The following is a 52,925-nucleotide window of genomic DNA, read 5'->3' on the forward strand; positions in this document are numbered from 1 at the left end:
GGCCTACCCGACCTCCGGCCCGGCCTACGGGATGCACCGGCTCACCGACCTCTCGGACTGCCTGCGTGAGCTGCTCCGCGCGCTCGACGAACAGGGTCTGGCCGTCCTCCAGCTCCATCCCGAGTACGCGCCGGGCCAGTTCGAGGTCTCGGTCGCCGCCGAGGGGCCGGTCGGCGCCGCCGACACCACCGTGCTGGTCCGGCAGACGATCCGCGCCGTGGCCGCCCGGAACGGCCTGCGGGTCTCGTTCGCCCCCGTGGTCGAGCCCGGCGGCGTCGGCAACGGCGGCCATCTGCACCTCTCGCTCTGGCGCGACGAGCAGAACCTCGGCCAGGGCGGCCCCGGGCCGTACGGGCTGACGGCCGAGGGGGAGTCCTTCCTGGCCGGTGTGCTGGCCGAGCTGCCCGCCCTGCTCGCGCTGGGCGCCCCGAGCGTGGCGAGCTATCTCCGGCTGGTCCCGCAGCGCTGGGCCGGCGCCTACCAGTGCTGGGGGCTGGAGAACCGCGAGGCCGCGCTGCGGCTGATCCCCGGCCCACCCGACGAGGGGCCCGGGGCGGCCAACGCCGAGGTCAAGTGCTTCGACGCGACGGCCAACCCCTACCTCGCGGTGGGCGGGGCGATCGCCGCCGGCCTGGCCGGCCTGGACGCCCGGCGGGCGCTGCCGCCCGAGGTGCCCGGCGAACCGTCCGCGCTGCCCGAGGGGGCCGTCCCGCGCCTCCCGGCCGGCCTCGCGGAGGCGCTGAGCGCGTACGAGACGTCCGGCGTGCTGCGCGAGGCGCTCGGCGAGCCGCTGTACGAGGCGGTCCGCGCGGTCCGCCAGGGCGAGTTGACGCTGTTCGCCGACCGCTCCGCGCAGGAGATCGCCGAGGCCACCCGCTGGCGCTACTGACGTCGTGACCGCCACACCGCCCCTCCTCCCACCCCCCTCTCCCGGCCTGCTGGACCACCACTGCCACAGCGTCACCGTCGCCGAGTTGGACGACGCCGCCTTCGCGTCCCTGCTCACCGAGTCCGACCGACCGCCGGCAGCCGGCACCGACCCCTTCGACAGCGCCCTCGGGCTGGCGGTGCGCCGCTGGTGCCCGCCGGCCCTCGGCCTGCCCGCGCACGCCTCGGCCACCGACTACCTGACCCGCCGCCGTGCCCTGGGCGCGCGGGAGGCGACCCGCCGGCTGCTCCGGGCCGCCGGGCTCTCCGCCCTGCTGGTCGACACCGGCCTGACCAGCGCCGCGGGCCGGCCGATGCTGTCGCTCAGCGAACTGGCCGAACTGGGCGGCGGCGCGGTCCGCGAGGTGGTCCGGCTGGAGTCCGTCGCCGAGCGGCTCGCCGCCCACGCCCCCGCCGCCGCCGACTGGCCCTGCGCGCTGCGCGACGCGCTGACCACCGCGCTCGGCCAGGCCGTCGGGGCCAAGTCCGTCCTCGCCTACCGCACCGGCCTCGACCTGGCCGCCCTGGCCGAGCGGCCCGACCGCGCCGAGACGGTCCGCGCCGCGGGCGTCTGGCTGGCCGGCTCCACCGGACGGCTGGCCGAGCCGGTGCTGCTCCGCCACCTGCTCTGGACCGCCGTGGACCTCTGCGCGCAGCGCACCCCGCCGCTCCCGCTGCAACTGCACACCGGCTTCGGTGATCCCGACCTGACCCTGCACCGGGCCGATCCCTCGCTGCTCACCGGCTTCATCCGCGCGGTCGAACCGACCGGCGTCCCGCTGGTCCTGCTGCACGGCTACCCGTACCACCGCCAGGCCGGCTGGCTCGCCCAGGTCTTCCCGCACGTCTACACCGACACCGGGCTGACCCTCTCCCACCTCGGCCCGCGCGCCGTCGACATCCTCGGCGAGCTGCTGGAACTCGCTCCCTTCGGCAAGGTCCTGTTCTCCACCGACGGCTACGGCCTGCCCGAACTCCACCTCACCGGCGCCGCCCAGTTCCGGCACGCCCTGGCCGGCCTCCTCACCGCCTGGCAGGCCGCCTCCAGCTGCACCCCGGCCGACGCCGCCCGCCTCACGGCCCTGCTCGGCACCACCAACGCCGAGCGCCTGTACGCCGTGTGACCCGCCCCGGCCGCGCCTTCCCGACCGCCCCCGGCCGGCACCCCGTCCCCGGAGGCGGCCCGCCCGACCTCCCCGACCGCGGCTCGCCCCCGCGCGCTCGCCGGCACCGCACCGGTACTCACCACACTCCTGGGGCCCCGCGGTGAAAGCCGTCGGACGGCCGGCGGGTCGCGGACCGGCCGGGTGGTGGCGGTCAGCCGGTGCCCCTCCCGTGCAGGTCCGGCACGTGTTGGAGCCAGGCGGGGCGGGCGGCCTGGGTGCGGGCGGTGCGGGCGGCCTCGGCGGCGCGGAGTTGCTCGTCGGTGGCGAAGGCCTGCGGCAGCCAGGCGGCCGAGGAGGCGGCCCGGGCGGCGAGGTGCGAGACGTACGCCTCGCGGTGGTCGGCCAGGTCGGGGAAGGCCGGCTCGTCGGCGAGCCACTCGTCCGGGACCAGCGCGACCACCTCGCGCAGCAGCCCGGCCGTCACCCGCGGTGCCAGCTCGGCGTCCGCGGCGCGCACGTCGGGGTGGTAGCCGCCGAGGGCGTGGGCGCTGAGGTCGTACGGCTTCGCCACCGCGCCGGCGGCGCCGCTCCAGCGGTGGTGGAAGACCAGGGCCGCGCCGTTGTCGATCAGCCAGAGCCGGCGGTGCCAGGTCATCAGGTTCGGGTTGGCCCGGGTGCGGTCGACGTTGGCGGTCAGCGCGTCCAGCCAGACCACCCGCCCCGCCTCCAGCGGGCCGACCGCCGCCGGGCCGGCACCCGGCCGGCCCGCGGTGGGCGGGGTGAAGTCGTGGGCACCGGGCAGGTAGTCCATCCCCAGGTTGAGTCCGGCGCTGGCCCGCAGCAGGTCCTGGATCTCCGGGTCCTCCTCGTGCGCGGCGACCGCCGGGTCGAAGTCGACCAGCACCAGCTCCGGCACCCGCAGCCCGAGCCGCCGGGCCAGCTCGCCGACGATCACCTCGGCCACCAGCGCCTTGCGGCCCTGTGCGGCCCCGGTGAACTTGACCACGTAGGTGCCCAGGTCATCCGTCTCGACGACGCCCGGCACCGAGCCGCCCCTGCGCAGCGGGTCGAGATAGCGCAGCGCCCTCACCTGATTCAGCACACCGGCCACCCTACGACGCGGTCCCGGGCGGCGGACCGGGCCCGGTCGTGGACGCTGTCGCGGGTGCCCGGCGGGGATGTGGTTGGCTTGCCCCGTCGTACCACCCCACACCCCGTTCAGCCGTCCCGCGCGCCGTGCGGCGGGAACAGAAGGAGCAGCCATGGCCCAGGTCCACGCCAGCACCGAGCGGACCTACGCCGCCTCGACCGAGCAGGTCTACGAGGCCCTCGCCGACTACCGCACGGTCCGTCCGAAGCTGCTGCCCGCCCAGTACAGCGAGTACGAGGTCCGGGCCGGTGGCATCGGCGCGGGCACCCAGGTGCACTGGAAGCTGCAGGCCACCGAGAAGCGGGTCCGCGACTGCCTGTTCACGGTCACCGCGCCGGCGCCCGGCAAGCTGGTGGAGACCGACGCCAACTCCTCGATGGTGATCACCTGGACGGTCAGCTCGGCCGGCGCCGGCCAGACCAAGGTCCAGATCGAGACCACCTGGCAGGGTGCGTCCGGCATCGGCGGCTTCTTCGAGCGCACCTTCGCGCCCAAGGGCCTCAACCGGATCCACGACGAGGTGCTGGCCCGGCTCGCCGACCAGGTGAAGTAGGACCGCCCACCACCTGCCGGTCGGTCCGAGGGACGGGAGCCGGCGACGACCCGCCGGACGTCCGTGCGAGCGGCCAGCCGTCCGAGTGGTCCCCGGCCCCGGGCGGGTGACAGCGGGCGAAGCGGCCCGCCGTGCCGCCCTAGGCTCACGGCCGTGAATCTGACGATCCTTCATGTCTCCCAGCCGGTCGACGGCGGTGTCGCCCGCGTGGTCACCGACCTGGTCCAGGGGCAGCGCGTCGCCGGCCACCGGGTGCTGGTCGCCTGTCCGCAGGGCGGCCGGCTCGGCCGCGAGGCGGTGGCGGCCGGCGCCGAGGTCCTGCACTGGCCGGCCCGCCGCTCGCCCGGGCCGTCCGTGCCCGGCGAGACCCGACGGCTGCGACGGCTGGTCCAGGCCGCCGCGCCGGACCTGGTCCACCTGCACAGCGCCAAGGCCGGGCTGGCCGGCCGGCTGGCGGTCCGTGGCCGGCTGCCCACCGTGTTCCAGCCGCACGCCTGGTCGTTCGCCGCGGTCACCGGCCCGCTGGCGAGGGCCGGTTGCCGCTGGGAGCGGTACGCGACCCGCTGGGCCGGCTCGGTGCTCTGTGTCAGCGAGCAGGAGCGGCTGGACGGCCTGGCGGCCGGGGTCCGGGCCGACTACACGGTCGTCCCCAACGGCGTCGACCTGCGCCGCTACGCGCCGGCCGAGCGCCGGGCCGCCCGGCTCTCGCTCGGCCTGGACCTCTCCGGGCCGCTGGCGGTCTGCGTGGGCCGGCTCTGCCGGCAGAAGGGCCAGGACCTGCTGCTCGCGGCCTGGCCCGCGGTGCTGCGCCGGGTGCCGACGGCCCGACTCGCCCTGGTCGGTGGCGGCCCGGACGCCCAGGCGCTGGCGGCCCAGGCCCGGGCGCTGCCCGAGCCGTACCGGGTCCGGCTGACCGGCGACGTGCCGGATCCGCGGCCCTGGCTGGCCGCGGCCGACCTGGTGGTGCTGCCGTCCCGCTGGGAGGGCATGGCGTTGGCGCCGCTGGAGGCGATGGCGATGGCCCGCCCGGTGCTGCTCACCGACGTCCCCGGCGCCCGCGAGCAGTTGCCCCCCGCGCACCGTGCCGCGGGTCTGATCGCCGCGCGGGACCCGGCCGCGCTCACCCACGCGCTGGCGGAGGCGCTGGCCGATCCGCTGGAGTGCGCCCGCCGGGGCGGGGAGGCGCGGGAGTGGGTGACCGCCCGGCACGATGTCCGTTCGGTGGTGGCCAGAGTGTCGGAGCTGTACCAGAAGTCGATCGGGGACGGTCAGCCGCCGTCCCGTGTCCCCGCGCGGATCTGATCGTTCTCAGGCTGTGAAAGTCCTACCGGGTAGCGTCGCCGAATTCGCGTCAAGGTCCGCACCGAAGTTCGATCTCGGGGCCGAACTGGCCGGGAAATGCGATGGATTGTCGATTATCCGGCGATCGACCGAGGTATTCGGTCGGAAATTCCTACTAATGGGCGGGTGGAATGAAATGGCCAGTCAACTCCCGGAAAGCTAGCGACTGTTCGGTAATGTCTGACTTTGCCTGCTTCTTTCTCCCAGTGCGAGATCCTCGACCGGATCCCTCGACTCGACTCGACGTGAATCGACTCGCCTCGACGGGCCGGGGCGAGAGCCGCTCGCCCGACCAGCAGGTGCTACCCGGACCGCGCCCACGGCGCCGGGCTCGCGGCGCCGGCCTCTCCCGGTTCCGGGATCTCGCCACCAGGGGCACACAGCAGGGGAGTTCGTGCGCGATGACCATTGACCACGAGAGCGTGCCGCGGGCCGAACCGGCCGGCCGGCGCCTGTCGACCGAGCTCCTCGACCGGCCGGCCCGGCCACCGGCCTCGCCGGACGCGCCGTCCTCCGGCCGGGGTCACCGCGGGCTGCGCTCCCGCACCGCCGTCCCGGCCGGTCTGCTCGTGGTCGACGCCACCGCCGGCTGCGCCGCCGCCGCGGCCTGCGCCGCCGACCCGGCGCACCCGCTGGCCGGCGCGGCCGCGATGCTCCCGCTGCTGCTGCCGCTCAACCTGGCCGGCGGCCTCTACCGGCTCCGGATGACCCCCTCCGCCCTCGACGAACTGCCCGCCCTGCTCGCCCGGGCCGCGGTCGCGCTGGCCTTCGCCGTCACGCTGGCCGGCTGCCTGGCCGGCCGCTGGCCCTCGGCCGGTCCGGTCACCCCGCTGCGGCTGCTCACCCACCTCGCCGTCTTCCTGTGCACCGCCGCCCTCGGCCGGGCCGTGCTGTACGGGGTGCTGCGCAGGGTCCGCCGGCGCCGCCCGGTCCCGGTCCTGGTGCTCGGCGCCGGACCGCTCGGCCAGCGGGTGGCGGCCGCGCTGCGCGAGCGACCGGAGTACGGCATGCGCCCGGTCGGCTACCTGGACCCCGACCCGCACCTGCTGCCCGGCGACTCCCCGCTGCCGGTGCTCGGCGGCCGCGAGGTCCTGGAGCGCGAGGTCCGCCGGCACGGCGTCCGCCGGCTGATCGCCACCGCCGCCCAGGAGCAGGAGACCGCCGTCACGCTGCGCGAGGCCACCCGACTCGGCTGCCAGGTCTGGCTGGTGCCCGCGCTGCGCGAGCACGGCTCGCTGGAGCCGGCGGTCCGCCGCGGCCCCGACCACCTCTGGGGCTTCCCCTGCCTGGAGCTGGGCCGTCCGGCGATGCGCCGCCCGGGCTGGGTCGTCAAGCGCGCGCTGGACATCACCGCCGCCGGTCTCGGCCTGCTGCTGCTCGCTCCGGTGCTGGCGCTCTGCGCGCTCGCGGTGCGCTGGGACACCGGCCCCGGCGTGCTCTTCCGCCAGCAGCGCACCGGGCTGGACGGCAGGACCTTCACCGTGCTCAAGTTCCGCACCCTGCGGCCCAGCAACGAGCACGAGTCGGCGACCCGCTGGAACATCTCGCAGGACCACCGGATGGGCGCGATCGGCCGGCTGCTGCGGCGCAGCTCGCTGGACGAGCTCCCGCAGCTGTGGAACGTGCTGCGCGGCGACATGACCCTGGTCGGCCCGCGCCCGGAGCGCCCGTACTTCGTGATGCGGTTCAGCCAGGCCTACCCGGAGTACGCCGACCGGCACCGGGTCCCGGTCGGTCTGACCGGCCTGGCCCAGGTCAACGGCCTGCGCGGGGACACCTCGATCGAGGACCGGGCCCGCTTCGACAACCACTACATCGAGAGCTGGAGCCTCTGGCAGGACGTCAAGATCCTGCTGCGCACCGCGGCCCTGCTGGCGCGCCCGGACGGGAGCTGACACACCGTGGCCCTGGCCCTCCCGCTGCCGCTCCCCACCGCCTTACGCCATCCCGGGCGGGCACTGCTCAGCCGGCCCAGCCTGCTCGCCGCCGCCACCGTCCTGCTGGTCTGTGTGCCGACCGGCGAGGAGGACGTGACGGCGGCCGTCCACGTCGCCCCGGCCGACCTGGCCTCGATGGGACTGGTCGCGCTCACCGGCCTCGACCTGCTGCGCGGCCGGACGGTGCGGATCAGCCGCCCGGCCGCCGTGCTGTTCGCGGCGGTGGTCTGCGCCGCCGCGGCGGCCACGGTGGCCTCCGTCGACCCGTCCGCCAGCCTGACCGGCTTCGTCCGGCTGGTGCAGGTCTTCGTGCTGGTCCCGGTGGCGGTGCTGGCGGCCCTGCGCGACCGCACCGACCTGCGGCTGGTGCTCGGCGCCTTCGTGCTCGCGGCGCTGGTCGAGGGCGGGGTCGGCACCGACCAGTACCTCACCGGCACCGGCGCCTCGTACGCCGGCGAGCCGATCCGGGCGGTCGGCACCTTCGGCGCGCTGGACATCATGGCGATGTCCGGGGTGGTCAGTTTCGGCCTGATCGCGGCGCTGGCGCTGGCCCTCACCGAGCGCGGGAACCGCCGGCTGCGCGGGGCGCTGCTGGCCGTCGCGGCCTTCCTGCTCGTCCCGCTCGCGGTCTCCTTCAGCCGGGGCAGCTGGATCGCCACCGCGGTGGCGGTGACCGTGCTGCTGCTGAAGTTCGACGTCCGGGTGCTGTTGCGCGGCGTGGTGCCGGCGCTGGCCGCCGTGGTGGTGCTGGTGGGCGGCCTGGGCGCGGGTGGCGGCGGGGTGGCCGAGCGGCTCGGCAGCATCGGCTCGGTCTCCGGTGGCAACGAGGACCACTCGGTGAGCGACCGCTACGACCTGTGGGCCACCGCCCGGTCGATCTGGGCCGACCACCCGGTCACCGGCGCCGGCCCGAAGAGCTTCCCGCAGCTGCGCGACTCGCACGCCCCGCTGCGGCTCTCCTCCGGCAGCGACGCCGCCGACGCCACCATCGGCTTCGAGCGCGAGCCGCTGCTCTCCCCGCACAACATGTACTTCCTGGTGCTCAGCGAACAGGGCCTGGTGGGCATCGTCGCGTACGGCGGGCTCTTCCTCGCCCTGCTGCTCGGCTGCCTGCGCCGCCCGGGCCCGGACGGCCTGGCCGCCGTCGGGCTGCTCTGCTGGATCCTGGTGGATTTCCTGTACGCGGACATCGGCGGCACCACCACGGTGCTGACCTCGGTGATCCTCGGCATCGCCGCCCGGCGGGCGTTGCCGGACCAGGTGGACGGGACGCGATGACCCCCAGCCAGAGCCTCACCGTCCCACCTCCACCCCCCTCGCCATCACCGGCCCCGGCCAGCACGCCCGCACCGCGCGCCGAGTCCTTCCTGGCCCGGGCCTTCGGCGTCACCGCCGTGCTCAGCGCGGCCGGCTCGGCGCTCGGACTCCTCCGTGACCTGCTGCTGGCCCGGTTCTTCGGCGCGGACGAGGGCACCGACGCCTTCCTGGTCGCCTGGACCGTGCCGGAGACCGCCGCGCCGCTGATGATCGAGGACGCCATGGCGTTCCTGATGATCCCGGCCTTCAGCCTGGCCCTGGTGCTCCGCGAGGAGCGGCCGGACGGTCCGGACCCGGTCGGGCAGCTGACCGCGGCCACGCTGCCCGGGCTGCTGGCGGTGCTCTGCGCGCTCTCCGGGGCCACCACGTTCTGGGCCCCGCAGGTGGTGCACGCGCTGGCCCCCGGGCTGGCCGACCCGACGCTGGCCGTCACCTGCACCCGGATCACCGCGATCACCATCCTGCCGTTCGGGGTGGCCGGCTACCTGGGGGCCGCGCTGCGGGCGCACCACCGCTTCACCGCGCCCGCCGGCATCTACGTGGCCTACAACCTGGGCATCCTGGCCGTGCTGACGGCCTGCCACACGCTGCTCGGGGTGCGCGCCGCCGCGCTCGGGGTGGCCTTCGGCAGCCTGCTGATGGCCGGGGTACTGGTCGGACCGTTCACCGCCCGGCTGCGGGCCGGCCGCCGTCCGGCCCGGTCCGTCGGCCCGGCGCGGGCCCGCGGACTGGTGCTCAGCCCGCTGGCCCTGCTGCCGGTGGCCGCCTTCACGCTCAGCCGGCAGTCCCAGGTCTTCATCGAGCGCTACCTGGGCTCGGATCTGCCGGCCGGCACCATCTCGCACCTGAACTACGCCGCCAAGGTCTCCCAGCTGGCGATGACCACCGCCATCCTGATCTGCACGGTGACCTTCCCGCTGGTCGCCCGGGCGCTCGCGGCCGGGGACCTGGAGACCGCCCGCGACCGGGTCGAGAAGGACCTCGGTCAGGCCGCCGCGGTGGTCCTGGCGGGCATGGCCTTCCTGTTCGCCTGCGCCCACCCGGTGGTCGCGCTGCTCTTCCAGCGCGGTGCCTTCGACGCGGCGGACACCCGGGCCACCGCCCAGGTGATCCAGGTCTACAGCTTCGGCCTGCTGGCCCAGGCGCTGATCGGAGTGATGGTCCGGCCGTTCTTCTCGATGCGGCCGGCCGTCCGCCGGGCCGACGACCCGGGACCGGAGCACGCCGGTGGCGGACTGCTGGACTGGTACCCGGTGGCGGTGATGGCGGTCGGGCTGGTGATCACCACCACCGTCGGCCGGCTGGCGATGCCCGACTACGGCGCGCTCGGCCTGGCGGCCGGCAACGCGGCCGGCATCAGCACCACCGCCGTGCTGCTGCTCCGCGGGCTGTCGCTGCGCGGCATCGCGCTGCGGATGCCGCAGGTGCTCGGCGGCCAGGCCCGGCTGCTGGCCGCGGCGGCCGGTGCGGCGGCGGTCGGCACGGTCGCGGCCGAGGTCAGTACGGTGCCGGTGCTCTCGATCGCCGCCGGTGGGCTGGCCGTGCTGTTCGGCTACGTCGCCCTGGGGACCCTGTTCGGCGCCCGCGAACTGCGCGGCCCGGTCCGGTCGGCGCTGCGGCTGGTCCGGCGGGCCGGCACGCGGGTGCCGGATCCCCGTGACATCCCGGAAGAAGGAGCGCTGTCCGATGGCCACTGATCCCGGTTCCCGGGCGGGTCTGCCACGGCAGGCCGCGGGGCAGGCCCGCCGCGGAGCACCGTGGATCCTGATGTACCACTCGGTGGCGGACGAGGAGGAGGATCCGTACCTGCTCACCGTCAGCCCCGAGCGGTTCGCCGCCCAGATGCGCTGGCTGGCGAGCCGCGGCTGGCGCGGGGTCAGCATCCGCGACCTGTTCGCCGCCCGGGCCGCCGGGCAGGGCGGCCGGCTGGTCGGCCTGACCTTCGACGACGGCTACGCGGACGTGGCCGGGCACGTCGTTCCGGTGCTGCGCGCCTACGGCTTCACGGCCACCGCGTACCTGGTCACCGACCGGCTCGGCGGGGAGAACGGCTGGGACGCCGAAGGACCGCGCAAGCAACTGCTCAGCGTCCAGCAGGTACGCGAACTGGCGGGCGCCGGTTGGGAGATCGGCTCGCACGGACTGAGCCACCGGTCGCTGCCGGGCGTCCCGGCCCAGCAGTTGCGGCGCGAAGTACGGGACAGCCGCCGGGTGTTGGAGGGGCTGGTGGGCAGTCGGGTGGGTGGCTTCTGCTACCCGTACGGCGCGGTGGACGAGCCGGCCGCGCGGGCCGTCGAGGAGGCCGGCTACGACTACGCGGTGGCGATCGGGCACGGCCCGCTGGCCGGCCGGTACGCGCTGCCGCGCTGCTACGTGGGCGACCGGGACGGTGCCTGGCGGCTGCGGGCCAAGCGACACCGGCAGGGGCTGCGTGACGTGGTGGCCGAACTGCGCCGCGGCGGCCGGGGGGTGGCGCGGTGAAGGTGCTGCACGTCATCACCGGCCTGGCGGCCGGCGGCGCGGAGCGCCAACTCCTGCTGACCCTTCGCCACCTTCCGCGGCACCACTGCGAAGTGGCCACCCTGACGAACCCCGGCACGGTCGCCACCGCGCTGCGCGCCGAGGGTTTCACCGTGTACGACCTGGCGATGCGCGGCAACCGTGACCTCGCCGTGCTGCCCCGGCTCACCGGGCTGATCCGGCGCGGCGGTTACGACGTGGTGCACACCCACCTCTACCGGGCCATGCTGTACGGCCGGTTGGCGGCCCGGCTGGCCGGGGTCGGTGCGGTGGTGGCCACCGAGCACTCGTTGCACGCCGGGACCATCGAGGGCCGCCCGGTCACCGCCGGGGTCAGGGCGCTCTACCTGGCGGCGGAACGGCTCGGGTCGACCACCATCGCGGTCTCCGGGCAGGTCGCCGCCACGCTCGCCGACTGGGGCGTGCCGGCGGGACGGGTGCGGGTGCTGCCGAACGGCATCGACGCCGCGCACTACGCGCTGCCCACCGCCTCCCGGGCCGCCGTCCGGCAGACCGTGCGGAGCGAGCTCGGACTTCCCCAACGGGCCTATGTGGTCGGCGCGGTGGGGCGGCTGGTGCCGGGCAAGCGGTTCTCGGTACTGGTCGAGGCGCTGGCCGGGCTCCCGCCCGAGCGCGATCCGCGGCTGCTGCTGGTGGGGGAGGGGCCCGAGCGGGCCGCCCTGGAGGCGCGGGCCCGGCGGCTCGGGGTCGCCGACCGGCTGCTCTGCACGGGTGAACGGGACGACGTGCGCGACCTGTTGACCGCGATGGACGTGCTGGCGGCGCCCTCGGTGGAGGAGACCTTCGGGCTGGCCGTGCTGGAGGGGTTGGCGGCCGGCCTACCGGTCCGCCACAGCGCCTGCCCGGCGCTGGACGAGCTGCCGACCGAGGCCGCGCCCGACGCCCGCAAGGTGCCCTCCGACCCCGCCTCGTACCTGGCCGCGCTGGCCGCCCCGGTACCCCGGCGCAGCCCGGAGCAGTCGCCGCCACCGGCTGTGGCCCACTACGACATTGCCCGCACGGCCGCCGAACTGGCCGACCTGTACCAGCGGTTGGGGCGCGGCGCACGGCCCGTTCCGGCCGGACCGAGGGAGTCCTGAGATGTCCGAACTGCGCAACCACGCACGCTCGTTGGCCCGTCGCTGGGGGCCGGTCGCGGTCGCCGTGCCGTTCGGCGTGGTGGCCGGGGCCGGATACGGCGTGCTCGCGCCGCCGGCCTACTCCGCCAACTCCTACGTGGTGGTGGTGCCGCAGAACTCCGGTGAGGCCGGGGTCGCGGTCAACTTCGCCCAGGCGTACGGCCGGTTGGCCGGGCAGCCGCAGGTCCTGGACCTCGCGGCGGCCGCGGCCGGGCGCAGCGGCACCGAGTTGGCGAACCTGGTGCACGGCACCACCTCGCCGGACGCGCCGGTGATCGAGATCGACGGCACCGGCCGGCAGCCGCAGGACGCGGTCCGGTCGGCCGACGCGGTGGCCGGGGCGCTGGTGACGTTCGCCAACGCGAGCAGCAAGCAGACCGGGGTCAGCCTGGTCCCGCTGGCCGCCGCCGCCGAGCCGGACCAGCCGAGCACGCCGAGCCCCACGCTGGACGTCGCGGTCGGCGGGGCGGCGGGCGTGCTGGTCGGGGCGCTGGCGATGATGGCCCGCTCGAAGCGACGGAGCGAGCCGGGGCAGGACGTGCCGCTGCCGGGTCCGGCGCCCGCCGCCGAGCAACCGTCCGCCGAGCAACCATCCGTCGAGCGGGCCGCCGTCGAGCGGGCCGCCGCCGAGACCGCGAAGCCCGTCGAGCAGCCCGCGGCGGCCGGGAGCCCCCGGTGACCACCACCCACCCGGCTCCGGCCCCGGTCGGCACCGTGCCGGCCGCCCCCCGCTGGACCAGCGAGATCCGCCGCGACGACCAGGCGTTGACCGAGCTGGCCGCCGAGTGGGACGCGCTGGCCGCCCGCTGCCGCACCGCCACCCCGTTCCAGGCCGCCGCCTGGCAGCGCTCCTGGTGGCGCCACTACGGGCGCCCCGGCACGCTGCGGCTGGTCCTGGTCCGCCGGGACGGCCGGCTGGTCGGCGGGCTCGCGTTGCGGCGCGGCCGGCTGGGCGGACTGACCGCGCTCGGCGGCGAGCTGGCCGACTTCACCGAGGCGCTGGTCGACGACTCCTGCGCCGCCGAGGCCGCGGCCCGGCTGGCCGAGGCGCTGCCGCTGCGCCGGCCCTGGCACGCGCTCGACCTGCGCGAGGTGCGCCCCGGCTCGGGCGCCCATCTCGTGTACGCGCACTGGCGGGGCCGCCGGCACCAGCTGCTCGACTCGCTCTGCCAGCATCTGCCCGCCGTGTCGATGGAAGAGCTGCTGGACCGGCTGCCGGGCCGCACCGCGCAGCGCAGCCGGGCCAAGCAGCGCAAGCTGGCGCAGCTCGGCGTGGTGGCGCGAAGGGCGACGCTCGAGGAGGTCCCGGCGGCGGTGGCCGACCTGCTGCGGCTGCACGCCCGGCAGTGGGAGTCCCGCCGGGTCACCCCGGAGCACGTCAGCGCCCGGTTCGCCGCGCACCTCACCGAGTCCACCGCGGGCCTGGCGGAGCACGGCGACGCCGTGCTCTACCGCTACCACCTGGACGGCGAGCTGGTCGCGGTCAACCTGCTGCTGCGCTGCCCGTCCTTCGCCGGCCTCTACCTCTACGGCACGGACCCGGAGCTGCGCGGGCGGCTGGACATCGCGGGGCTGCTCTTCGGCACCTCGCTGGCGGACACCGTGCGGGCCGGCATCCCGGAGATAAGCCTGCTGCGCGGTGAGGAGCCGTACAAGGAGCGCTGGCGCCCGCTGCGCGAGCACAACCACCGGCTGCTGCTCGGGCCGCGCCGGTTCGCGCCGGCACTCACCCTCCGACTGACCCTGGCGCGGCTGCGGGCCGCCGCCGCGCCGCGGCTGCGCGGCCCGGTGCGTCGGGTGCGCGGGCTACTGGACGGCCGCCGGTGGTTCAGCGGCCGTCGGGCCTGAGCGGTACGCCGTCCGGCCCGAGCGACAGTTCGGGCGGCGCGGGCGGTGCCGGCGGGTCGGGCGGCCCGACCGGCTGGTCGGGCCGGGACGGGCGGGGCGGCCGGACCGGCACCGCGTCCGCCGTGGGGCCGGTCTGATCCCCCGGCACCGGTGGGGCGCTCGGCGCGGCGGGCGGCCGGGGCACCGCGCAGCCGGCCCCGCCGTCCGGCCGCACCGGGCGCAGGCCCTGCGAGCTCCCCGGGCAGGGCGGTGGCGTGCTGGCCGTCGCGACGCCCCTGGAGCCCGCCATCAGCGCGCGGAACACCGCGCTGCTGCGCGGGTTGCTGCGGCACTCCCAGAAGCCGTGCGGGCAGTAGTCGGTGAGGGTCTGGTAGGCGGTGTCGTGGGTGCGCATCCAGTCGACCATCCGGCGCACGAACTCGGGGTTGTCGCCGTTCCGGAACAGCCCCCACTCGGGGTAGGAGACCTGCTTGCCGCGCCGGGCCGCGAACTCGACCTGGTCCTGCAGGCCGTAGGGCTCGCGCACGTAGTCGTCGAAGGTGGCACCGGCCGGCTGGTCGTAGCTGTCCGTCCCGATGATGTCGACCACGTCGTCGCCCGGGTAGCACCTGGTCCAGGCGATCGCGTCCAGGCCGCGGCTGGGGGTGAAGTCGAAGCGGAACCGCTGCCCGGGCACCGAGCGCAGCACGTCGACGACCCGCCGCCAGTAGGCCTTCCAGGCGGCCGGGTCGGGCTTGCAGCGCGAGGTGTAGGTGAGGCCGTTCATCTCCCAGCCGAGCACGATCACCGTGTCGCCGCCGCCGAGCGCGACCAGCTTCCGGCCCAGTTTGAGGAAGTGCTGGTCGAAGTCGCCGCGGGCGCCCTGCTGGAGCAGCCGGGCGACCTGGTCGTCCGGCAGGTTCGCCTCGTTGGGCACCAGCATCGGCACGTTGAGCACCAGGGTCCGGGCCGGGTCGGTGACTCGCCACTGCGACCAGAGGGCGAGCACCTTGGTGTCGCCCTCGACGTCGTCCCAGGTGTTCCCGGCCAGATAGGTGTGGCCGACCTGGAGGTTGGCGCCGTTCAGCCAGGTCGCGAGCCTGGCGATCTGCGGGATGTAGGTGTCCCAGGAGCCGACGAAGGCGCCGAACGGCGCCTCGTGCGGGGCCAGCCGGACCGGCGGGCGCGGGGCGGCCCCGCGTGGGTGGGCGATGCCGTCGGGGGAGGTGGCGCCCTCCGAGGAGTCCGACGGGCCCGATAAGGCCGAGGGGCCCGAGGAACTGGCCGGGACCCGGTCGGCGGTGGGCTGGGAGAGGCCGGCGGCGCCGGCGGTGGTGAGCAGCAGTAGCGCGGAGGCGGCCAGCGCCAGGCGGCCGATTCGCATGTCTCTCTCCTCGGGGCTTCCCTCGGGGCTTGACGAGGCGGACCCGGGCAAGGACGCCTGCAGGGCTGACAGTACGGCCTGCCGGACGCCAGAAAAGCCGAATGTCACTCCAACGGGGACATTTGCCGTAGGTCTGGTCGAATACGACAAGAGTTGTTCGCCTGCGGAATGATTTTCGGTCGCGGCGCCCCCGCCGATTGTCTGGTTATCCGCCCACGGGCTGGACGGGCGGCCCCGCTGTGCTGACGGCCGAGCGTGGGCCAGGTACCCTCCCGAGGTGTCCTGGAAGCCGTTTCGAACTCTGACCCCCCGGTCGGCCCTGCCCGCCCTGGCCGTGCTGCTGGTGCTCGGCGTGGGTGCCGCCGCCCACGCCAACCGCCCGGTTCCGTTCGGCGACCAGGTCTCCGTGCCGGGTAACGCGCAGGCCAGCCCGGTGGGCGCGGAGGCGGTCGGCACCGCCCAGCCCGACCTGCGGGTCGGCCCCGGCCTGGAGGCCTACGACCCCACCACGGGCGAGCTGCTCTGGTCCTACCGGCGGGACGGCGCCACCGCGCTGAACGTCTCGGTGCTGGGTGGCAGCGCCATCGTGGTCTGGGACGACGGCATGGTCACCTCGGTCCAGATGAGCGACCACTCGGTGCGCTGGCACCGGGCCGTCCCCGGGCTGGCCGACTGGCTGCAGCACGGCAGCGACGGGACCGGCACCGGCCAGCTCACCGACGCCCAGCGCACCCGGCTGGAGCAGCAGCGGGCCGCCGCCGCGGTGCGCACCGCCACGCTGCCCGAGCCCTGGGTCGAGGTGCTCACCCCCGACCTGACCATGGGCTTCCGCGACCGCGACGGCGACCTGCGGTTCAACGCCCGCCCGATGTCGGGCTGCCAGTTCGACCCGCTGCGCAGCGTCGCGACCGACAACGCGGTGCTCGTGCCGCGCACCTGCACCGGCACCACCTCGACCGGCCGCCCGCTGCCCGGCGGGGTCTCCGGCTCCGAGCTCGACGGCCACGGCTGGCTGCTGGCGGCCGGGCCGCAGGTGAAGCTGAGCCGGGTGAACGGGCACCAGGTGCTGCTCGACGACGGTCCGCTGGTGGGCAGCCGGATCTTCGACACCGAGCAGGGCATCGACGTGACGCCGTGCGGCAGCCCGAACGAGCCGTTCGCCGCGCTGCCGCCGGACGGCGGCTGCCCGGCCGGTGCCGCGGCGCCCGCGGCCGGGGGCGCCGGGCGCTGACCGTCCGCGGCGGCGGTGGGCGACGGGCGGCGGCGGGCGACCGGAGAAATCCTTCCGGGTCCGCTCGGGCGGCCCGGTAGACTGACCCGCATGGCTGTTCTCCCCGGGCATTAGCGGCGCCTCTGGCGAGCTCCCGGTCCGCGCCCCTCGGGCCCGGCCGGTGTGCGCCGTCACGCCGTCCAGTACGCCCCAGACCCCCGCCGCACCCCCGTGCCCGCATCGCCCCGCCCACCGGCGCGGCCCGGGCCGCCAGCCCCAGGAGCCCTTTCCAGCCATGATTTCGGCCAACGCCCTCGAACTGCGCGCCGGCGCCCGCATCCTCATCGAATCCGCCAGCTTCCGGGTCGCCCCGGGCGACCGGATCGGCCTGGTCGGCCGCAACGGCGCGGGCAAGACCACGCTGACCAAGGTGCTGGCCGGTGACGGCCTGCCGGCGGCCGGCACGGTCACCCGTTCCGGCGAGATCGGCTACCTGCCGCAGGACCCGCGCACCGGCGACCTGGACGTGCTGGCCCGCGACCGGATCCTCTCCGCCCGCGGCCTCGACCTCGTGCTGAAGAAGATGCGCGAGAACGAGGACCGGATGGCCAACGGCAAGGGCGCCACCCGCGACAACGCGATGAAGAAGTACGCCCGCCTGGAGACCGAGTTCCTCACCAAGGGCGGGTACGCCGCCGAGGCCGAGGCCGCCACCATCGCCGCCGCGCTCGGCCTGCCGGACCGGATCCTCGGCCAGGAGCTGCACACCCTCTCCGGCGGTCAGCGGCGCCGCGTCGAGCTGGCCCGGATCCTCTTCTCGGACTCCGACGTGCTGCTGCTCGACGAGCCCACCAACCACCTCGACGCCGACTCGATCGCCTGGCTGCGGGACTTCCTGAAGACCTACAAGGGCGGCTTCATCGTCATCTCGCACGACGTCGAACTGGTCGAGACGGTCGTCAACAAGGTCTTCTACCTGGACGCCAACCGCTCCTGCATCGACATCTACAACATGGGCTGGAAGCAGTACCAGCAGCAGCGCGAGGACGACGAGAAGCGCCGCAAGCGCGAGCGGGCCAACGCCGAGAAGAAGGCCGCCACCCTCAACGCGCAGGCCGACAAGATGCGCGCCAAGGCGACCAAGACGGTCGCCGCGCAGAACATGGCCCGCCGGGCCGAGAAGCTGCTCTCCGGCCTGGAGCAGGTCCGTGCCTCCGACAAGGTCGCCAAGCTGCGCTTCCCCGACCCGGCGCCGTGCGGCAAGACCCCGCTGACCGCCAGCGACCTGTCCAAGTCCTACGGCTCGCTGGAGATCTTCGCGGGCGTCGACCTGGCGATCGACCGCGGCTCGCGGGTGGTCGTGCTCGGTCTCAACGGCGCCGGCAAGACCACCCTGCTGCGGATGCTGGCCGGCGTCGAGCAGCCGGACACCGGCGAGGTCATCCCGGGCCACGGCCTGAAGATCGGCTACTACGCCCAGGAGCACGAGACGCTCGACCCCGAGCGGACCGTGCTGGAGAACATGCGGTCCTCGGCGCCGGACACCGACCTGGTGCAGATCCGCAAGATCCTCGGCTCGTTCCTGTTCTCCGGCGACGACGTGGACAAGCCGGCCGGCGTGCTCTCCGGCGGGGAGAAGACCCGGCTGGCGCTGGCCTCACTGGTGGTCTCCAGCGCCAACGTGCTGCTGCTCGACGAGCCCACCAACAACCTCGACCCGGCCAGCCGCGAGGAGATCCTCGGCGCGCTGCGCTCCTTCACCGGCGCGGTGGTGCTGGTCACCCACGACGAGGGCGCGGTGGACGCGCTCCAGCCGGAGCGGATCATCCTGCTGCCGGACGGTGTCGAGGACCTGTGGAGCCCGGCCTACCACGACCTGGTCTCGCTCGCCTGAGTCGACCGCCGGGTCGGGTCCTCCCTCCGCTTCTCTCCGCCCGTGACCGCTCGCCGGTCACGGGCGCTCGTTTGTCGTAGACACGCGCTCCTGCATCCGGCCGAGGAATTCTCATCTTCCCGGCGTGTCCGGGAATGCGGGGGTCAGGGATTCCGTTTTAGCTCCACCGTCCTCGTCCGGCGGTCCGCCCGACCCTGCTGATCAGCTCTTTCGTCCCGGCGGGTGGATTTTCCCGGGGGCGCGCACACCCAGGGTGAGCGCTCTGCTGCGCTCGGGATTCCTCCGGTTGCCGCCGGATTCCTGCGACGGACCTTGTCGAATGGGTGGCCAGGACGCTGGGGATGGGTGATCATGGGAATCTGACCGAGCACAGCTACGAGGAGGCACGGGTGGCCGAGACTCTGAAAAAGGGCAGCCGGGTGACTGGTGCCGCGCGTGAGAAGCTCGCGGCCGAGTTGAAGAGGAAGTACGACTCCGGGGCGAGCATTCGCGCGCTGGCGGAGGAGACCGGCCGCTCGTACGGCTTCGTGCACCGCATGCTGAGCGAGTCCGGGGTGAACCTCCGGGGTCGCGGTGGCGCTACGCGTGGCAAGGCCAAGGCTGCTGCGGCAGCCGGTTCCTGACGGTTCGTCAGATCCACTCGGGACCGAGCCGACGGGCAGACCCCCGGTCGGCGGGCTGAGCAGCACCATCAGGTCCCGAGGGTCCATCGGCAGCTTCAGGCGCATCGGCGACCGGTCCAGGTATCCGTCCGGCCGCCGATCGTCATGTCCGGGCGGGGGGCGATTCCCAGCCACCGGGCAATAAGTTACTCTCCGGTAGAAGCCGTGGGCAGCGCACTGGGGCCTGCCCGGACCATCGCCGGAGGTGCCCATGACCGCGCCCGTCTCCACCCCCCTCCCCCCCGACTCCTGGGAGGAGGTCGGCGTCCGGCTGGAGGTCGAGGGTGAACTCGCCACGGTGACGCTCTGTCACCCGAACCGTCGCAACGCCCAGACCCCCGCCATGTGGCGGGCGCTCGCCGCGGTCGGTCGCGAGCTGCCCGGCACCGTGCGGGTGGTGCTGCTCCGGGCCGAAGGGGTCTCCTTCTCGGCCGGCCTGGACCGGGCCATGTTCAACCCCGAGGGGATCCCCGGCGAGCTGGGCTTCGCCGCGCTGGCCGCCAGTGCGGACGACGAGCTGGACGCGGCGATCGCCACCTTCCAGGAGGCCTTCACCTGGTGGCGCCGGCCGGACGTGATCACCATCGCCGCGGTCCAGGGGCACGCGGTGGGCGCCGGCTTCCAGCTGGCCCTCGCCTGTGACCTCCGGGTCTGCGCCGAGGACGCCCAGTTCTCGATGCGCGAGACCTCGCTCGGCCTGGTCCCCGACCTGGCCGGCACCAAGCCGCTGACCGATCTGGTCGGTTACGGCCGGGCGCTGGAGATCTGTGCCACCGGCCGCTGGGTCGGCGCCGCCGAGGCGGTCGCCAGTGGGCTGGCCAACCTCGCGGTGCCGAACGGCGAGCTCGACGCCGCCGCCCGGGACCTCGCCGCCGCACTGCTCGCCGCGCCGCGCAACGCGGTGATCGAGACCAAGGCGCTGCTGCGGGGCGCCGGCGACCGCACCTACGACGAGCAGCGGAGGGCCGAGCGGGCTGCCCAGGCCCGCCGGCTGCGCGACCTGGCGGGCATCGGGGACTGACCGAGAGCGCGCTCGCGGGCCCGGCTCCGGTGGAGCCGGGCCCGCGCCGTTGGGGTCGTCGCGCTCCACGGGCGGGCTTCGTGGCGGAATGTCAGAGTTGGTGCAGATCGCGGTATGGCTGAACCTTGCTGACCGAGGAGGCACCCTCATGCCCGACGCTCCCAAGCCGTCCGACCTCGACAAGCACGCGGCCGCGCACACCGGCCCGGCCACCGGGGGACCCGGCCGCACGGTGCTGGCCGACGGTGTGGTGGAGAAGATCGCCGGCATGGCCGCCCGCGAGGTGAGCGGGATCCACGCGCTGGGCTCCGGGCTGGCCCGGACCTTCGGCGTGGTGCCGGACCGGGGCCCCGGCGGCCGCCCCGGCGTCTCCCAAGGGGTCAAGGCCGAGGTCGGGGAGAAGCAGGCGGCGATCGACATCGCGCTGGTCGTCGAGTACGGCGTGGTCATCCCCGAGGTGGCCGCCGTCGTCCGCCGCGACATCATCGGCGCGGTGGAGCGGATGACCGGTCTGGAGGTCGTCGAGGTGAACATCGCGGTCGACGACGTGCACCTGCCCTACGAGCAGGACGACGACGAGGACGAGCAGCCCCCCACCGAGCGCCGCGCCCGCGTCCAGTAGTCCCCGCCGTCCCGCTGGCCCGTCGGGGCCGGGAAGGCGCCGCGGGCCACGGTCGTGGTGGTGGACGGGGTGGCCCGGGTGCGGGTGGGGGTGGACCTGCCGTTCCCGGCCGACCTGGTGGCGTTGGACCTGCGGATCCGCGTCGCGCACCCGCCGGCCGTGCCGGAGGGGGAGCCGTGCGGGGAGGCGCGGCCACGGGTGGTGTGAGGCCACGGGTGGTGTGAGGGGTGGGGCGCTGCGGGGCGGGGTGTGTCGTGCGGCCCCGGCTCCTGGCTCCGCCGGGCCGGAAGGGCGGCGGGGCCGGGGCCGGGGCCGGCCGTCCGAGCGGTTCTGGTGGTCGGGCGCGGGTGGGCGCGCGGCTCGGGCGTCCCCGCCGGCGCGGGGAGGCGCTACAGGGCGTGCAGGGCACCGCCGTCGACCGGGAGCATCAGGCCGGTGAGGTAGGAGGCGGCCGGGGAGAGCGCGAAGGCGGCCACCTTGCCGAACTCCTCCGGGGTCCCGTAGCGGCCCAGCGGGATGCCCGTGGTGGCACGCTCGCGGGCGGCGGCCGGGTCGCTGCTCATGGCATCCAGCTCGCGCACCCGGTCGGTGTCGATCCGGGCGGGCAGCAGGCCGAGCACCCGGATGCCGCGCGGGCCGAGTTCGTTGGCGAGCGACTTGGCGGCCATCGCCAGGCCCGGGCGCAGGCCGTTGGAGATGCCGAGCCCGTTGATCGGCTCGTAGACCGAGGTGGAGAGCACGAAGCCGATCACCCCGCCCGTGCCGAGCGTCCCGGCCGCCGTCCGGGCGATCCGCAGCGCGCCCAGGAAGACGGACTCGAAGGCGGTCCGCCAGGCCTCGTCGGTGGCCGAGACCACCGGGCCGGCGGCGGGCCCGCCGACGCTGATCAGCACGCCGTCCAGCCGGCCGAAGCGCTCGACGGCGGTGGTGACCAGCCGCTCGGCGGTCTGCGGGTCGGCGTTGTCGGCGACCAGACCCGCTACCGCGCCGTTGCCCTCGCCGGTGGTGCTGAGGGCCTCGACGGCGGCGTCCACCGCCGCGGGCTCGCGGCCGGTCAGCAGTACCCGCGCGCCGTCGGCCACCAACTCGCGGGCCGCGGCGAAGCCCAGCCCCCGGGTTCCCCCGGTGACCACGTAAACCCTGTCCTGAAGTCCGAGATCCATGGGCGCAATCCTGCCGTAGCGAGGCGGGAGGGGGGAGCTCAGGGCCGGTTGGCACGACGCGCACGCCCGGTGGGAGGTGGGGTCGCTAGCCGCCCGGGTGGGGGGCGACGTCGGCGAGGAGTTGCAGGAAGGCGTCCTCGCCGATCATCGGGGTGCCGACCTCGCGGGCCTTGCGGGCCTTGCCGCTCCAACTGCCGGGCTCGTTGGTGACCAGCAGGCTGGTGAGCCGGCTCACCGAGGAGGCGATGTGCAGCCCGGCGGCGATCGCGCGGTCCTCCAGCAGTTCACGGTCGGTCGCGGTGTCGCCGGTGATCGCCACCCGCATGCCCTGGACCAGCGGACCGCCCGGCCGCCAGCGGCCGGGGTTGGGGTAGGGGCACGGCGGGCGCTTGCGGCTGGGCCGGTAGGAGGAGGACGCGGCGGAGCTCCAGGAGCCGCGCGCCGGGGACTGGTCACCGCTGCCGGGGGTGTCCTCGCCCAGGTCGGTCACCGCGACGCAGTTGGTCAGCGGGAGCGGGATGCCGCCGCTGAGCGCCAGTCGCAGGCTCGGACGGAACGCCTCGGCCAGCACCCGCGCGTCGTCCAGGGCGTTGTGCGCGTTGCGCTGGCGGACCCCGAAGTACTCGGCGAGGGTGGAGAGCTTGCCGTTGGGCAGCGGCAGCCCGAGGTCCCGGGAGAGCACCATGGTGCAGAGCCGCTGGTCGACCGGTGCCCGCAGCCCGGCGCGGGAGTACTCACGGGAGATCATGTTCCAGTCGAAGAGCGCGTTGTGGGCCACCATCACCCGGCCGGTCAGCCGGGCGCTCAGCTCGTCGGCGATCTCCGGGAAGGTGGGCGCGTCGGCCAGCATCGCGCCGGTGAGGCCGTGGATCCAGACCGGGCCGGGGTCGCGCAGCGGGTTGACCAGGGTGTACCAGTGATCGAGCACCTCGCCCTGGGCGTCCAGCCGGTAGACACCGGCCGAGATGACCCGGTCGGTGCGGCCCAGTCCGGTGGTCTCGACGTCGACCACCGCGTAACCCGTGGGGGTTTCGGGTGCACCGGTGCGCTGCGGGGGGATCGGGCCGAGCGAGGGCTGGAGCGGATGCATGGTGCACCAGCTTAAGGGTCGGCGCGGGGGTCGCCGTGCGGCCTGGGAGCGGGCGGGCGGGCGAGCCCGCTCAACCGTCGGGTGGGACTGGACGGGAATAGAGTGGCCAGCAGGGTGGTCATATGAGCGGAGTATTCAGTTCCGTTCAATCCCGAGCTCTCCGTGAGAGGCATCCGCCATGCGCGCCACCGTGATCCACGGCCCCAATGACATCCGGATCGAAGAGGTCCCCGACCCCGTGATCCAGCAGCCCACCGACGCCGTGGTCCGGGTGGTCAACGCCTGCATCTGTGGCAGCGACCTGTGGGCCTTCCGCGGCGTCGCCGAGCGCGAGCCCGGCCAGCGGATCGGCCACGAGTTCCTGGGCTTCGTCGAGGCGGTCGGCTCCGAGGTCTCCGACGTCAAGCCGGGCGACTTCGTGGTCGCGCCGTTCGTCTGGTCGGACGGCGTCTGTGACTTCTGTCGCGAGGGCCTGCAGACCTCCTGCCCGCACGGCGGGTTCTGGGGCAGCGTGGGCTCGGACGGCGGCCAGGGCGAGGCGGTCCGGGTGCCGTTCGCGGACGGCACGCTGGTCCGGCTGCCGAAGGACGCGGCGACCGACCAGGCCCTGCTGCCCCACCTGCTCGCGCTCTCCGACGTGATGGCCACCGGCCACCACGCGGCGGTGTCCGCCGGGGTCCGGCAGGGTGGCACGGTCGCGGTGGTCGGCGACGGCGCGGTCGGGTTGTGCGGCGTGCTGGCGGCCCGCCGGCTGGGCGCCGGCCGGATCATCGCCCTCGGTCGCCACCAGGCCCGCACCGACCTGGCCCGCAAGTTCGGCGCCACCGACGTGGTGGCCGAGCGCGGCGAGGCGGCGATCGAGGCGGTCCGCGAGCTGACCGGCGGGCAGGGCGCGCACGCCGTGCTGGAGGCGGTGGGCACCGAGGAGTCGATGCGGACCGCGATCTCGATCACCCGGGACGGCGGCGGGGTCGGCTACGTGGGGGTGCCGCACGGTGGCAGCGCGGGCGTGGACATCGGCCAGATGTTCGGCCGGAACATCTCGCTCGGCGGCGGCGTCGCCCCGGCCCGCGCCTACATCCCCGAGCTGCTCGCCGACGTGCTCAACGGGACCATCGACCCCGGCCTGGTCTTCGACCGCACGGTCGACCTGGACGGCGTTCCGGACGGCTACCGCGCGATGGACGACCGCACGGCGCTGAAGGTCCGGATCGCCTTCTGACCTCGAGTCAGAATTCGGGAGGGCGGCGCCCGTTGGTGACGTCACCCGGTCGGCCCCGAGGGGCGTGCCCGGTGACGGTGCTCGGCCGGTTCCGCCCGGGCGTTCGCGTGCCGGCCGGGCCGCAGGTGTTCGAGTGCGGTGGGTGGCCGGCCGATCGCGCTCCGGCGCCCTCGGCCGGGGCCGCCGATCCGGAGAAGTACGCTGAACTGGAAGTCCGATCCCGCACCGGGCCCGGAGTCCACCGGATCCCATCGGTCGGACGGCCCACGGGCGCCGTCCGACGCTCCGGATAAGCTGGCCCGGCCCGTCGCACCGGCGGACCGGGCCATGCCGACTCCGGAAGGGGGGTGCGCACCGTGCTTCTCGACACCTTCGGTCGTCGGGCGGTTGACCTGCGGGTCTCCCTCACCGACCGGTGCAACCTGCGCTGTACCTACTGCATGCCGGAGGAGGGCATGCAGTGGCTGGGCAAGACCGACCTGCTGACCGACGAGGAGATCGTCCGGCTGGTCGGTCTGGCGGTGCGTGACCTGGGCGTGCGCGAGGTGCGCTTCACCGGCGGTGAGCCGTTGCTGCGGCCCGGGGTGGTGGGCATCGTGCGGGCCTGTGCCGAGCTGGAGCCGCGCCCCGAGCTGTCGATCACCACCAACGGCATCGGGCTGGCCAGGACGGCCGACGCGCTGCGGGAGGCCGGGCTGGACCGGGTCAACGTCTCGCTGGACACCCTGGACCCGGAGACCTTCTTCAGGCTGAGCCGGCGCCGCCGGCTGCCCGACGTGCTGGCCGGCCTGGCCGCCGCCGAGGCCGCCGGGCTGACCCCGGTGAAGCTCAACGCCGTGCTGATGCGCGGGCTCAACGACCACGAGGCCGCCGACCTGCTCGCCTGGAGCCTGGAGCACGGGTACGAGCTGCGCTTCATCGAGCAGATGCCGCTGGACGCCCAGCACGGTTGGACCCGCTCGGGGATGATCACCGCCGAGGAGATCCTGGAGCGGCTCTCCGCCCGGTTCACGCTGACCCCCGAGCCCGCGGCGGCGCGCGGCGCGGCGCCGGCCGAGCGCTGGCTGGTCGACGGCGGTCCGCAGCGGGTCGGCGTGATCGCCTCGGTGACCCGGCCGTTCTGCCGGGACTGCGACCGCACCCGGCTGACCGCCGACGGTCAGGTCCGCAACTGCCTCTTCGCGCGGGAGGAGACGGACCTGCGCGGCGCGCTGCGGGCGGGCGCCTCGGACGCCGAGCTGGGTGCGCTCTGGCGGGCGGCGATGTGGGGCAAGAAGGCGGGGGCGGGGATAGACAACCCGGAGTTCCTCCAGCCCGAGCGCCCGATGTCGGCGATCGGCGGCTGACGCCGAGGAGGCCTCAGCCCTGCTCGGGGTCGGTCCAGTCGGCCAGCGCCACGACCTCCTTGAGGAAGCCCCGGACGCCGAGGAACTGCGAGAGCGACTCGCGGTGCTCCTCGCAGGCCAGCCAGGTCTTGCGGCGCTCGGGGGTGTGCAGCTTGGGGTTGTTCCAGGCCAGCACCCAGGCGGCGGCGTTCCGGCAGCCCTTGGCCGAGCACTTGGGGGGTCCGGCCGGGCCGTCCGCCGCGCCGCCGAAGAAGTCGATGCTCATGATCGTCAGTCTCTCACCCCGGTTCCCGCCGCGGACGAGCCGACCGTGACGATCCCGTCGCGGACATGACGACGCCGGGCAGCCACGGGGGGAGCCGCCCGGCGTCGGTCCGTCGCTCCGACGGGGGATGCGGAGCGCGTACGCAGTATGTCACGAAGGCATGGGGGCTTGGCTAGGCCTGCCAAGATTTATTTGAGGATCGCTTGAGGTTTTGGCCCAGTAAATGTCAATAGAAGTGGACAAACAGGGCGCTGATTCCGGTGAAACTCAAGTCGGGCTCACCATTCCCCCGAGTACGGAGAGTCAACTTGCGCTGGAGTGACCCTCGGGTCTCGCGGGACTGTCCACCCGCCCGCCGCCCCCGGTGCCACCCGGGCCGAGCATCAGCGGGGTGTCGGCCGGCACGTCGAAGGTGCTCGGCAGGCCCGGGGCCTTCTCCCGGCCCGCGTTGGCGATGATCACCGCGAAGTACGGCAGCAGCACGCCGGCGGCCAGCGCGCCGAAGGCCACGTACCGTTGCACGTTCCACAGCACCACCGCGAGCAGCACGCAGGCCGTGCGGATCAGCATCGAGATGACGTAGCGGCGCTGTCTCCCCCGCACGTCCTCGGTCAGGCTGGTCCGAGCCCCGGTGATCCGGAACACCCGGCCGCCGTCCGTGTTTCTGCTCACTCGTCACCCGCCGCCTTCGACAACCACCCGCGCGACACCGATTCCGCCCGGTTCCCCCACGGTACGCCGGACAACTCCGGCAAACGAGACCGGGTGCCGGCCGACCCGCCTCGGTCCCGGGTCAGAAAGGCCGGCGGGACCCGGTCGGTGAGCCAGACACCGTTCGCGCTGACCCGGAACCGGTGGCCGGCCGCGGCCAGCGCGGCGGCGTCCACCCGCAGCACCACCGGCCGGCCGTGCCGGGCGCCGACCCGGAGCGCGGTCCCCGGATCGGCGGACAGGTGGACGTCCTGACGGCCCATCGGTCGCAGGCCCTCGTGGAAGATCGCCGCGAGCGAGCCCTGCGCGGTGCCGTGGTACAGCACCGCCGGTGGCTCGGCGGCGGCCAACCCCAGGTCGACCTCGATCGAGTGGCCCTGGTTGGCGCGGATCCGCCGGCCGTCCGCGGAGTAGCCGAAGCGTTGCTTGTCGTTCGTCGCCACCACGTGGTCCAGCTGCTCGCGGGTCAGCCGGGTGCCGCGCCGGGCGAAGGCGGCGAGCAGGGTGTCCACCTCGACCCAGCCGGCCTCGTCCAGCGTGATGCCCACCGCCCCCGGGTCGTGCCGCAGCACCCGGGAGAGCAGCTTCGAGGTCTTGACCGTGCGCTTCTCGTCCACTCCGCGGACCTCTCCTCAGGACGCCTGGCTGACCGAGCTCATGTTGAAGTCCGGGACGCGGACCGGCGGCATCGCGGCTCGGGTGAACCAGTCGCTCCACTCGCGGGGCAGGCAGCGCTCGGTCCGGCCGACCTCGGTGATCCGGCTCAGCAGGTCGAGCGGGGACTCGTTGAAGCGGAAGTTGTTGACCTCGCCGACCACCTGGCCGTCCTCGACCAGGTAGACGCCGTCCCGGGTCAGGCCGGTGAGCAGCATGGTGGCCGGATCCACCTCGCGGATGTACCAGAGGCAGGTGAGCAGCAGCCCGCGCTCGGTGCGGGCGACCATCTCCTCCAGGGTGGGCGCGGCGGCCTGGTCGGCGGTCTCCAGCAGCAGGTTGTCGGCGATCGGACGGACCGGCAGGCCGGTCAGGCCGGCCGAGTGCCGGGTGCTCACCAGGTTGGTCAGCTCGCCGTCCCGGATCCAGTCGGTGGCCGTCACCGGCAGGCCGTTGTCGAAGACCGACAGGTCGGCGCCGGAGGAGTGGGCCAGCACGAAGGGCGCGGTGCCCAGCCCGGGGGCGCCGGGGTCCGAGCGGAGGGTCAGCGGCAGCCGGGAGAGCCGCTCGCCCAGCTTGGTCGCCCCGCCCGGCCGGCTGAACGCGGTCCGGCCCTCGGCGGCGTCCCGCGCGCCCATCGACCAGCTCAGGCTGACCATCAGGTCGGCCACCGCGGTGGGCGGCAGCAGCGTCTCGTAGCGGCCGGCGGGCAGTTCGATCCGGCGCCGGCCCCAGCGCAGTCGCTCGCTCAGCCGGGCGCCCAGCTCGCCCAGGTCGATGTCGCGGAAGTCGCGGGTGGCCGCGCCGGTCCAGGCGGAGCCGCCGTCGCCCTTGGCGTTGAGCTCGATCATGCCGGTCGGCTGGTCGTGCCGCAGCCGCAGGCCGGTGGAGCTGCCGAGGTAGGTGGAGACCAGCTCGTGCCGGGCGAAGCCGTACAGCGCCTCGCCGGCCGCCCGGGCCTTGGCGAAGGCGGCGCCCAACTCGGGGGCGAGGTCGCGGAACACCTCGATCGAGGTCTCGGCCGGTGGCGCGGTGAAGTCGGTGGACGGCCGGCCGCCCTGGACCAGCGGCTGGGCGTCCTCGGCCGGGCCGGCCGCGCGGGCGGCGGCCTCGGCGGCCCGGACCAGCTCCGCCAGGTCGGCCGCGGTGACCGCCTCGCGGGCCACCACGCCGGAGGCGGCGCCCTCGGCGCCGTCCACCACGGCGATCACGGTGAGCCGGCGGCCCCGGGTGGCGCCGTTCGTGGTCAGCGCGCCCCCCGGCCTCTGGTCGGGGGCCGCCCAGCGCAGGTTGGCGGTGGTCTCCTCGTCGACGAGCACCACGCAGCCGTCCGCCCGGGACAGCTCCAGTGCGCGCTCGACGAGTTCGTGTGGGGCGTTCCCGCCGGTTCCGGTGTCGGACATCAACGACCCGCCTCCTGCTGCGTGTTGAGCACCTTGATCCCCTGGAACAGCGCGGCCGGGCAGCCGTGGCTGACCGCCGCGACCTGACCCGGCTGCGCCTTGCCGCAGTTGAACGCGCCGCCGAGCAGATAGGTCTGCGGGCCGCCGACCGCGGTCATCGAGCCCCAGAAGTCGGTGGTGGTCGCCTGGTAGGCGAAGTCCTTGACCTGGCCGGCCAGTCGGCCGTCGCGGATGGCGTAGGCGCGTTGGCCGGTGAACTGGAAGTTGTACGACCAGAACGCCCGGACAGTACCACTCCTGACAAAGTGCCAGGTCAGCGCCGGTATGCGCGGTAGACCACTTCGCAGGTACATACCGGTACATACCGGAAATCGCGTGTACCGGTGCTGACTTGGTGCTGACCCTGAGGCCCCATGGGGCGAAGGGACAAACCGTGACAGATCCCCCGTGGGGCACGCCCGGTGTCCCCCTGCCAATAGGCTGCGACGTGTGCGCCATTCGGCGCAGCCCGTGCCGCCAACACGATCAATTCGAGAGGTTGCCGCCTGTGCCCGCAAGCGAGATTCTCCAGGCCTACCAGCGCGACATCATCGCCGACTGCATCGTCCCGCGATCGGGCGTCGAGCTCGACCGTCCGGTGTCTGGGGAGCTCACCTTCGAGGCGGCGGCGCAGATCCTCCGGGCGGTCGTGGAGTACCTGGACTCGTACTCCGAGGAGAACGCCCGGGCGCTCCCCATCCGGCGGTCCGCGTACAAGGACATCGAATTCGCAGCTTTTCGAGCTGACAGGCTGGCAACGAGGAAGGAGTGGAGCAATAGCCTCCACGACAAGTTCGACGCCGCCCTCGTGGGGGCCTACGAGACCCTTGAGGACGGTAAGTGACGCCAAGCCGGTCTCCGGCCGGTGAGCGTGTCTAAGATGTCCTGCTTTGTCCTCCACGCTCGGTGACGCCGGAACCTTGGAGCCCCGCTGTGGGGGCTGGGAGGGCTCCCGCCCAATTTTTCGCGCCTCTATCAGCTTCGAGCCCGCGCTCAGCAAGTAGTAGCAACCCCAGACCTCCGACGCCCCGCGCCGCTACGGTGTGGGGCGTCGGCCGATTTCAGACCAGGAGAACCATGAGCCACCGCGAGACTCTCAACATCCTCCTCGGCGCCGTGGAGACGGCGGAGGAAGGCGCGACCCTGCTCGAACTTGCGATCCGGGCCGAGCTCATGGAGGAGTGCTCGAACTGCCGTAAGGAGAAGTATCCGCACTCCGAGTGCCCGCACTGCGGTGCGGGTAAGCCGGCAGAGATCTGATCCAGTATGGAGCTGGAAGCCGATGACGCGGGGCTGTACAAGGACGTGGCCGACCCGGAGGCCGGCATCGTGCGCCTCTGCTCGAAGTTGTGCAGTACGTGCATCCTCCGCCCCGGGAATCTGATGGACCTTGAGCCGGGGCGAGTTGCGAGCATGATCCGCGAGGCCCGCGAGAAAGAGGGGCACGTGGTGTGCCATAAGACGCTGGGAACGCCGGCTCCGGCGATATGCCGGGGCTACGCCGACCACGCGGACCACGGTCGGAGCCTCGCGCTACGGTTCGGACGGGCCCTGAACGCCATCGTGGAGATCGAGCCGGACGAGGTAGAGAAATCGAGCAAGAGAGGGGCACCGTGATGGACGACTACACACCCGTCAAGAAGGACGACGTCACCGACGAACTCGTGGAGATGGCCTTCGAGATCTGCGACGGCTGGTACCAGAACACCCGTATCGACTGGGAGAACGTCCTGGAGCGCATGGAGAAGTACGGGATGGGCGACGGCCGGGGGCTCGACTGGGGCACCGAGATGTCGACGCCGGCCATCGAGCAGCTGAAGCGGCGGGTCCGCAAGATGCGATCTGAGGGCTGACGACGCCCATGGAGATCACCCCCGACCAGATCACCCCCGGCGCCGTGTTCGACACCCCTTTCGAGAGCGGCTGTGTGGTCGTCACCGAGCTGGACGCCGACGGCCACTTCGACGGCTACGACAGCGACGGGGTCCTATGCTCAGGCTTCTTGCTGGCCATGGTGACCCGCGTCCGCTGACAACTACCCACGGAGAACGAGCAGCATGACGTGCATGCACCCCGTGTGCGGTAAGGAAGCCAACTACACCATCGAGGCCGTGATCGCCGACACGGTCCGGCACTTCGAGGTGTGCAACGGCGGCGCGCACCTGAAGTGGGCGCAGGACTTGATCATCTCCAACTCGCCGGACCACACGGCCCAGATGACGATCAAGCGCTACCGGCCACACCGGCCGAGCGCCAAGGACACCACCCTCCGCTACGCCGTCTCGATCGAGATGGACCAGGCGGCCTGGGCCCACGAGTACAACGTGCCCGTGGAGAAGGTCCACAAGGACGTCGGGGACTATCTGAAGCACAACCTCCTGGGCTCCCAGGCGTCCGAGAACGAACTCTGGCGCAACGTGGACGTCAAGTAGCCACGTCCTTCCCCAGCCCCCGCTTCCTCATGAGGCGGGGGCCTCGCCATGTCCAGCACCATTCGAGAAGGAGACATCTATGAAGCACGTGATCCAGTTCAGCGGTGGCATAGGTTCGTTCGCTGCGGCCGTCCGCGTCGCGGAGCGGCACGGCACCAAGGACATGGTGCTGCTGATCGCCGACACGAAGTTCGAGGACGAGGACCTCTGGCGGTTCGCCGATGACACGAGCCAGCTGCTCGGTGTGCCGCTGACGAAGGTGACGGACGGGCGGAACCCGCTGGAGGTGTTCGCTGACAAGCAGTTCTTGGGCAATAACCGAATCGCGCCATGCAGCAAGGCATTGAAGATCATGCCGTGCCGGAAGTGGCTGAAGGCCAACACTCACCCCGCCGACACCGTGCTGTACATCGGGATCGACTCCAGCGAACGCGACCGGCGGCGGATCCCGGCCATCGCACGGGGCTGGCGGCCGTGGCGGACCTCCTACCCGTTGTGCTCCAAGTGGGAGCCGAAGCGGTCGAAGGCCGAGCTGCTCGATGAGGCGCGCTCGCTTGGGGTGGAGCCGCCTCGGCTCTACTCGCTGGACTATGAGCACAACAACTGCGGCGGGTGTTGTGTGAGGGCAGGCAAGGCCCAGTGGCTGCGCACGCTGCGCGTCTTCCCCGACCGCTACGCCGAGATGGAGGCGTTCGAGGAGTCGTTCCGCGCCCAGCGCGGCGACTACGCCTTTCTCAAGGAGCAGCGGAACTGGGTCAGGTACCCGTTGACGCTGCGCGAGCTGCGGTTGCGGGAGGAAGCCGCTGTAGCCGCGTAGGCCGCTAGGTCCGGGCGATCTGCGCCCGGACTGTCGGACTCAACCCCTAGGCTCGGACCGATTGCCCCCGAGAGGATTCCGCAATGATCACCATCGAGCTGAGCGAACACGACTTCGAGCGCCTGAGCGATGCAGCGTACCCGTGGGCGGAGGGCTCGTGGGCCACCCAGCCTGATCTCTTTGAGAACTACACCGACCGCTGGGCGGATGCGGAGAACCGGCCGCCGCGCTGGGACTGGGCGTGGGCATATGACGTGGGCCCCAAGTGGCCGGCGGTCGTTATGGCTCGGGCTTACCTCCAGTCGATCGGCGAAGATTTCGAGATCGTCTGGTGCATGTGGGACAACCCGGAGCCGTCGTACTTCGTGCTGTGCAACTTCGTTCCGCGCGGCTTCGAGCCCCCTGCGAACACGAACTAAGGAGACGATCTTGCCGAAGGAACAGTACGTTGCCGGCTACATGGGGCAGATGTTCGCCGAGGACGTGGAGGGCGAGAAGGCGAAGCTGGAGAAGTGGTCCGGCCTCAAGGTCGACCGCTGGTTCATCGACATGGCCGATGAGGAGGATGCTGCCTTCGAGCACCTTGCCTCGGAGGTCGCGGAGTTCAACGTTCGCGCCGTCGTGCACCGTGGCGTGTCCTTCATGCCGGAAGAGCGGCATCTGCTCAGTGCGTTCTACGACGCGGCGACGAACACCGACACCCGCGTAGTCGCAGCCGAGACGATCGTGATGGCACCCAGGCCCGAGCAGAAGCTCTTGGCACAGCTCATGCCGCTCCTGCACGAGTGGAAGAACGGTGAGACGGACCTGATGGGTTGCATGGGCCATCACACGCTCTACTTCAGTACCGCCGAGGTCGAGCACCTGCGAGAGCTGTACACACGAGACGGGAGCCCGATGTCGTTGAGGCTGCGCGATCGGCTTCCCGAATTCGAGACCGACGAGGACTGAGAGGACGCAGTCATGGCCGAGCACAAGATCACGTCGTTCCATCAGCTCCCGATCACCGGGATCGAGCCGAGCCCCTGGGTGGCTCAGCGCACTGTTGAGGAGCTCTCCGAGAAGCTCACCCCACTCCTGGAGCACGAGGAGATCGCGGAGTTCGGTTGGACCCAGGTGGCGCTGCCCCTTGAGAGCGACCACGGGATCTGGGACGTTCGTGATGTCTGGCTGCGGACCGTCCACGATGCCGGCCGCGCCCGCCGCGAGCTGCGCCTCTTTGCCGCCGATCACCCGACACTCGGCCGCGTGTTCCAGAGCCGGCCGACCCCGCTCCACGCCTTGGCCGCCCAACTCGAACAAGTTGTCAGGGACAGCGCCTATATGTCGGCGCTTCTTGAGCTGTTCGGGACAGGCGCCTCGGTGGTCGTCAGCCGGGCCGGAATCGTGCTGGAGGAGGTAGGTATCGACGAACCGGACAGCGCCGCTGCTGCTGAACAGCTGAAGGCCCTGTTCATGGGCCGCCGGGGTGAGAGCACGGAGCGCGACCAGCGATGACATCCGCGTCGGACTACTACACCGCCAGCGCGGCGCACTGACTTTCCCCGTACACCGGCCCCCGCTTTGGCGGGGGCTTTCGTCGTTTCCGGGCCCTCGCTCCCACGCGGAGCGGGGGCCTTCGTCATGCCCGCACGCAGGAGGCTTCATGTTCGAACGGATTCAGAAAGCCCTCTGGGTCCTCGGTACCGTCGCCGCCCTTGTCGTACTCGGGGTCATCGCCTACCGGAGTGGACAGCTTCCCCGAAGTTTTCGTCCGTGGTAGCACGCCGGGTTCTACGCTCGTACCGTTTGCACGACCAGAGGAGTGACATGGACGAAGAGCCGCGCACCGACGAGGAGCTTGACGAGCTGCTGGCCGCCGTCAGGGCGGAGCTGCTGGGCAAGGTTTCGTCGGAATTGGACGTCGAGGCTGGCCCTGCGGAGGTACTCAAGGCGTCCCAGGACCCCGACTCGCCCCAGGTGCCGGGTCAAGACCCCGTCGGTGATGGGCTACGGCGGATCGCGGCCAACATGGAGGCGATCCGGAACGGCACGAAGGAGAGGCCGGCTTGGTGGGCCGAGTGGGACGCCAAGCTGCGAGAGGGTGCGGAGTGAGTCTCAGGAACTACCGCGTGGACACAGATGACTTTGAGAAGGGCGACCGCGTGGCCTGGGAGGAGGAGGGGCGCCCGACTCGCTTCGGGGAGGTGGTCGGCTTTGACGGGGAGAACCCGGTGGTGCTTTTCGACCTAACGAACGAGGAAGTCGCGTGTGCGACGGAGGATCTCTTCCTGACCGCCGGCAACTTCCCGAAGAGCTGGAGCGAGTAGCCTTACCTTACCTTCTCGGTAACTTGGAGCTGGTCTTCGAAGCTGTGCGAGCTGCGCGGCGGCTCGCTCGGTAGGCGAGTTCTGCGGCGTGGCAGCCCAGAGGGCACTCACGGGGGTCCTCGCCGGCTCGGACGTGGCGCGCGTAGCCGGCGTGGTCGCCGTGGCGCTCGGGTCGGTGGCCGAGGAGGCCGGCCTGGTGGGCGATGTGGACGGCGTGCGGTGCGTTGCGGGCGCCGAGCTTGACCAGGACGCGCCGGACTCCGGCTTGGAGGCCTTTCTCAGTCATGGTCAGCTCGCGGGCGATCTCGGCGTAGGTGTGGCCGTCGGCAACGCGCTGGAGGATGGTGTGCTGGTGGGCGGTGAGCCGACGGAGTTGCTCCGTCACTCCACGACCTCGGCATCGACAACGCCCATCTGACCGAGGGCTTCCTCTGCTGACACTGTCCCCGCTGTGGTCAGGGCGGGGACCCCCCAGCCTCTTTTCCGAAGAGCCTGCTGATAATTCCGATCTGGGCCTCGCCCTTCTGCTGGACCTTCATGGAAAAGGAGAATCCGGCCTCTTCGATATCGGCCTTCAGTTTCACGAAGCGGGCCATGCGGTCCATTTCCTGGCTGAGGTTCGGATCGGCGTACCCGCCCTCCACCTCCTCTGACATGCGCATACTGAAGACTCGGGCCGCCTGCATGGCGATGAGCGAATCCAAGAGTGCGATGTATTGCTCTTTGGTCCTGACCTTGATCGGGATCTCATAGGCGCAGGATTCCCCGGGCTGATACTCGGGGCATTTGTTGGCGAGAAAGCAGCCATCGCAGACCCGGATGTTGAGGTCGACCGCTGTCGCGCGGTACTCCGTCCGGGTCTTTCGCTCCCCGTCCTCGGGGTCCGTGTATCGGTGAGTGAAGGCTTCCATCTCCAGTCCCGGAAGCACTTTCTTCACCCGTTTGGTGGAGGGTGTAGTTGCCCCCTCGTTCGCCGTCTCCGGGGCTGTCGCCTCAACTACCCCCCAGGAACTTTCCGCACTTTCCGATGTACCCGCTTCATCGCTTGCAGTTACTCCCTGGCCGTGGCGCTGCGAAATGTAGGCGATCTGCTGCTGCCACGACCAGAGACTGAGCTTCAAGTTCTCAGTCGGGTCGTCCTTCTCGATCAGCGCGGGGTCCAGGCCGATGCTCTCGAAAAGCGTCCGGTGGCGCTTGCGTGCCTGCCCCTTGTATCTGTTCGGGTACCTCTTGAGCTCGTGCCCGGCCCACACGAAGGTTTCGCCGTGCTGGGCGGCGGACAGCCAGGTGGTGGACGAGACGGAGTACCAGCTCGCCGCGATCATCAGCGGCGGGCTGCTGAAGCCCATGCCGTGCAGCCGGCCTTGCCGCGAGAGCGTGCGCAGGATCGGGACGATGTCCCGATCTCCGCAGGTGCCCTGCCCTACGGCGATGTAGGGGTAGGTGTCGGCCATCCTGCGGAGCTCATCGACCCCCCACTCCTCGTGCCACACCACGATGGCCCTGTCGGGGTCCAGCGCGGATCGACGCTCTTCGATCCATCCCCGCCCCATAGCAAGTGCGTCGAATTCGGTGTACGCCTCGATGCTGTCCAAGTTCTGGCCGATGAACGAGTCGTAGATCTCGGCGAGCTCGGCGATCTCGGACTCCGCGACCTCCACGCCCTCACGATTGAGCGTGTGACATCCGGAGTCGATGAGTACCTCCTGGCCGGCCGTGAAATTCTCGGAAACTAGCCAGGGCTTGGTGAGCTTGTTTCGCCGGCGCAGCCCCATGTACGAGAGTGCGACCTGCGGTATCTCCAGCTGCCCGAGGAGCTGCCGGTGGCTGGGGATTTCGGCGCCGCCGTAGAAGAATTTCACGCGGACTCCCTGAAGATATCGTCCATGAAACTCTGCCGGTCGAACTTGGCGTTGTGGCGCGCGAAGAGAGTAGCCAGGACGTCGGCGATGTGGGCGACGGAGTCGATTTCGTCAATGGTGAGCGTCAGGCGAAGCGACTGCTTGAGGATCCGGGCGGCCTGCCGGTGGTGCTTTCGGCGCATAGCGATGACGCTTCCCTTCGATGGGTCAGGGGTTCGATTGGCGCGGTCCCGTGGTGTGCCGGCGCCTAGATGTCCTCGAAGACGGCGTCCATGAAGCGCTGCCGGTCAAAGCGGGGATTGTCGCCTTTGAACATTCTGGCCACGCCTTCGGCGATCTCGCGGAGGACGTCGAGCTGGTCGATTGTGGTGGTGCTCTGCGCCGCGTGCCTGAGGATCGCGGCGGTTTCCCGGTAGTGTTTGCGGCTCATGGCCATAGCGCCCTCTATTCGTCGTGCAGGCGGTGGTCGGAAAGGCGCATGGTCTGCTGGCGCTCTATCTCCTCGGTGAGCGCGTCCCAGGGGCGGGGTGAACCGGTGTGGTCGGGGCGCCACTCAGGCCTCGTGTACAGGGCGTGCGTGTGGAGGAGGGTGTTCCATCCGTCGGCGATCTCGGCGGCGGCGCAGCTGGGGTCGGGCTCGATCACGAGGCTGACGCGCCAGCTGCGGATGCGTCGGAGGGTGTCCAGGCGCCCTTGGGGGCCTGGGTCCGGGGAGTGGAGGTAGGCGAGGTGCCCGGTCAAGTTGCGCTGGCGCATCCAGGTGGACATCTCGTCCTCGGGCCACTCGTGGCTGAGGACGTAGAGGCGGGAGTTGCGTGCGAGGGCCTGGTAGAGGGCCCAGCCGGTCTCAATCTGGGCGTCACTGCCGCCCATCCGCAGGACGCCTTCGAGGACCATGACGACGGTCAGCACGGCACGACACTCAGGGCATCACGAGCTTGCTGCGGATGGCCTGTTCCTCGGCCCGGTTGCGGATGGAGGCGGCCATTTGCATCTGCTGCTGGATCGTGAGCTGGGCGGCCATGGCGGCGATCTTGCTTGCCTCAATGTCGGACACGACTTCGGCGGCGCCGTGCTTCATGTCGGACACGCTGGCCGGGCGGCTCGGCTGGAGCGGCATGTCGAGGTCGGGGGTGGCCTCCCACTCGCCTTGTTCGGTCTGGAGGATCAGGAAGGCCGTGGTGACCTTACGCGGAGCCTCGGTGTGCTGGCGATCAGACATGGCGGTCCTCCTGGTGGTCCTGGGCGCGGCCGAGAACGCTGAGCGCCGAGGTGATCTGGTCAATGGCGTCCGTGAGCGTGGGGGTCAGCCAGGGCGCGGACTTGGTGCGTTCGAGGTCCGCCCGGACGCTGCCGAGAGTGTCGAGGGCTGAGTGCAGGTAGATGCCGGCGGCTCGGCGTACGTAGACGTCCACGGGCAGTTGGAGGTCAGTCACCTCGCGCGCTGTCGAACTCCCGCTCTGCGCGCTGCGCTTGGCGCCGCTGCCGGTCCCGCTGGCGGATGCAGGTGATGCACTCCCTGCTGTTGTGGTGCCACCGTGTGTTCTCCGCCGTGAATTCGTGACCTCGGGGGCAGTGTGTTTTTGCGGCGTTCTTGGCGGCAAAGGAGGTTCCTCTCCGAACGTTCTCCGAATGTTCCACTGCTTCCAGGTGGTCCGGGTTGCAGCAGGCCCGTATTCGGCACAGGTGGTCGACGTGCCAGCCCTTGGGAACCGTGCGGTTGTTGGCGAGCTCCCAGGAGATGATGTGCGTGCCCTTGACGCTCTTGTCCGGCATGCGGAATTTTCCGTAGCCGTCCTCGTCTATTGCACCCTTCCAGATCCAGCAGGCGTCGAATTCCGAGCCCTTGTCGACTTTCTCGAAGAAGCGCACCTGCCACGCCCAGGACTTCGCGGTGGGCCTGGGCTCGGTCTGGGGGAGCCTCCGGTGTACGCGGGGCCCGCTCATTCGTAGAGCCCCCTCTTGCGCCGTACCAGCTGCTCGTTCACGCTGCGGATCGGGCAGTAGTCGCACAGGTACCGCTGAGCGCCTGGGTTCCGCTTGTCCCACTTCGCCATGCCCTCCGCCTTGCGGTCGCCGGCAGTGGGGGGCACGAGCAGCTTCCGGTCCGAGTGGAAGTCCGAGCAGGTCTCTGGGCGATGCCTGCTGCGCCAGCACTGCATGGCGTCGGCCTTCAAGGTGTCTACTGCCTGATAGACCCACGGCTCCATGCCGGTGTGGCCTTCTCGCTGCCAGAGCTGCTTGAGGATCTCCTCGCGGGCCTCGCGGTTCTCCCAGACCCCGGCCTCGACGGGGCCGTAGAGCCGCCCGAAGTGCCTTTCCCCGTTGGGATACTGGTGCCGGGAGACGGCGTATTCGAGGGTGGTGTCGTCACGCGGGTTGCCCTCGTAGGGAGGCAGCGTCTCGGTGCTTTGGCAGTCCCGGCATATCAGGATCCGAATGGTGGCCAACCGACTCTCCCTCTCAGTACCAGTAGTGGGACTGCCAGAAGCTCCAGGCGGCGCAGGGAGTCCCGTACTGAGAATGAACGAAGAGATTTTGTTGCCGAATTTACGATGCGCCAGCCGCCCCGTCCTTGGGTGGATCCACAGCGCGTCGACCGGGTGATCTCCAGCGAGCTGAGATGTTACCTATTCGTTATAGAGAAGGGTGACGAACTGCGGGGTGCGTTTTCCTCGCTGCGCTCGTTCGCGAGTGCAGCGAGGGAAGGCGTGAGGGGGCACCCGTGGGGGATCAGGCCCCGATCGAAGGAAGAAAGCCCGACTCGGAGGCAGTGCGGCCGAAATGCGGCCTGGTGGAGTTGCGCGGCGCGAGACCGTAGTGTTCCTCGTGTCGGATTCGCCGGCATCTCAAATACCCATCCCTCAAAAGGAGTTGCTTCAACATGCCCAAGCAGCAAGAACTCAAGCTCACCCTCACGGCCACGCTCACCCTCACCGACGGCGGCAGGGTGAAGGCCGGCGACATGGAGGAGTTCCTCCAGCAGCTCAACAGCTTCTTCCTGGAGGAGTGGGACCAGTCCGAGCACTGCGTCGAGCACCCCGACGGCGAGTCCGACGAACTGAATCTCCAGCTGGACGTGATCAACGTGGCCGTGGACGCTTGACGCTGGAACGACTGCGGGGGCTCCCACCTCAATTGGGAGCCCCCACCGTTCGAGTCTACGGTCAGGTGGCCGGCGTGGTGCCGGCCAGGGCCGCGCTCGCGGGCGAGACGCCCAGCGAGTTGCCGCAGACGACGGTGAACGAGTACGCCTGGCTGACCGCGTACTGAAGGGTGACCTGCGGGGCGGTTCCCAGCGGGGCGTTGAGGAGCGCGACACGCTTGGTGCCGTCGTACACGGCGTACCACTCCGGCGGCCCGGCGGTGGGGGAGACGGCGGGCTCGGTGAGGTCCAGGTGGACCAGGCCGGCGGTGATGGTGCCGCCGAGGGTCGGGGCCGCTGGCGCTGCGGGGGCGGCGAGGGCGGCGGGGATCGTGCCGTACATGGTGGGCGAGAACGCGGAGTACGCGGTGCCGTTCGAGTCCGTCTTGATGCTGCGGACCCTGATGCGGAACGGGGTCCTGGGCACCGTGTAGTTGGGGGTGTAGACGGTCACGGCGGTGGCCGGCAGGGCGGGTTGGGCAATGCTCCCGACGATGAGGGTGTCACCGATGAAGAACCCCGGCCTGCTGGGGTCGGGCTGGAGGTCGTCGCCGGGCGTGTTGTTGTCCCAGACCTCGTATCCGGTGGCGGTGCTGATGCGGTTCCAGGTGATCTCGATCGGGCCGCCGGCGCTGGAGGTGATGACGGGCAGCGGGGCGACCAGGGTGACGCCGCCGGGAGGCCCCGGGGGCGTGGTGACCTGCTGGCTCGTGGTCGTCGCGGCCGGGGTGGTGACACTGAGGGTCGCGCTGAGGTTTCCGGTGGCGACCAGGGTCGTGTCCACCGGCTCGACTCGCACGAAGTAGGTGGTGGAGGGGGCCACAGGAGTCCACACAGGCGGGGTGGCGGTGCTCCAGTACCCGGTGACCACGGTGTTCAGCTTGGATCCTCGGATGAACAGGCTCGGGTTGGCGGCACCGTTGATGTAGATGTTGTGGCCGCCGATGCCGATGCTGTCGATGCCCTTGGAGCCGAGGTTGTTGGGGTCGGCGCTGGCGGTCGGTGGGAGCGGGGGCATTTTCGAGCCGGCCGGGATCTGGCCGATGTTGCTGTGCCAGAACAGCTGAAACGAAGTCGGAGTGATGAAGCCCCCGTTCGTGGGGTTGCCCGACCCATCGACGCCCCAGATCGGGGTGGGGGGCACGAAGGGCTTTCCGTAGTTGGATGGGCGCGCCGCGATGCGCTGGGCGGCGGTCTCCGGCGGGAACGTGGTGTTGCCGGCGGCGGATCCCGGCTCGGCCGTCAGATCCGAGTTGGTTTCCAGATTCCAGATCGGCGTGGTCATCGGTCCTCCGTCGCGATGGGGCCAGCGGGCGGAGCCGCCGGGAGTGGGGGTCTTTGCAGTAGCCAGCAGCGACCTGGGAGGCACGCGGGCTCGACCTTCCCGGGAAGGTAGGTGTCGAGCAGCCGGGTGACCACCACACTCACGGCGCCGACCAGGATGGAGACCACGTCTGGTCCCAGATCGAGGAGACTCACGGGTAGGCCCGCTCGCGCGAGATGAGCCAGGTGCCGTACCCGATGACGGCGAAACCCAGGTACAGCACACTCGTGCCGACACTGGTCGGGGTCGGGTTGGGGCTGCTGAGCGTGAGGCCGGCGGCGATCATGAAATACAGCCCGCTGATGCGGTAGCCCGTGTTGTTGCGGTGGGCGAGGACCGAGAGCAGCGCAAGAAGCGCCGTGAGGTAGCCGACCAAGGTCCATGCGGAGAGAATCACGTCGACACCTGGCCCGGAGAAGCCGAACGTGGGCTGCGCCTGCCCGTAGATCGAGCTCCCGAGCGCGGTGAGCGCCAGGCCGAGTCCGACGACGTTCTGCCTCGCCTCGTCGCACCGGAACGGGTGGGTGAGCGCCATGTCAGGCTCCGGGGTAGGTGACCGGACCGCCGGTGTAGGTGTCCGGGGTGGTGATCTCACGGCCGAAGGGGTCCGTTTTGACCGGCTTCTCGTGGATGCCGTACCAGGTGTCTGCGAGCGTGGCGCGCTCGCGCGGCGTTGTGGGTTCCACGACGCCACCGCGCTCGCGGACAGTCTTCTTCCACGTTCCGTCGGTCAGGCCGGCATTGAGGTCGTCGCTCCAGTTCCGCTGCTTCGGGTAACTCATGCCATTCCCAGCTTTCGCGGCGCGCTCATGGTCCGGGACTTCGCCTGCCCCAGGGTGGCTCCGCTGCCTTGGGGGCGACCCGCTGCGACGCCGGCCGCGAACTCGGTGGAGGCGGAGCCGGCCGAGGGAGCCGAGGGCGCGTATGCCCCGGCCTTCCGCCGGTCCTGAAGGTTGGATTTGGCGCTGATGGTGGTTCCCACGTTGTCGCCGACGCCGTGTCCCCGGCGGTCGGTGGCCCTGGTCTTCTTCGGCATCAGTAACCCCCGATTGACGGTGTCTGCGTGGCGGAATAGCCGGACTGGCGCTGGCTGTAGTCGACCCGTGCGCCGGGGTAGACGTCATCGAGCCGGGCGATGTCGTTGATCCCGAGCACATGCGAGCGGTACCCGAAGCGAGCCGGGCGCCTTCCGATGTTGGGGATCGGCGGCGCGATACGCCGGATGTCCGCCGTCGGCATCCCGATCCACTCCGACAGGTAGGTCGTGACCTGCTGCTCCTGGAGCGTGGACCAGGGGCGCGGCTGGTAGACGGAGTTCTGCTGGTCCATCTCAGGTCCAATCCGGCTTGAACCGCATGAGCTGCGCCCTGCGCTGCGCGTCGTACGAGGTGAACGGCGGCGTCGTCTCCTGGGAGTAAACGCGCTCCGCTGTCGCGAACCGGGCCTGGCTGGAGACGAGCGTCGCCGACTTGCCGTCATTCACCAGGGGTGCGCCGATTGTTGAGCCCTGCTGGGTCCACTTGCGGCCCTCGGCCTGCGCGATGAGCGCGGCGGCGGGATTGACCTGCTCGGTCCAGTAGTAGTCGGCCGGGTCGATCCTCTCGCCCTTGTGGACGCCGCGCTGGTAGGAGCGCTGGGTAGCGCGGTTCGCGACGGCGCCCAGGAGCCGGTCCTCGCGCCGGTCCCCACCCCCGAGCGTGCCGAGGTAGCCATCAGGGTAGGCGGCTGTCGGGACGTGACCGGTCTCCATCATGCGGCGGGCGTCCAGGATGTCGCGCGCCCCGCTGAGGAGCAGGCCGCCACCGCCGCCGGAGTAGGTGACACCGCCACCGCCCGCTGGGGCCTGGTAGGGCGGGTTGTAGACCAGGTTGCTGTTGGCGCCGGCCATCAGCGCGTCCCGTCCATCTCGCCGCCTCGGAACGAGTCCTGAGGACCGAACGCGGAGGGCATGCGCCGCATGCTCTTCCCGGAGGCGGTGGGGTCAGCGAACGCCCGCCGGACCTGAACCTGCCCGGCCGGGCCGTAGCGGTCGGAGCCGAGCAGCACGTTGCGCCGGTGCGACTGGTCCTCGATCGTCGGGTCCGCACCGCCGGAGCGCCTGCGGCTCGTGCTCTCGCCCGCCTCGGGGCGCACCACCTGGGCGTGGCAGGTCTGCTGGCCGGCGCCGTAGGCCCCGGTGCTCGGGATGGCCCGCAGCGGGTCGGCAAGGCCCCGGTTGGGCGGGCTCCAGTGGCCGTGCTCGGTCATGCTCGCTCACTCCTCTACTGTCCAGTCGGACTCCGGATCGTCGAAGGAGGGCAGCCGATACGTGTCCGAATAGAGGAGTGAGCGAGTCCACCGGCAGTGTAGGGGTGAATTTTCGGGGCTAGATATTCGCCGATACGCGAATGGCGATCCCCATAAGCTCGCCGCTGTCATCACCTTCGCGGGTCGTGTACCCGTGGAAGAACGAGATCCTCTGGACGAGGTCGGTTCCGTAGGAAGCGACGAAGGATTGTGCGATGGGGATCGACTTGACGGCCTGGTTGACAGCACCAGCGCCCACGGCCTTCAGCACGACCTGATGGCCGGCGTTGATGGCGTGGGCGATGGCGCTTCCCAGCTCCGGGGGCGACGTGGTCGACTTCACCCGGAATATCTTTTCTTGGACCTGATTCTCCACGAGTTCGCTCCTTATGCTCTCTGAGCGGAGCGTACGTGTGGCATTTACGGGCCGGTATTTGGGGTTTTCCGCATGGCGTCGAGCACGTCGCGTTCGTACTTGAGCTGCGTCCCGTTCTCCAGGGCATAGCCGATTCGCATGAGGCCGTAGGCGTCCGCGAGATCATTACTGGAGAACTCGGCTCCCCACTTTTTGTAGACTGCCAGCAGCATCAGGTCTTTGCCCGCAGCACCATTCCCGGTGACGAATTTCTTCAGGGATGTCGGCGGGGCGATGCTCACGCGGCCGTCGAAGCCGAAGACCTCTGCGAGGGCGAGCTTCGTGACCGCCCCGAGTTCCCCGAGCGCCTCCCGGTTGTAACGGCTGGCCGGTGCGTAGCCCTCCATGACGACGCGGCGCACGTCGTAGCCGATGTCCGTCGCCTCGAACAGCGCGAGCAGGGTCCGGTGGATGTGGGCCAGGCGCGCCACGCCCCGACCGGCGCGCTCGGGGGAGAAGTCCAGCAGATGCTCCACATGGCCGGGGCCTGCGGGATCCTCCACGTGGAGGATGATCGCGAACGCGCTGTAGGACTGGTCAATGCCGATGTACGCGGGCAGTAGGCCCATCACACACCCCACTTCGCGGTGCGCTGCTCGTGGTTCTCCTGAGCGATGCGCCGTGATAGCTCACGCGAGACCAACTGCGCCTTGGCTCGCGTGTTCTCATGCACCACGGCCAGAGCCTCGACGACATCGGTGGTGTCGGCGACCTCGGCCTCCAGCTCCCGAACCTCCGGGGAGGCTTGGGCAGCTGCCTTGCGGCCCGCCACGGTCCGTTCGCCCACCGCCCGGACCGAGGCGACGGCGGTGGCGTACCGCAGCTGCTGCTGGGCATCGCGCAGCGCGCTCTCGGCGGTCGCCTTGCGGTGCGCGGCGTACGCCGTCCAGGCCGTGTAGGAGCTGAAGAGCGCCATGAGCTGCTGGTCGGTCAGCTCGGTGATGTCTTCGGGGATCTCGGGCACACCCGACTTGGGTCGCTGCTCGGGCTCGAAGCCCCACCCGCTCAAGGTCTTCCACGTACTCACGCTGCACCCGCCGTGTCCAAGGCCCGGCAGTTCTTGCAGCTACCACCGGGGTTGATGTTGCAGCGCGGCGGTCGGCCGGCGGCCAGGGCGTCGGTGATCAGCTGCGCGCCCTCGATGGCCGGCTCGGAGATGGACTCGTCGTACAGGACCGTGAAGGACTTGGCTTCCTGAGTCGGCTTGAACTCGTAGAAGTAGGTGATCCGGTCGACCCACAGGTCCTCAAAATGCCGCGCGAGGTAGAGGTAGAGCTGGCCCTGGCGGAGCGCCTGCGGCAGTGGCCGTCGGAAGTCACGCCACATCCGGACGAGGTCCACGACCTGGCCGCGTCCCTCCATCTCCAGCTCGTACTTCGCGAGAAATTTCGGGTCTTCGAAGCGGATGGAGCCAAGGCCCAGAGTCTTGATCTCGATCAAGCAGTTGTCCTCGGGGCAGTAGCCGTCGCTCTTGCCTCCGATCGTCAGGGCCGGCGCATTCAGCGGGACTTCGGCGTAGGTGAGTAGCGGGCTGGAGCACAGCTGGCAGAGCTCGGGGGTCTCGTCGTCCCAGAAGGTCTGACGGCAGCTCTCGCAGTACCAGTCGCCGCCCAGTCGCTTCATCTCTTGGAGCCACTTCTGCCATTTCGCGTGCGTGTTGTGGCCCTCCTGGAAGACGTTTTCGCGCACGAAGGTGGTGGGACCCTTGGGGGGTGGGTTGAGCAGCTTGTAGAAGGCCGCCCGGTGACACCAGTCGGGCTTGATCATCTCGGACGGGTGGAGCACGTCCTGGCGCCGGCCGTCGGGCCTCGTCGCCTTGACGAGGATGTGCTTCTGGACGGCACCGAACAGGATGTCGGCCGACTTGGTGGCCTCCAGGTAGGCCGCCAGTCCAGGTCCGGGCTTTATGCCACCTCGTGCCACGATTCCTCCTCGCTGCGGTCCAAGCGCTTCAGCAGGTCCGTCGTCTTCTCCGCCGCATCCACAGCAGGCGTCCCAGTAGGGGGGATCGGCTCGGGTGATGCAGTCGGCGCATCCGTTGCAGCAGCGCATGCCGGTTCCTCCTGTAGGTGCTGCTCGGGGTGCCAGGTCCAGCGCTCGGGCGCGTTGGGGTACCGCATGCGCATGCGCAGGCGATCGGCCGGCCGCATGCCGCCCCAGATCCCGTACGCTTCGCGGTTGAGCATGCTGTTGCGCAGGCATTCGAGTCGTCGTGGGCAGACGATGCCGTCGCGGGTTCCGTTGCAGATCTCCAGTGCCAGTTCTTCGTTCGTGAAGAAGGTCTCGGGGTCGGCGAGTTCCTCGGGGAGGTTGCGGCACTTGGCGGCGCCCCGGTGATGGTGCTCGGACCAGTCGGGCGACGGGACGCGGGGGCGGATGGCCATCAGTCCTCCCCGATGAGGGAGACGAACGTCTCGTAGGGAAGAACCACCCAGGTCCGGCCGCGCATCTCGATGGCGAAGGCCATCCTCCGGAAGTCGAGGAGGGCGTTCTTCTCGGCGGCCGTCAGTGCGGCGTGGGTGAGGGTGTAGGACTGCTTGGTGGTCGTCTTGCACTCGATGGACCACTCGGGGTTGCGGACATCGTTTTTGACAGCCCATCCGTTGCCGGAGCCGGCCGTGGTGTGGCCGCCGATGTCGTGGGCGAGCTTCTTCTCCTGCCGGCGCGAGGCGCGGATCCGGGGGTCCATCAGCGGGCCTTGGCGATGGCTTCGTGGACCTCGGTGTCGATCTGCGCGCGGAGCTCGGGGTCCTTGGTGATGGCCGCTGAGAGGGCCCCTTCGCCGTTCCAGCGCTTCTCCCCGAAGCTGTACCAGCCGCTGCTGCCGGCGCGGGAGATGACGCCGTACAGGACGCCCATCGCGGCGGTCTCGGCGGCGGTGTCGTAGTCCCCCTTGCGGAAGCCGGAGGGGGAGTCGGCGAAGAAGAACCTGATGGACGCGACCTGTTGGGGCGGTGCGCTCTTGTTCTTCAGGGTCTTGAGCTTGATGACCTGGCCACAGCGGGCGATGCCCTTGCCGGGCCGCTTCTCGTCAATCCACTCGGTCCTGGAGACGTCCAGCCTGACGTAGTGCGCGTAGTTCTTGGCGTTCCCGCCGGGGCTTGTTCGGGGAGTCGCGCCGTGCGGGGCGAACCCACCGATCTTGTCACGCCACTGGTTGATGATGATGCACAGCAGCGGGCGCTCTTCCTGGACCATGGAGCGCTTGGTGACCTGGCCGGCCTTGCGGAAGAACTTCCCGGTGACGCGGGCGCCGGGGGAGATGGAGAACTCGTCCATCCCCTTGCCGTCCTCGTCGGCGGCGATGAGCGCCGGGTAGCTGTCGAGAACGATCGCGTCGACCGCCCGGGATTCCGCCGCCTCCAGCATCGCGGAGTACGCCTCTTCCATGGAGTTGGTGGTGTGCACCATGACCCGGCTGGTGTCGACACCCAGATCCTCGGCCCACTCCTGGTCGTAGCCCTCGGCGGCTATCCACAGGGTGGTGAACTCGGGATCCTTCTGCTGGTTGGCGGCGATCGTCTTGTGCACGATCGTGGTCTTCCCCGAGGATTCGGCGCCGACGATCTCGATCCACTGATTTCCGGGCCAGCCGCCGCCCAGCATGACGTCCAGGCTCAATGAGCCGGAGGTGAATCGGGGAAGCGGGGGTATCTGGGAGGCGATGACGAGCGTCCCGTCACCGCACCGCTTGTTGATTTTGGCCATCAGTGCGCGGGCGTCATCGCTCAGCACAATGGGCTCCTCTCGCATTCGAGGAGCTCAACTCTATGAATGTCAAAAAATCCCGAGTATAGACCAATCGGGTGGCGATTAAATATGCGCGATGAGTTTCATTGTGTTTTCGGAACCGGGCGCCTGTCGAAGCGACGCTCTGACGGGCGTGTTGTTCCGGCTGGGGACGACGGCGCCGGACGTCGAATGCAGGATCGGATAGTTGCAGTCCATGCACCAGGGCGCTGTATTCGGGGTCGCCCTGCCGTAGTTCCCCTCCCCGCAGTTCGGGCACTGCTCCGCCTGCCGCGCACTGGGGGCAGGCATTGGGCGCGGCACTGGCGCCTGCTCGTGCACGGGCTGCGGCGCGGCGGGAGCAGGCGCTGGCGCGTAGGTCGGCAGCCACGGAGCCCGGGGTGGCGCCGCCTGTGCCGGGGCGGGGTGCGCGGATGTGCCAGCGAGCTTGTCGGCCCAGAAACTGCTCACGTTTCCTCCCTGAGGTGCTGCCCGAGGTCCGGGCAGGTCTTACAGAACCTGGAGCTTCCCCTGGTCGATGAGGCGGATGATGGCCCCGGTGACACAGATTCGGGAAATGGCCACGTAGACGTCCATCTCGTCGTCGTCCTCACAGGAGCCGGTGAAGAGGGCGTGCACGGTGTCGGCCGCGAGGACCGCTGTGGCAGTGATCTCGTCCAGGATGGGCTGCACCCGGTCGATGCGCTTGTGCGAGTCCCGGTGCTCCCGGTCGTCCACCTCCTCGCTGGAAGGGACAAGGCCAAGGGAGTTACAGAATCTCGGGAAGTCCGAGCATGCGACGACGTCGCGCACCATATCGCGGAACGCCCGATGGTAAGCGCTGTCGCTGAATTCCAGGTCCATGGCTCCAATATATGGGGCGGTGGCAAACGCCTATTTTGCCTCGGACCAGCGGTCGCATATTTTCACGTCGGTGATCACGGGGACTCCCAGGAGCTGCATCTCGGGGCCGGCCATCGCGTCGTGCAGGACCACCGCGCCCTCCTCCACGATGTCCTGCGGGCACAGGACCGCGAGTTCGTCGTGGACGGTCAGCATCAGCTGCATCCCGGGCAGGCGCGCCTTGTTGAAGCGCACCATCGCGAGCTTCGTCAAGTCGGCGTTGGTGCCCTGGATATGGCTGTTGACGACCTGCCGCTCGGCCCGCGAGCGCTGCGCCGGAACGGGGGACAGGAGGTCGGGCAGGCGGCGACGGCGGCCAAGGAGCGTGTGCAGGTACGGCTCCGGCCGACGGGAGCGCACGGTCCGCAGGATCAAGTCCTTGTACTTGTACACCTCGGGAAACCGCCGCTCGTGCGTCTTCATGAACGCGCGCGCCTTGGCGACGGAGATCCCCGCCATGTCCGCGAGTTTCCCGGGGCCGGCACCGTAGATGATGGCGAACGCGAGGCCCTTGGCCACCTGGCGCATGTCCTTGGTGACGTCCCCTGGCTGCACCCCGAACACCGCCGCTGCGGTGGCGACATGGGCGTCCATCCCATCCCAGAAGCCCTGCCACAACATGCCGACTCCGGCGAAGTGGGCCAGGATCCGCAGCTCGATCTGGGCGTAGTCCGCGACCAGCAACTTGAACCCGGGCGGCGGCTCGAACAGGTCGCGGATGCGCTTGCCGTAGAGGCTGTCCGGGCGCGGCCAGTTCTGCACGTTCGGATTCCTGCAACTGAATCTCCCAGTGACCGTGCCGTACTGCGCGAAGGACGGGTAGATCCTGCCGTGGAAGATCTGGCTGGGCCGGTCCTCGTCCCCCAAGTAGCCCTGCACGTAGGTATGGAGGATCGTCGCGAGCTCCTGGTAGCCGAGGATCTCGCGCACCAGCGGGTTGCCCTTGTGGTAGCCGAGCGCGTCGGCATCCGTGGACGGGGCGCCCGTCTTGGTGAACTTCTTGGGCGCAAGGCCCTGGCCCTCCGGGGGGTCGCCGTACAGCAGCTTCTGCTTCTGCGGCACCGACGCCAGGTTGAAGTGCTGGCCGGCCGCACGGTAGACGGCCGCCTCACGGCCCACGAGTTCGGCGCGCAGGTCGTCGCGCAGCTGCTCCAGGGCGGCGATGTCGATCGGCGCGCCGGGTGCCTGCATGTGCAGGAGGCAGTCCAGCACCTCCATCTCCAGGCCCCAGATCTTCTCCAGGTTCTGCGTGGTGATCTGGGGGCGCATGCGGCGCCACAGCAGCCAGGTGACTTTGGCGTCCAGCCAGGCGTAGGTGGCCACCTTGCCGAACTCGTGAGCTTCCACGCATTTTCCGACGTTCTCGGTGTCGTAGTCGAGGCCGTACTGGGCCCGCACCAGGGGCTTGAGGCCCAGGAGGCGGTTCTCATTCAGCAGCCACGCGGCGACGATGGTGTCCCCGTACGGCGGCGGCGGGTACGCACCGAAGTACTTCGCGACGGTGAGCAGGTCGAACGTGGCGTTGTGCGCGACCTTCGTCCGGTCGGAGAACATCAGCGGGCGCAGGGCGTCGAAGACCTGGCTGGGACGCAACTGGGGTGGCGCCTCGCTGAATTGGGCCTCGATGGTCTCGCGTTCTCCGGTGGTCTTGTTCTTGCGCCAGCCCGCTTTCCGGATGCGCTCGTACCCGTTGGGGTGGCCGAGCGGGATGACGGTCGCGGCGCCGTGGGTGGCCAGGGAGAGCCAGGTCACGTTGTTGACGGCGGCGACGCCTCGGTTGTTGCCGGAGGTCTCGACGTCGAACGCGAAGGCGTCGTGGGCGCTGTAGTACTCGACAGTCTGGTGGAGCGCTTCGAGGGTGGTGACAAGCTGCGGGGGCTGCACGAGTCCTCCTGGGACGGCCTTGGACCCCCGCCGGCCCGGTGGATGGTCACAGGCCGGCGGAGGCGCTTGAAGGAGGAGGTCAGTCGTCCAACAGCGTCTTCACGAGGTCGCCCATCTCGGCGGAGTCGAGCAACTCTTTGACCGGCTCGGTGCGGCGCTCGGCGACGAACTGGGTGATCTCGTCCTCGTCCAGGGGCTCGATGCCGGTCTCCTCGGCGAGGTCGCGCGCCCGGATTCGTTCCAAGTGGTATTCGGTCGCCTTCGCCTTCTGCGTTCGGGCGATGGTGAAGTAGAGGTCGGCCCGGTCGAGCGGCCCGCGCCGCTCATCGAGCGCGATGTCTCTGAGCTGCCGGGCGATCTTCACCCCGGCCTCCCACACCCGCAGCTCGGGAACCTCGGGGTCCTCGAAACTTATGACGTTGAAGCACGCGGCGAACTTCTTCGGCTTGTCCCCGATTCCGCAGAGCGGGCATTCCGAGGTGCCCCAGCAGCGGACGGACTTGCTGCCCTCCCGGATTTCCTCCACCCAGTGCGCCACATAGTTATCGAACGGGTCGGCGTCGATGATCTTGATGACGGTCGGGTCCTCGGAGACCTTGAGGTAGAGGTCGCCTCCGGCCTGGCCGGCGAGCTTGTCCATGGCTCCCCAGCCGCTGCTTTCGCTGGCCGGACCCGGCTCGGCCTTCGGGGATTCCTTGGGGGCGCTGGTGGTCTTGGCGGGGAGGCTGCGGCGACGGCCGAAGGTACGCTGCTCAGGCATGCTGATTCCAATCCTGGATCGGCTCGGGAAGAACGGAGTGAGTGGCGCGGAACAGCTCCGCGCACTTCGTCGGGAAAAGCGTGCTGCCGATGTACCGCCGGTTTCCCCCGAGGATTCCCTCCTCCTGGGCGAACCGGATCACGCCTTCGATCTGAATCCGCGTGTAGAGACGCCTCTGGCCGTGCTTGCTGGCCCCATTGAAAATGAAGGTGGCGGCAGGAAAGAGTCCGGCCCGCTCCCACTTGTAGATGGTTTTGGGGGAGCGTTGCAGCGCGGCGGCGAGGTGGCCGATCCCGAAGAACTCGCGCAGCTGGCCGCCTTGGCGCTTGTAGATCGGGTCCTCGTCCCAGTACGAGATCGCGTGCATCGTCACGTGGCCAAGGGGGGCTGCGACGGGGCGCGAGGTGCCGGGATAGGTGTCGTACGACGGCCGGGAGGGGGTGCCCATCAGTCCCTGCCCCACTCGGGAACCACGCGGCGCACGACCTCGGGAAAGGTGGCGGCGATGACACGGAAGACCTCGTCGGCCAGCTCGGGGTCACAGCGCTCGCAGTGGGTGAAGAGCGTGAAGCCGGCGGAGGCCGCGCTGAGTGGAGGCTCCGGCAGGAAGGTGTAGAGGGCGGAGGCGCTGAGCCCGAGGCTCGCCGCGAGCCGGATCACGATGTGGTGCGGGAGGCTGCCGCCGCGCCGGGCGTTGCGGGCGAGCTTGCTGGCGGTGACCCACGGCCTGAGCGAGCCGGGCTCCCGGCCGACGCCGGCCGCCAGCTGGTTCCACGTCTGGCCACTGGCCCGCTTGATCGCGTGAAGGCGCTCCCAGTAGAAGCGCGACTGTTCCAGGTTGGGTCTGGTCATGCGAGCCCCTTGAATGCGTACGATTCCCGCTTGACGAATATGGAGTCCAGTTCCGTCTCGCTCAGGACGCCTTCCTGGAGCAGGACGTACAGTTCCTCCGTGTCGAGGGTCGGAACGGAGGGGAAGGCGCGTGCATAGACGGCCTCACCCTTGCTGCGGGTGATTTCCTCGGCGATCTCCGCATCGGCTGTGACAGCCACCCTGCGTTCACGCTTGATGCGCGTCAGGCCCTCGATCTCCATGGGCAGGTCGAGATACTGGCTGCCTTTATGGTCGTGATAGCCGCGCTCGATGACAGCCCGGGTGATCGTGTCACGGAGACGGTCACGTTCCGCGCTGATTTTCTCGGCCTCGCGCTTGAGGACAGCCCACCGTCGAACCGACGGAAGAATGGGGTCGAAAGGAACTTCTGCTATCGGTCCAGGTTCGTCTTCCGGCATGGGTGTAGCCCTTTCGGAATACGGAGTTGCTGCGGGAGCTACTCGGCTCTACCGGAATCAGCCTATGGGTCGGAAAAAATGACGCATAGGTCCATTGGGGTGACTAGGAAATTCGCCCCAGGTGCTGCGAGAGGGACTCCACGTCGTTGGGCACCGTGTCGGAGCCGCGACCGTCCACGATGGAGCTGGAGAGCCGACCGCGCAGGTCCAGCGTGGCCTTCTGCCGCTCCTCCACCGAGTCCTCCACGACCAGGTTCACCACGTACACGCGCGCGTGTTGTGAGCTCGCGCGGACGTGCCTCGTGTTGCGCTGGTCCAGTACTCCCTTGCCGTCGGGCAGGTCGTAGTTGATCAAGTACTCGACTTCCGGCAGGTCCAGCCCGTAGCTGCCGGCGTTGGTGCCGAGGAACAGGCGGCACGCGGGGTCGTCCTGGAGCCTCGCCTTGGCGCCGGCCTTCTGGTCGGAGCTCATCTCGCCGTGGAAGAGCACGTGGTCGCCGTGACGGTCCAGCCGCTGCGCGAGGTAGGGCAGCATGCGCCGGTAGGACGTGAAGATCGCCACCTTCGTGCCGGGCTCGGCCGTCATCTCCGACACCAGGCGGTCGAGCTCGTCCAGCTTCGGTGTGGCCACGAGGTTGGGGTACTCCCAGCTGGCCGCGATGAAGTCGGCGATGTACCGGGACCCCTGCCCCCTGCCCTCGTGATAGGCCTCGGCGGAGTCCATCAGCAACGCGGGGTGGCACAGCAGCATCCGCGCGGCCAGCAGCCGCGCCATGACCTTCCCCTGCGCCCGCTTGTCCTCCTCGCTCAAAGTGCCCGCGTAGTACGCCGCCAGGTCGACCGGCGAGCCGGACTCGGCGGCTTCCTCCAGCGCCTCGTTGAGGTCGGCCAGGATCAGGCGGTAGAACCGCCGCGTGGCGGCGTCCAGCGTCACGCTGCGCGTGGTCTCCGCGACCTCGGGCAGGTACCGGGCCACCTCCGGATCGAGCCGTGATTTGCGGATCATGGCCCGCCGGAGCCGGGAGTTCAGCAGCCGCAGATTCTTGTAGCCGGTGACCGCCCCCCATCCGTTTCTCTCGATGTAGGACTTGTCGAACAGGTCCCAGCGGCCCAGGACCGACCGGTCCACCCACTCCATGATGGAGTAGACGTCTTCCGGCTTGTTTTCAACTGGCAAGCCGGCCAGGGCTATTCGCACATCGGGCTGGAGGCGTTTCGCCTTCTTCGTGACCTGCGCGGAGAACGACTTGATCGCTGTGGCCTC

Annotated in this window: 68 protein-coding genes and 2 pseudogenes (2 of these 70 cut by a window edge); 32 read left to right on the plus strand and 38 right to left on the minus strand. The window is 70.9% G+C overall.

The genetic code is table 11. The features are described from left to right. Both ACIGXM_RS13830 and ACIGXM_RS13835 read left to right on the plus strand, forming a co-directional pair. Window positions 1–889, plus strand: the 3' portion of a protein-coding gene (locus ACIGXM_RS13830; protein WP_396560313.1) for a glutamine synthetase. The gene continues 521 nt to the left of window position 1, outside the view; the window shows 889 of its 1,410 coding nt (coding positions 522–1,410); its start codon lies beyond the left edge, outside the window; the stop codon is at window positions 887–889. A 4-nt stretch (window positions 890–893) separates the two neighbouring features. Further along, window positions 894–2,051 carry an amidohydrolase family protein gene (locus ACIGXM_RS13835; protein ID WP_396560315.1) on the plus strand — a complete coding sequence of 386 codons (1,158 nt, stop codon included), beginning with the start codon at window positions 894–896 and terminating at the stop codon, window positions 2,049–2,051. Between the two features lie 193 nt (window positions 2,052–2,244). Here ACIGXM_RS13835 and ACIGXM_RS13840 read toward each other — a convergent pair whose 3' ends face one another. Further along, window positions 2,245–3,135, minus strand: coding sequence for a HipA family kinase (locus ACIGXM_RS13840; RefSeq protein WP_396560317.1), 891 nt, complete (start codon window positions 3,133–3,135; stop codon window positions 2,245–2,247). 160 nt (window positions 3,136–3,295) lie between these two features. Between ACIGXM_RS13840 and ACIGXM_RS13845 the strand changes: the two genes are divergently transcribed. From ACIGXM_RS13845 to ACIGXM_RS13885, 9 genes are all read left to right on the plus strand, one after another. Further along, the gene (locus ACIGXM_RS13845) at window positions 3,296–3,736 is read left to right on the plus strand and encodes an SRPBCC family protein (protein WP_396560319.1); all 441 of its coding nucleotides are present in this window, start codon (window positions 3,296–3,298) and stop codon (window positions 3,734–3,736) included. A 153-nt stretch (window positions 3,737–3,889) separates the two neighbouring features. Further along, window positions 3,890–5,038: a glycosyltransferase gene (locus ACIGXM_RS13850; RefSeq protein ID WP_396560321.1), complete on the plus strand. Its 1,149-nt coding sequence runs from the start codon at window positions 3,890–3,892 to the stop codon at window positions 5,036–5,038. A 440-nt stretch (window positions 5,039–5,478) separates the two neighbouring features. Continuing rightward, window positions 5,479–6,972 (plus strand): exopolysaccharide biosynthesis polyprenyl glycosylphosphotransferase, encoded by a 1,494-nt coding sequence (locus ACIGXM_RS13855; RefSeq protein ID WP_396560323.1) that lies wholly within the window; start codon window positions 5,479–5,481, stop codon window positions 6,970–6,972. Window positions 6,973–6,978: 6 nt separating this feature from the next. Then, entirely contained in the window at window positions 6,979–8,292 is a 1,314-nt protein-coding gene (locus ACIGXM_RS13860) for an O-antigen ligase family protein (protein ID WP_396560325.1), read from the plus strand. Beyond that, complete coding sequence (locus ACIGXM_RS13865; RefSeq protein ID WP_396560327.1) at window positions 8,289–10,028, plus strand: lipid II flippase MurJ; 1,740 nt, start codon at window positions 8,289–8,291, stop codon at window positions 10,026–10,028. The genes ACIGXM_RS13860 and ACIGXM_RS13865 overlap by 4 nt, the downstream gene beginning before the upstream one ends. Continuing rightward, entirely contained in the window at window positions 10,018–10,812 is a 795-nt protein-coding gene (locus ACIGXM_RS13870; RefSeq protein ID WP_396560329.1) for a polysaccharide deacetylase family protein, read from the plus strand. Before ACIGXM_RS13865 ends, ACIGXM_RS13870 begins: the two co-directional genes overlap by 11 nt. Further along, window positions 10,809–11,951 carry a glycosyltransferase gene (locus ACIGXM_RS13875; protein WP_396560331.1) on the plus strand — a complete coding sequence of 381 codons (1,143 nt, stop codon included), beginning with the start codon at window positions 10,809–10,811 and terminating at the stop codon, window positions 11,949–11,951. The genes ACIGXM_RS13870 and ACIGXM_RS13875 overlap by 4 nt, the downstream gene beginning before the upstream one ends. Before the next feature lies 1 nt (window position 11,952). After that, entirely contained in the window at window positions 11,953–12,669 is a 717-nt protein-coding gene (locus tag ACIGXM_RS13880; protein ID WP_396560333.1) for a YveK family protein, read from the plus strand. Next, a complete protein-coding gene (locus ACIGXM_RS13885) occupies window positions 12,666–13,838 on the plus strand; it encodes a GNAT family N-acetyltransferase (RefSeq protein ID WP_396560335.1) in 1,173 nt (390 codons plus the stop codon). Before ACIGXM_RS13880 ends, ACIGXM_RS13885 begins: the two co-directional genes overlap by 4 nt. Here ACIGXM_RS13885 and ACIGXM_RS13890 read toward each other — a convergent pair. Then, on the minus strand, window positions 13,819–15,201 hold the full coding sequence (locus tag ACIGXM_RS13890) for a glycoside hydrolase family 26 protein (RefSeq protein ID WP_396560337.1): 1,383 nt from the start codon (window positions 15,199–15,201) through the stop codon (window positions 13,819–13,821). The two genes, ACIGXM_RS13885 and ACIGXM_RS13890, sit on opposite strands and share 20 nt — an antisense overlap. A gap of 277 nt (window positions 15,202–15,478) precedes the next feature. On the opposite strand from ACIGXM_RS13890, the gene ACIGXM_RS13895 reads away from it, so the two are divergent. The 6 genes from ACIGXM_RS13895 (at window position 15,479) to ACIGXM_RS13920 (ending at window position 20,817) form a co-directional block, all read left to right on the plus strand. Then, window positions 15,479–16,432, plus strand: a complete 954-nt coding sequence (locus tag ACIGXM_RS13895; protein ID WP_396560339.1) for a hypothetical protein — start codon at window positions 15,479–15,481, stop codon at window positions 16,430–16,432. Between the two features lie 274 nt (window positions 16,433–16,706). Then, window positions 16,707–18,305 (plus strand): ABC-F family ATP-binding cassette domain-containing protein, encoded by a 1,599-nt coding sequence (locus ACIGXM_RS13900; RefSeq protein ID WP_396560341.1) that lies wholly within the window; start codon window positions 16,707–16,709, stop codon window positions 18,303–18,305. A 389-nt stretch (window positions 18,306–18,694) separates the two neighbouring features. Continuing rightward, entirely contained in the window at window positions 18,695–18,928 is a 234-nt protein-coding gene (locus ACIGXM_RS13905) for a helix-turn-helix domain-containing protein (RefSeq protein WP_396560343.1), read from the plus strand. A gap of 250 nt (window positions 18,929–19,178) precedes the next feature. Further along, window positions 19,179–19,988, plus strand: coding sequence for an enoyl-CoA hydratase/isomerase family protein (locus ACIGXM_RS13910; protein WP_396560345.1), 810 nt, complete (start codon window positions 19,179–19,181; stop codon window positions 19,986–19,988). Between the two features lie 148 nt (window positions 19,989–20,136). Continuing rightward, window positions 20,137–20,610: an Asp23/Gls24 family envelope stress response protein gene (locus ACIGXM_RS13915; RefSeq protein WP_396560347.1), complete on the plus strand. Its 474-nt coding sequence runs from the start codon at window positions 20,137–20,139 to the stop codon at window positions 20,608–20,610. Window positions 20,611–20,670: 60 nt separating this feature from the next. Then, window positions 20,671–20,817: a hypothetical protein gene (locus tag ACIGXM_RS13920; protein ID WP_396560349.1), complete on the plus strand. Its 147-nt coding sequence runs from the start codon at window positions 20,671–20,673 to the stop codon at window positions 20,815–20,817. 182 nt (window positions 20,818–20,999) lie between these two features. Here the strand turns inward: ACIGXM_RS13920 and ACIGXM_RS13925 are convergent, their stop codons facing one another. After that, complete coding sequence (locus tag ACIGXM_RS13925; protein ID WP_396560351.1) at window positions 21,000–21,773, minus strand: SDR family oxidoreductase; 774 nt, start codon at window positions 21,771–21,773, stop codon at window positions 21,000–21,002. Between the two features lie 85 nt (window positions 21,774–21,858). Then, window positions 21,859–22,863: a DEDDh family exonuclease gene (locus ACIGXM_RS13930; RefSeq protein ID WP_396560353.1), complete on the minus strand. Its 1,005-nt coding sequence runs from the start codon at window positions 22,861–22,863 to the stop codon at window positions 21,859–21,861. A 178-nt stretch (window positions 22,864–23,041) separates the two neighbouring features. On the opposite strand from ACIGXM_RS13930, the gene ACIGXM_RS13935 reads away from it, so the two are divergent. Both ACIGXM_RS13935 and moaA read left to right on the plus strand, forming a co-directional pair. Then, entirely contained in the window at window positions 23,042–24,085 is a 1,044-nt protein-coding gene (locus ACIGXM_RS13935; RefSeq protein ID WP_396560355.1) for a zinc-dependent alcohol dehydrogenase family protein, read from the plus strand. Window positions 24,086–24,441: 356 nt separating this feature from the next. Beyond that, the gene (gene moaA, locus ACIGXM_RS13940; RefSeq protein WP_396560711.1) at window positions 24,442–25,431 is read left to right on the plus strand and encodes a GTP 3',8-cyclase MoaA; all 990 of its coding nucleotides are present in this window, start codon (window positions 24,442–24,444) and stop codon (window positions 25,429–25,431) included. 13 nt (window positions 25,432–25,444) lie between these two features. Here moaA and ACIGXM_RS13945 read toward each other — a convergent pair whose 3' ends face one another. The 5 genes and pseudogenes from ACIGXM_RS13945 to ACIGXM_RS13965 form a co-directional block, all read right to left on the minus strand. Then, a complete protein-coding gene (locus ACIGXM_RS13945; protein ID WP_396560357.1) occupies window positions 25,445–25,696 on the minus strand; it encodes a hypothetical protein in 252 nt (83 codons plus the stop codon). Window positions 25,697–25,999: 303 nt separating this feature from the next. Continuing rightward, on the minus strand, window positions 26,000–26,368 hold the full coding sequence (locus ACIGXM_RS13950; protein WP_396560359.1) for a DUF3099 domain-containing protein: 369 nt from the start codon (window positions 26,366–26,368) through the stop codon (window positions 26,000–26,002). A gap of 122 nt (window positions 26,369–26,490) precedes the next feature. Further along, window positions 26,491–27,024, minus strand: a pseudogene (locus tag ACIGXM_RS13955) (RNA 2'-phosphotransferase); the annotation flags it as partial. Window positions 27,025–27,039: 15 nt separating this feature from the next. After that, the gene (locus ACIGXM_RS13960) at window positions 27,040–28,464 is read right to left on the minus strand and encodes a metallopeptidase TldD-related protein (protein WP_396560361.1); all 1,425 of its coding nucleotides are present in this window, start codon (window positions 28,462–28,464) and stop codon (window positions 27,040–27,042) included. Further along, window positions 28,464–28,733: pseudogene (locus ACIGXM_RS13965) on the minus strand (TldD/PmbA family protein); the annotation flags it as partial. The pseudogene ACIGXM_RS13965 and the gene ACIGXM_RS13960, both read right to left, overlap by 1 nt. Before the next feature lie 278 nt (window positions 28,734–29,011). On the opposite strand from ACIGXM_RS13965, the gene ACIGXM_RS13970 reads away from it, so the two are divergent. The 12 genes from ACIGXM_RS13970 (at window position 29,012) to ACIGXM_RS14025 (ending at window position 34,061) form a co-directional block, all read left to right on the plus strand. Further along, complete coding sequence (locus ACIGXM_RS13970) at window positions 29,012–29,347, plus strand: hypothetical protein (protein WP_396560363.1); 336 nt, start codon at window positions 29,012–29,014, stop codon at window positions 29,345–29,347. Window positions 29,348–29,580: 233 nt separating this feature from the next. Further along, window positions 29,581–29,763, plus strand: a complete 183-nt coding sequence (locus ACIGXM_RS13975) for a 50S ribosomal protein L32 (protein WP_396560365.1) — start codon at window positions 29,581–29,583, stop codon at window positions 29,761–29,763. A gap of 6 nt (window positions 29,764–29,769) precedes the next feature. Then, window positions 29,770–30,120: a hypothetical protein gene (locus tag ACIGXM_RS13980; protein WP_396560367.1), complete on the plus strand. Its 351-nt coding sequence runs from the start codon at window positions 29,770–29,772 to the stop codon at window positions 30,118–30,120. Then, a complete protein-coding gene (locus tag ACIGXM_RS13985; protein ID WP_396560369.1) occupies window positions 30,120–30,356 on the plus strand; it encodes a hypothetical protein in 237 nt (78 codons plus the stop codon). The genes ACIGXM_RS13980 and ACIGXM_RS13985 overlap by 1 nt, the downstream gene beginning before the upstream one ends. An 8-nt stretch (window positions 30,357–30,364) precedes the next feature. Continuing rightward, complete coding sequence (locus ACIGXM_RS13990; protein ID WP_396560371.1) at window positions 30,365–30,535, plus strand: hypothetical protein; 171 nt, start codon at window positions 30,365–30,367, stop codon at window positions 30,533–30,535. A gap of 43 nt (window positions 30,536–30,578) precedes the next feature. Further along, a complete protein-coding gene (locus ACIGXM_RS13995) occupies window positions 30,579–30,935 on the plus strand; it encodes a hypothetical protein (RefSeq protein ID WP_396560373.1) in 357 nt (118 codons plus the stop codon). A gap of 79 nt (window positions 30,936–31,014) precedes the next feature. Continuing rightward, window positions 31,015–31,752, plus strand: coding sequence for a hypothetical protein (locus ACIGXM_RS14000; protein WP_396560375.1), 738 nt, complete (start codon window positions 31,015–31,017; stop codon window positions 31,750–31,752). Between the two features lie 83 nt (window positions 31,753–31,835). Then, complete coding sequence (locus ACIGXM_RS14005) at window positions 31,836–32,171, plus strand: hypothetical protein (RefSeq protein ID WP_396560376.1); 336 nt, start codon at window positions 31,836–31,838, stop codon at window positions 32,169–32,171. Between the two features lie 10 nt (window positions 32,172–32,181). Beyond that, window positions 32,182–32,703 (plus strand): hypothetical protein, encoded by a 522-nt coding sequence (locus ACIGXM_RS14010; RefSeq protein WP_396560378.1) that lies wholly within the window; start codon window positions 32,182–32,184, stop codon window positions 32,701–32,703. 12 nt (window positions 32,704–32,715) lie between these two features. Further along, window positions 32,716–33,249 carry a hypothetical protein gene (locus ACIGXM_RS14015; RefSeq protein ID WP_396560380.1) on the plus strand — a complete coding sequence of 178 codons (534 nt, stop codon included), beginning with the start codon at window positions 32,716–32,718 and terminating at the stop codon, window positions 33,247–33,249. Window positions 33,250–33,561: 312 nt separating this feature from the next. Continuing rightward, window positions 33,562–33,846, plus strand: coding sequence for a hypothetical protein (locus tag ACIGXM_RS14020; protein WP_396560382.1), 285 nt, complete (start codon window positions 33,562–33,564; stop codon window positions 33,844–33,846). 17 nt (window positions 33,847–33,863) lie between these two features. Continuing rightward, window positions 33,864–34,061 carry a hypothetical protein gene (locus ACIGXM_RS14025; RefSeq protein ID WP_396560384.1) on the plus strand — a complete coding sequence of 66 codons (198 nt, stop codon included), beginning with the start codon at window positions 33,864–33,866 and terminating at the stop codon, window positions 34,059–34,061. 7 nt (window positions 34,062–34,068) lie between these two features. On the opposite strand, the gene ACIGXM_RS14030 is transcribed toward ACIGXM_RS14025, so the two are convergent. From ACIGXM_RS14030 to ACIGXM_RS14070, 9 genes are all read right to left on the minus strand, one after another. Then, window positions 34,069–34,446 carry a response regulator transcription factor gene (locus ACIGXM_RS14030; RefSeq protein ID WP_396560386.1) on the minus strand — a complete coding sequence of 126 codons (378 nt, stop codon included), beginning with the start codon at window positions 34,444–34,446 and terminating at the stop codon, window positions 34,069–34,071. A gap of 70 nt (window positions 34,447–34,516) precedes the next feature. Continuing rightward, window positions 34,517–35,923 carry a hypothetical protein gene (locus tag ACIGXM_RS14035; RefSeq protein WP_396560388.1) on the minus strand — a complete coding sequence of 469 codons (1,407 nt, stop codon included), beginning with the start codon at window positions 35,921–35,923 and terminating at the stop codon, window positions 34,517–34,519. Then, the gene (locus ACIGXM_RS14040) at window positions 35,920–36,105 is read right to left on the minus strand and encodes a hypothetical protein (RefSeq protein WP_396560390.1); all 186 of its coding nucleotides are present in this window, start codon (window positions 36,103–36,105) and stop codon (window positions 35,920–35,922) included. The genes ACIGXM_RS14035 and ACIGXM_RS14040 overlap by 4 nt, the downstream gene beginning before the upstream one ends. Window positions 36,106–36,170: 65 nt before the next feature. Next, complete coding sequence (locus ACIGXM_RS14045; RefSeq protein WP_396560391.1) at window positions 36,171–36,359, minus strand: hypothetical protein; 189 nt, start codon at window positions 36,357–36,359, stop codon at window positions 36,171–36,173. Window positions 36,360–36,367: 8 nt separating this feature from the next. After that, on the minus strand, window positions 36,368–36,835 hold the full coding sequence (locus ACIGXM_RS14050) for a hypothetical protein (protein WP_396560393.1): 468 nt from the start codon (window positions 36,833–36,835) through the stop codon (window positions 36,368–36,370). Window positions 36,836–36,845: 10 nt separating this feature from the next. Continuing rightward, window positions 36,846–37,145, minus strand: coding sequence for a hypothetical protein (locus tag ACIGXM_RS14055; protein ID WP_396560395.1), 300 nt, complete (start codon window positions 37,143–37,145; stop codon window positions 36,846–36,848). Next, entirely contained in the window at window positions 37,138–37,359 is a 222-nt protein-coding gene (locus ACIGXM_RS14060; RefSeq protein WP_396560397.1) for a hypothetical protein, read from the minus strand. The genes ACIGXM_RS14055 and ACIGXM_RS14060 overlap by 8 nt, the downstream gene beginning before the upstream one ends. After that, entirely contained in the window at window positions 37,352–37,795 is a 444-nt protein-coding gene (locus tag ACIGXM_RS14065; RefSeq protein WP_396560399.1) for an HNH endonuclease signature motif containing protein, read from the minus strand. Before ACIGXM_RS14065 ends, ACIGXM_RS14060 begins: the two co-directional genes overlap by 8 nt. Before the next feature lie 71 nt (window positions 37,796–37,866). Beyond that, the gene (locus ACIGXM_RS14070) at window positions 37,867–38,373 is read right to left on the minus strand and encodes a hypothetical protein (RefSeq protein WP_396560401.1); all 507 of its coding nucleotides are present in this window, start codon (window positions 38,371–38,373) and stop codon (window positions 37,867–37,869) included. Between the two features lie 434 nt (window positions 38,374–38,807). On the opposite strand from ACIGXM_RS14070, the gene ACIGXM_RS14075 reads away from it, so the two are divergent. Next, window positions 38,808–39,029, plus strand: a complete 222-nt coding sequence (locus ACIGXM_RS14075) for a hypothetical protein (protein ID WP_396560403.1) — start codon at window positions 38,808–38,810, stop codon at window positions 39,027–39,029. A gap of 61 nt (window positions 39,030–39,090) precedes the next feature. On the opposite strand, the gene ACIGXM_RS14080 is transcribed toward ACIGXM_RS14075, so the two are convergent. The 20 genes from ACIGXM_RS14080 to ACIGXM_RS14175 form a co-directional block, all read right to left on the minus strand. Beyond that, the gene (locus ACIGXM_RS14080) at window positions 39,091–40,353 is read right to left on the minus strand and encodes a hypothetical protein (RefSeq protein WP_396560405.1); all 1,263 of its coding nucleotides are present in this window, start codon (window positions 40,351–40,353) and stop codon (window positions 39,091–39,093) included. A gap of 190 nt (window positions 40,354–40,543) precedes the next feature. Next, complete coding sequence (locus ACIGXM_RS14085; protein WP_396560407.1) at window positions 40,544–40,927, minus strand: hypothetical protein; 384 nt, start codon at window positions 40,925–40,927, stop codon at window positions 40,544–40,546. A gap of 1 nt (window position 40,928) precedes the next feature. Continuing rightward, window positions 40,929–41,174 (minus strand): hypothetical protein, encoded by a 246-nt coding sequence (locus tag ACIGXM_RS14090; protein WP_396560409.1) that lies wholly within the window; start codon window positions 41,172–41,174, stop codon window positions 40,929–40,931. 253 nt (window positions 41,175–41,427) lie between these two features. Next, on the minus strand, window positions 41,428–41,721 hold the full coding sequence (locus tag ACIGXM_RS14095) for a hypothetical protein (protein WP_396560411.1): 294 nt from the start codon (window positions 41,719–41,721) through the stop codon (window positions 41,428–41,430). Between the two features lies 1 nt (window position 41,722). Further along, a complete protein-coding gene (locus ACIGXM_RS14100) occupies window positions 41,723–42,280 on the minus strand; it encodes a hypothetical protein (RefSeq protein ID WP_396560413.1) in 558 nt (185 codons plus the stop codon). After that, complete coding sequence (locus ACIGXM_RS14105) at window positions 42,280–42,639, minus strand: hypothetical protein (RefSeq protein ID WP_396560415.1); 360 nt, start codon at window positions 42,637–42,639, stop codon at window positions 42,280–42,282. The genes ACIGXM_RS14100 and ACIGXM_RS14105 overlap by 1 nt, the downstream gene beginning before the upstream one ends. 118 nt (window positions 42,640–42,757) lie before the next feature. After that, entirely contained in the window at window positions 42,758–43,054 is a 297-nt protein-coding gene (locus ACIGXM_RS14110) for a stage V sporulation protein S (RefSeq protein WP_396560417.1), read from the minus strand. 44 nt (window positions 43,055–43,098) lie between these two features. Then, window positions 43,099–43,662, minus strand: coding sequence for a hypothetical protein (locus tag ACIGXM_RS14115; RefSeq protein WP_396560418.1), 564 nt, complete (start codon window positions 43,660–43,662; stop codon window positions 43,099–43,101). Beyond that, entirely contained in the window at window positions 43,662–44,120 is a 459-nt protein-coding gene (locus tag ACIGXM_RS14120; RefSeq protein ID WP_396560420.1) for a hypothetical protein, read from the minus strand. Before ACIGXM_RS14120 ends, ACIGXM_RS14115 begins: the two co-directional genes overlap by 1 nt. Further along, a complete protein-coding gene (locus ACIGXM_RS14125; protein ID WP_396560422.1) occupies window positions 44,117–45,016 on the minus strand; it encodes a hypothetical protein in 900 nt (299 codons plus the stop codon). The genes ACIGXM_RS14120 and ACIGXM_RS14125 overlap by 4 nt, the downstream gene beginning before the upstream one ends. After that, window positions 44,998–45,477 (minus strand): WhiB family transcriptional regulator, encoded by a 480-nt coding sequence (locus tag ACIGXM_RS14130; RefSeq protein ID WP_396560424.1) that lies wholly within the window; start codon window positions 45,475–45,477, stop codon window positions 44,998–45,000. The genes ACIGXM_RS14125 and ACIGXM_RS14130 overlap by 19 nt, the downstream gene beginning before the upstream one ends. Further along, the gene (locus ACIGXM_RS14135; protein WP_396560425.1) at window positions 45,477–45,782 is read right to left on the minus strand and encodes a hypothetical protein; all 306 of its coding nucleotides are present in this window, start codon (window positions 45,780–45,782) and stop codon (window positions 45,477–45,479) included. Before ACIGXM_RS14135 ends, ACIGXM_RS14130 begins: the two co-directional genes overlap by 1 nt. After that, on the minus strand, window positions 45,782–46,828 hold the full coding sequence (locus tag ACIGXM_RS14140) for a hypothetical protein (protein ID WP_396560427.1): 1,047 nt from the start codon (window positions 46,826–46,828) through the stop codon (window positions 45,782–45,784). Before ACIGXM_RS14140 ends, ACIGXM_RS14135 begins: the two co-directional genes overlap by 1 nt. A gap of 504 nt (window positions 46,829–47,332) precedes the next feature. Further along, on the minus strand, window positions 47,333–47,686 hold the full coding sequence (locus ACIGXM_RS14145; protein WP_396560429.1) for a hypothetical protein: 354 nt from the start codon (window positions 47,684–47,686) through the stop codon (window positions 47,333–47,335). Between the two features lie 30 nt (window positions 47,687–47,716). Next, the gene (locus ACIGXM_RS14150) at window positions 47,717–49,609 is read right to left on the minus strand and encodes a DNA polymerase (RefSeq protein ID WP_396560431.1); all 1,893 of its coding nucleotides are present in this window, start codon (window positions 49,607–49,609) and stop codon (window positions 47,717–47,719) included. Window positions 49,610–49,688: 79 nt separating this feature from the next. Then, on the minus strand, window positions 49,689–50,369 hold the full coding sequence (locus ACIGXM_RS14155; RefSeq protein WP_396560433.1) for a hypothetical protein: 681 nt from the start codon (window positions 50,367–50,369) through the stop codon (window positions 49,689–49,691). Next, window positions 50,362–50,817 carry a hypothetical protein gene (locus tag ACIGXM_RS14160; protein ID WP_396560435.1) on the minus strand — a complete coding sequence of 152 codons (456 nt, stop codon included), beginning with the start codon at window positions 50,815–50,817 and terminating at the stop codon, window positions 50,362–50,364. The genes ACIGXM_RS14155 and ACIGXM_RS14160 overlap by 8 nt, the downstream gene beginning before the upstream one ends. Next, entirely contained in the window at window positions 50,817–51,221 is a 405-nt protein-coding gene (locus ACIGXM_RS14165) for a hypothetical protein (protein ID WP_396560437.1), read from the minus strand. The genes ACIGXM_RS14160 and ACIGXM_RS14165 overlap by 1 nt, the downstream gene beginning before the upstream one ends. After that, window positions 51,218–51,661, minus strand: a complete 444-nt coding sequence (locus ACIGXM_RS14170) for a hypothetical protein (RefSeq protein WP_396560439.1) — start codon at window positions 51,659–51,661, stop codon at window positions 51,218–51,220. The genes ACIGXM_RS14165 and ACIGXM_RS14170 overlap by 4 nt, the downstream gene beginning before the upstream one ends. A gap of 103 nt (window positions 51,662–51,764) precedes the next feature. Beyond that, window positions 51,765–52,925: the 3' portion of a DEAD/DEAH box helicase gene (locus ACIGXM_RS14175; RefSeq protein WP_396560441.1), read on the minus strand. 435 nt of this gene lie beyond the right edge of the window; only the last 1,161 of its 1,596 coding nucleotides appear in the window; the start codon falls outside the window, past its right edge — the gene reads right to left on this strand; it ends in the stop codon at window positions 51,765–51,767.

This window comes from Kitasatospora sp. NPDC052896, assembly GCF_044547075.1.
Lineage (GTDB): Bacteria > Actinomycetota > Actinomycetes > Streptomycetales > Streptomycetaceae > Kitasatospora.

What these genes read in the sequence shown, in the direction of transcription:
- ACIGXM_RS13975 (WP_396560365.1), top strand. Translation starts at nt 29,581, where the DNA reads ATGAGCCACCGCGAGACTCTCAACATCCTCCTCGGCGCCGTGGAGACG.
- ACIGXM_RS13990 (WP_396560371.1), top strand. Translation starts at nt 30,365, where the DNA reads ATGGAGATCACCCCCGACCAGATCACCCCCGGCGCCGTGTTCGACACC.
- ACIGXM_RS14095 (WP_396560411.1), bottom strand. Translation starts at nt 41,721, where the DNA reads ATGGACCAGCAGAACTCCGTCTACCAGCCGCGCCCCTGGTCCACGCTC.
- ACIGXM_RS14115 (WP_396560418.1), bottom strand. Translation starts at nt 43,662, where the DNA reads ATGGGCCTACTGCCCGCGTACATCGGCATTGACCAGTCCTACAGCGCG.
- ACIGXM_RS13985 (WP_396560369.1), top strand. Translation starts at nt 30,120, where the DNA reads ATGGACGACTACACACCCGTCAAGAAGGACGACGTCACCGACGAACTC.
- ACIGXM_RS13870 (WP_396560329.1), top strand. Translation starts at nt 10,018, where the DNA reads ATGGCCACTGATCCCGGTTCCCGGGCGGGTCTGCCACGGCAGGCCGCG.
- ACIGXM_RS13980 (WP_396560367.1), top strand. Translation starts at nt 29,770, where the DNA reads ATGGAGCTGGAAGCCGATGACGCGGGGCTGTACAAGGACGTGGCCGAC.
- ACIGXM_RS13845 (WP_396560319.1), top strand. Translation starts at nt 3,296, where the DNA reads ATGGCCCAGGTCCACGCCAGCACCGAGCGGACCTACGCCGCCTCGACC.
- ACIGXM_RS13890 (WP_396560337.1), bottom strand. Translation starts at nt 15,201, where the DNA reads ATGCGAATCGGCCGCCTGGCGCTGGCCGCCTCCGCGCTACTGCTGCTC.
- ACIGXM_RS14020 (WP_396560382.1), top strand. Translation starts at nt 33,562, where the DNA reads ATGGACGAAGAGCCGCGCACCGACGAGGAGCTTGACGAGCTGCTGGCC.
- ACIGXM_RS14100 (WP_396560413.1), bottom strand. Translation starts at nt 42,280, where the DNA reads ATGGCCGGCGCCAACAGCAACCTGGTCTACAACCCGCCCTACCAGGCC.
- ACIGXM_RS14170 (WP_396560439.1), bottom strand. Translation starts at nt 51,661, where the DNA reads ATGCCGGAAGACGAACCTGGACCGATAGCAGAAGTTCCTTTCGACCCC.
- ACIGXM_RS14165 (WP_396560437.1), bottom strand. Translation starts at nt 51,221, where the DNA reads ATGACCAGACCCAACCTGGAACAGTCGCGCTTCTACTGGGAGCGCCTT.
- ACIGXM_RS13960 (WP_396560361.1), bottom strand. Translation starts at nt 28,464, where the DNA reads ATGTCCGACACCGGAACCGGCGGGAACGCCCCACACGAACTCGTCGAG.
- ACIGXM_RS13925 (WP_396560351.1), bottom strand. Translation starts at nt 21,773, where the DNA reads ATGGATCTCGGACTTCAGGACAGGGTTTACGTGGTCACCGGGGGAACC.
- ACIGXM_RS13900 (WP_396560341.1), top strand. Translation starts at nt 16,707, where the DNA reads ATGATTTCGGCCAACGCCCTCGAACTGCGCGCCGGCGCCCGCATCCTC.
- ACIGXM_RS13910 (WP_396560345.1), top strand. Translation starts at nt 19,179, where the DNA reads ATGACCGCGCCCGTCTCCACCCCCCTCCCCCCCGACTCCTGGGAGGAG.
- ACIGXM_RS13930 (WP_396560353.1), bottom strand. Translation starts at nt 22,863, where the DNA reads ATGCATCCGCTCCAGCCCTCGCTCGGCCCGATCCCCCCGCAGCGCACC.
- ACIGXM_RS14040 (WP_396560390.1), bottom strand. Translation starts at nt 36,105, where the DNA reads ATGCGCCGAAAGCACCACCGGCAGGCCGCCCGGATCCTCAAGCAGTCG.
- ACIGXM_RS13915 (WP_396560347.1), top strand. Translation starts at nt 20,137, where the DNA reads ATGCCCGACGCTCCCAAGCCGTCCGACCTCGACAAGCACGCGGCCGCG.
- ACIGXM_RS14055 (WP_396560395.1), bottom strand. Translation starts at nt 37,145, where the DNA reads ATGTCTGATCGCCAGCACACCGAGGCTCCGCGTAAGGTCACCACGGCC.
- ACIGXM_RS14045 (WP_396560391.1), bottom strand. Translation starts at nt 36,359, where the DNA reads ATGGCCATGAGCCGCAAACACTACCGGGAAACCGCCGCGATCCTCAGG.
- ACIGXM_RS14105 (WP_396560415.1), bottom strand. Translation starts at nt 42,639, where the DNA reads ATGACCGAGCACGGCCACTGGAGCCCGCCCAACCGGGGCCTTGCCGAC.
- ACIGXM_RS13945 (WP_396560357.1), bottom strand. Translation starts at nt 25,696, where the DNA reads ATGAGCATCGACTTCTTCGGCGGCGCGGCGGACGGCCCGGCCGGACCC.
- ACIGXM_RS13855 (WP_396560323.1), top strand. Translation starts at nt 5,479, where the DNA reads ATGACCATTGACCACGAGAGCGTGCCGCGGGCCGAACCGGCCGGCCGG.
- ACIGXM_RS14085 (WP_396560407.1), bottom strand. Translation starts at nt 40,927, where the DNA reads ATGGCGCTCACCCACCCGTTCCGGTGCGACGAGGCGAGGCAGAACGTC.
- ACIGXM_RS13880 (WP_396560333.1), top strand. Translation starts at nt 11,953, where the DNA reads ATGTCCGAACTGCGCAACCACGCACGCTCGTTGGCCCGTCGCTGGGGG.
- ACIGXM_RS14155 (WP_396560433.1), bottom strand. Translation starts at nt 50,369, where the DNA reads ATGCCTGAGCAGCGTACCTTCGGCCGTCGCCGCAGCCTCCCCGCCAAG.
- ACIGXM_RS14005 (WP_396560376.1), top strand. Translation starts at nt 31,836, where the DNA reads ATGATCACCATCGAGCTGAGCGAACACGACTTCGAGCGCCTGAGCGAT.
- ACIGXM_RS14000 (WP_396560375.1), top strand. Translation starts at nt 31,015, where the DNA reads ATGAAGCACGTGATCCAGTTCAGCGGTGGCATAGGTTCGTTCGCTGCG.
- ACIGXM_RS14145 (WP_396560429.1), bottom strand. Translation starts at nt 47,686, where the DNA reads ATGGACCTGGAATTCAGCGACAGCGCTTACCATCGGGCGTTCCGCGAT.
- ACIGXM_RS14015 (WP_396560380.1), top strand. Translation starts at nt 32,716, where the DNA reads ATGGCCGAGCACAAGATCACGTCGTTCCATCAGCTCCCGATCACCGGG.
- ACIGXM_RS13935 (WP_396560355.1), top strand. Translation starts at nt 23,042, where the DNA reads ATGCGCGCCACCGTGATCCACGGCCCCAATGACATCCGGATCGAAGAG.
- ACIGXM_RS13865 (WP_396560327.1), top strand. Translation starts at nt 8,289, where the DNA reads ATGACCCCCAGCCAGAGCCTCACCGTCCCACCTCCACCCCCCTCGCCA.
- ACIGXM_RS14090 (WP_396560409.1), bottom strand. Translation starts at nt 41,174, where the DNA reads ATGAGTTACCCGAAGCAGCGGAACTGGAGCGACGACCTCAATGCCGGC.
- ACIGXM_RS14075 (WP_396560403.1), top strand. Translation starts at nt 38,808, where the DNA reads ATGCCCAAGCAGCAAGAACTCAAGCTCACCCTCACGGCCACGCTCACC.
- ACIGXM_RS14160 (WP_396560435.1), bottom strand. Translation starts at nt 50,817, where the DNA reads ATGGGCACCCCCTCCCGGCCGTCGTACGACACCTATCCCGGCACCTCG.
- ACIGXM_RS14135 (WP_396560425.1), bottom strand. Translation starts at nt 45,782, where the DNA reads ATGGACCCCCGGATCCGCGCCTCGCGCCGGCAGGAGAAGAAGCTCGCC.
- ACIGXM_RS14130 (WP_396560424.1), bottom strand. Translation starts at nt 45,477, where the DNA reads ATGGCCATCCGCCCCCGCGTCCCGTCGCCCGACTGGTCCGAGCACCAT.
- ACIGXM_RS14080 (WP_396560405.1), bottom strand. Translation starts at nt 40,353, where the DNA reads ATGACCACGCCGATCTGGAATCTGGAAACCAACTCGGATCTGACGGCC.